Source organism: Lysobacter sp. CCNWLW3 (assembly GCF_036697405.1).
Lineage (GTDB): Bacteria > Pseudomonadota > Gammaproteobacteria > Xanthomonadales > Xanthomonadaceae > Lysobacter.
On record NZ_JBAHWA010000008.1, the window covers coordinates 102,536 to 160,206 of the forward strand.

The window sequence follows — 57,671 nt, forward strand, 5'->3', positions numbered from 1 at the left end:
GTCACCGTGAACGTGTAGGCGATCGTGCTGCCCGCGGTCGCGCCCGTCGGCGTGCCGGCCACCTTATCGATGGTCAGGCGCGGATCCGGCGTGATCGGCGTCGTCGTGGTGTCCGGCGGACTCGTCGTCGGCGGACCCACCGGCGGCGTGCCGGTCGCGGTCGCGCTGTTGTTCGACGTACCGGCGTTGACCTCGTCCTGGGTGATGGTGTGCGTGCCCGTGCAGGTCGCCACCGCTTGCGGCGCCAGCGTGGTCACGTCGCAGGTCGCCGGCGCGTCCAGCTGGGCGTCGGTCACCACCACATTGGTCAGCGTCACGTTGCCGGTGTTGGTCACCGTGAACGTGTAGGCGATCGTGCTGCCCGCGGTCGCGCCCGTCGGCGTGCCGGCCACCTTATCGATGGTCAGTGCGGGCGCGGGCTCGAAGGTATTGGTGATCGTACAGGTGGCGGAATCGCCGAGCGCCAGGGTGATCTGGTTGCCGCCGGCGACGGTGGTGCCGGTACACGCCCAGTCCGAGGCGGTATAGCCGGCCGGGCCACCGCCCTCCGTCAAGACGTAATTGCCCGGAGCGACCTGGGCTGCGGTTACGGCCGCGGCGCCTTCGGTGCCGCTGATGGTGTCCGGACCGGTCGCCGTCAGGGTCCAAGCGGTGTCGATCGCGGTGCCGCCGCCGGTGTTCACCACTGTCTTCTGCAGAGTCAGCGTCGCCGGCACCGGCGTATTGATATAGGTACAGATGGTCGCGGTGGCGCTGGCGCTGATCGTGAGGCTGCGGCCGGTGGCGCCACTGGCGAGCGTGCTGCCGCCGTCGCAGGCCACGGTGGTGGTGTAGCCGGCCGCGGTCGCGCCGCCGCCGAAGGTTTCCGCCGGCAGTGTGACGACATCGCCCGCGAAGACGGCGACGGCGACGCCGGTGGTGGCGGTCGGCGCGGTCGAATCGAAGGTCGGGTTGTTGGTGCCGCCGGTCGTGGCGACCGTGGCGGTATGGCCGGCCACGCTGCCGGCGGCCCAGTTCTTGGCCAGGTTCAGCTGCTGGGCGATGCGCGCATTGGTGTAAGTACAGGTGACCGCGCTGTCCGCGGGCATGCTGATGGTGCGGCTCAGGCCGGTACCAGTCACCGCCACGGCGGCGCTGTCGAGGTCGCGAACGCAGGCCAGGGTGGTGGCGTAGTTGGCCGCCACCCCCGTGGTGAAGGCTTCGGTCAGCGTGACCGTGACGCCGCCGCCGGCGGTGGCCGTGGCATTGGTGGTGGTGGACGGCGCGGTGGAGGAACCGGCGACGGCGCCGGTGGCGCCGGTGATGGTGAGGCTCACCGTGTCGCCGGTGATGGCGTTGGTCCAGACCTTGGTGAGCGTGATGCCGTGCTGGATCGGATCGGTGTCGGTCGCGGAGCAGACGTCGGTGGCGTCATTGAAGCCGCCGGCGCCGTTGTCCGCGACGCAGCGGGTGCCCGGATTCTCCACACCGGCGGGTGGAGCGACCGAGGCGACATTGACGGCGTTCTGGGCCAACGCGGGCAGCGAGGCCGCCCCCAGCATCAGGAGCAGCAGCGACTTGCGGAAGCAGCGCCCGACTACCGTAAGCGCGCGATTGATGTCTGCAGCCACGTTGCGATCCCCCTGAACCATTTCGGCCTCACCCGCCAACACTCCCGAAAGGCCTCCTGCCGCCGAGCCGCGCTAGTTTCCTTAATGGGGATTTTTATCCCAATCAGGATTTGTATAGGCAATTACCATGCCAATAAGAAAAACGACCAAAGCCCCGCATCCATCCTGTTTCGGTCGTTCATTCACATTTTTTTGACCTTTACCGCCGGTTTACGCCCCAAATCGTCAGTCTCGGCGGAGAGAGCGAACGACGCGCCGTTTCGGAACGGGCGACATCACGCCGGATCGAACGCCAGCAGACAGCGATTTGAAACACCGGAACCGATCGGTCGGCGATCGACTGCCGACGCCCGGAGCAGCGGGTTCCTGGCGGGAGGTGGCATATCGAAGCCACAACTGCCTACTCCCGTTCAGCCAAACCGAGCCGCATCCGTTCGAGTCCGCTGATATGGATCGCGGAAGCGCGGACATTGAGGACATCGGCTCGCCCAGGAAGAAAAAGGGAGCGGCAGGGACGCCGGGCGCGCCCGGCCCGGCTTAGCCGCCTACAGCACGTAATTGATGGCTTTTTTGATCAGGTCCAGCGGCTTCGCTAAGACCTGGAAGGGCCAGGCGTGCACATGGAATGCACGCGCGCACTTGAGATTGCAGCGCGCACGACGAACAATGCGGAGCCGTGTCCAAATCGGAAAATCACGGCCCGGCAACAAGTTAGGCTGACTTTTTGCGCCAGTCTTGTGTATTTTTCACAAGCTGAACCATTTGCCCGCCCCGACGCTCCGTTTGCGCCTCCCGCTTCGATCCTGGGCAATTGGTACCGTTTCCATGCTTGCGGAGACCCACATCCCATGAAGTCGTCTCACCCGACCATCGGCGGCCTGTTGCGTTCGCTGCGCGCGCGCAACAAATGGACGCTGAAGCAGATGAGCGAGCGCTCCGGGATTCCGCTGTCCACCCTGTCCAAGATCGAGCACGACCGCCTGTCGCTGACTTACGACCGGCTGCAGCAGCTCAGCGAGCGCCTGAACATCCGCATGTCGGAACTGTTCGCCGAAACCGAAGACGCCAGCGCGCCGGCGGTGACCGCACGCCGCAGCATCGGCCGCGTCCGCGATGCGGTCCGCATCGACTCGAAGAACTACGAGTACTTCTATCTGTGCCCGGAACTGCGCCGCAAGCGCATGGTCCCGAGCGTGGCGCACCTGCGCGCGCGCAGCCTGGAAGAGTTCGGTCCGTTCCTGCGCCACGCCGGCGAGGAATTCGTCTACGTCCTCGAAGGCACGGTGGTGCTGCATACCGAGTTCTACGATCCGCTGACCCTGCAGCAGGGCGAGTCGGTCTACATCGACTCGAACATGGGCCACGCCTATGTGATCGGCCCGGACTCCGACGCGGCCACGGTGATGGCGGTGGCGGCGACCGACGACGATCAGAGCGTGATCGAAGCCCTGCTGGCGTCCCAGGACTAGCGCCGGGCCGGGCGAAGCGACGGCCGTACCGCAGCCTGCAAGCGGTCGCCGAATCCGAATTGTTGATCGAATACGCAGTTCCGGCAGCCAATTCTCTAAATGGCTTGTAATTCTCCGATTAGGACAATTAGTCTGCGCGGAGAATTTTTCGTGCCTCCGCGCCTGTAGCAGGCACTGTCGGCGGGCCGAGCGCGGCCTCGGCCACCGGAATCGACGCTGGAGTAGCTGTCTTTTGAGCCCCGCCCTAGGTCGGGGCGCTTTTTTTGCGCCGCGACGCCAGCGCTTACAGTGCGCTGCGCGGCGGCAGCGACCAGTCGATCGGAGCTTGGCCCTGGCGGCTCAGGTACTCGTTGGCGGCCGAGAAGTGCCCGCAACCGATGAAGCCGCGGTGCGCCGACAGCGGCGAGGGGTGCGGGGCCTTGAGCACGCGGTGGCGGCGCGGGTCGATCACCTTGCCCTTGGCCTGGGCGTAACTGCCCCAGAGCAGGAACACCAGCCCCTCGCGCTCGCGGTTGAGGGTGTCGACGACGTGGTCGGTGAAGCCCTCCCAGCCCTTGCCCTGGTGGCTGCCGGCGCGGCCGTCCTCGACCGTCAGCACCGCGTTGAGCAGCAGCACGCCCTGATGCGCCCACGCCATCAGATAACCGTGGTCCGGACGCGGCAGGCCGAGGTCGCGATGGATTTCCTTGTAGATGTTCTCCAGCGACGGCGGCACGGTCACGCCGGGCTGGACCGAGAAGCACAGGCCATGGGCCTGGCCGGGACCGTGGTAGGGATCCTGGCCGAGCACGACCACCTTGACCCGCTCGAACGGGGTGGCATCGAAGGCGGCGAAGATCTGCGGGCCAGGCGGATAGATGCGGGCGCCAGCGGCCTTGCGCTCGCGCAGGAAGGCCGACAGCGCGCGCATGTCGTCGCGCTCGAACCAATCGCCGACGCGCGCCTTCCACGACGGCTCCAGCTTGACCCGTTCGCCGCTGTCGCCGTTCATGCGGGCGCGCGCTCCGGCAGCCGCGCCAGGCGCAGCTGGAACAAAGTCTTGGTGACCAGCAGGCGCTCTTCGATCGGCTTGAGCACCAGATCGTTGGCGCCGGCGCGCAGCAGCTCGCTCTGGTTGTGGCGGTTGGCGTCGCCGGTCATCACCAGCACCGGCAGTCGGCGCTTGCCGTATTTGAAGTCCTGGCGCACACGCTCGAGCAGGTCGTTGCCGCTGAGCGCGCCTTTCAGGTACACGTCGGTGAGCACCAGGTCGGCGCCGACGTCTTCGGCGCCGCGGTGGGTTTCCATGTATTCCAGCGCCTCTTCGACGCCGATGAAGTGCAGCACCTGCAAACCGTGGCGTTCGAGCATGCGCTTGGTCGCCACCGCGACCACCCGGCTGTCCTCGACGTAGAGCACGCGCGCGCCCGGAATCGGTTCGGGCTGGACGTAGCCGCGGATGAAGGCCGCCAGCGCGCTGTGGCCCAGGGCCTTGTCGAAATAGTCGGTGACGTCCTCGGTGAAGCTGCGCGATTCCAGATGGGCCTGGGCGTCGCCGGAGACCACGATCACCGGCACGTAGGCCTGGCCGCCGGCCTCGCGCACGCTGCGCGCCAGGCCGATGCCGTCGCCGTCGGGCAGCACCAGCGAGGTGGTGACCAGATCGACCGCGCCGCTGTCCAGCGCCGCGCGCGCCTCGGCGATGCTGCCGCAGGGCACGACCTCGACATTGGGCAGCTCGCGCGCGAGCACGTCGCCGATGAGCTTGCGCACCAGTTTGGAACCGTCGACCACCATCACCCGGGGGGCGGCGTTGTCGAAATGGCGTAGATCGTGGCTGTGCATGCGGGACGGATCGGTCGCTATCGACGACGGCGCGAGGGAGTCCGAGTTTAGGCGCGAACGGCGACGGAATCCGAGTCTCGCGTTCCGTCCCGACGAGATGCTCCGATTGGAGAGCGAGCGGTCAGGTGTCGGTGGGACGGGTCTGGCGCAGGTAGTGCCCGGTCACCAGCCCCGCGCCCAGCCAACCCAGCACCACCGCGCCGGCCAGGATCGCCGCCGCGTAGCGCAGGTCGAATCCGTGCAGGGCGAACGCGCTGCCATAGCTGCGCGCGAGCTCCGCCAGCGGCTCGCGCAGGGCCAGGTCGGCCGCGGTGAGCAGCGCCAGCGCCAGCGCGCCCGCGGCCAGGCCGTAGCACGCGCCCAGGTACAGGAACGGGCGCCGGATGAAACCGTCGGTCGCGCCCAGCAATTGCAGCACGCCGATCTCCTCGCGCCGCGATTGGATATCCAGGCGCACGGTATTGCCGACCACCAGCAGCGCGCCCAGGCCGAGCAGGGCCGCCAGCACCCAGGCCAGGCGGGTGCCGAAGCGCAGCCAGCCGTCCAAGCGCTGACGCCAGCCGGCGTCGTGCTGGACGAGGTCGGCGTCGGGCAGAGTCTTCAGCGATTCGGCCAGCAGCAGTTCGTCGCCCTTGGGCGTGATCAGCAACAGGCTGGGCAGCGGATTGCCGTCCAGGGTCGCGATCGCTTCGCCCAGGCCGCTCTTCTCGCGCAGTTCGGCCAGGCCTTGTTCCGGCGTGCGCAGTTCGATCGCGGCGATGTCGCGGCGCGCGCGCAGTTCCTCGGCGAGCGCGCTGGCGCGTTCGGCGGCGAGACCGGGCTTGAGGAAGACCGCGATCTGGCGCGATTGCTCGACATCGCCGGTGAAGCGCTCGATGTTGGCCAGCGCCGCCCACAGGCCCAGCGGCAGGGCCAGCGCCACCGCCATCACGCCCACGGTGAGCGCGGTCGCCCAGGGCTTGCGCAGCATGCGGCCCAGGCTGGCGACCAGGCTGTAGACGTGGTGGTCGACCCAGGTGCCCAGGCGCGAACGCGAATCGGAAGAGGCGGCGGCTTTGGCGTTCATTCGGCCAGATCCTCCGGCGAGATGTCGTCGACCAGGCGGCCCTGGTTCAAGACCAGCACGCGCTTGCGCATGCGCTTGACCAGGCTGAGGTCGTGGCTGGCGACCAGCACGCTGGTGCCGCGTTCGGGCAGCGAGGCGAACAGCGCCAGGATCTCCGCCGACAGGGTCGGGTCGAGGTTGCCGGTGGGCTCGTCGGCCACCAGCAGGCGCGGTTCGCCGACGATCGCGCGGGCGATGCCGACGCGTTGCTGCTCGCCGGCCGACAACTCGCCCGGCAGCGCGCGCTCGCGCGTGCCCAGGCCGACCTTGTCCAGCACCGCGCGCACGCGCTTGGCGATGTCGCCGCGGCGCAGGCCGCGCAGCAGCAACGGCAGGGCGACGTTGTCGGCGACGCTGCGGTCGGCGAGCAGGCGGTGGTCCTGGTAGACCACGCCGATGTCGCGCCGATGCAGGGCGACGCGGCGGCCGCGCACCTTGAGCAGGTTCTTCTCGCCGAACAGCACCGCGCCGCGGCTGGGCCGCTCGCTGAGGTGGATCAGCTTCAGCAGCGTGCTCTTGCCGGCGCCGGAATGGCCGGTCACGAACAGCATCTCGCCGGGGGCGACGTCGAAGCTGACTTCGCTCAGCGCCTCGTGGCCGCTGCTGTAGCGTTTACTGACGTTGTCGAAGCGCAGTACGGTCATGGCCGGAAGTATCGCAGATGCGCGATTCGCGAGAACACATCACGTTTCGCGGCGCGGGCTTGCACTAGCGTGAGCCTGCGGTCGGCAGGGACGACTCGGTCGCAACGGCGGGGCCGTCGACACCCCGCCCCACGACCCTTCCCGGCCACCGCGGGCGCCAAGCGCCGGTCGGCCGGCTGCATCGGCCGCCGGCGCAACGCCGGCGCGCGCACCGTTTCCGCCCATTCCCCACATAGGCCCGGCGGCGGCCGGCAGCGCCCTGACGTCGTGCAACAAGGAAGGCACCACGATCGACCACCGTCGCCCGCGGGACGGCATCGGCAGGCGTTCGGTCCCGGCTTTCATTCTTAAGGAGAAGACGATGCAAACGACCCGGCTACAGATCGCGTTCGCCCTGGCCCTGGCCTTGGGCCTGCACAGCCAGAGCGCCCGCGCCGAGCAATACGACCCGCCGCTCAATATCGGCACCATCGGCTGCCCGGCCGGTTCCACCGGCTACGGCAACGCCCGTTTCATCGTGTTCCCGTCCTGGGGCAGCGCGCCGCCGAACTGGCGCCTGACGATCTGGTGCAGCGCGGCCGGCGCCGGCCGCCGCACCCATTTCGAACCCGGCGGCGGCGGCGTGTTCGCGCCCTGGCCCAACCTGGGCGGCGCCTTCGGGGTCGGCTGGCCGCCGCCGCCGAACTACGGCAATCAGTTCCAACTGCTCGATGTCGACAGCGACGGCGATCTGGACGTGTTCCAGTTGCTGGAAACCGCGCCCAACACCTGGACCGTGTTCCTCAACCGGGCGCTGTAGGCCACGCCACCCGGTCGCGTCCGCTCGCCGCAGGCGTGCACGCAACGAAAACGGGCGCCCCAGGGCGCCCGTATCGTGTCGCGCTGCGGGCCTGCGCCCGCCGGCGTCAGTGCTGCGAACGCGGCGCGCGCGTGACCAGCGACTTCAGGCCGCGGCCGATGCGGCTGAGCAGGCCGCCCTGCTTGGCTTCGCCCTCGCCCGCCGGAGCGGGCTTGGCGGCACCGGACTTGGCGACCGGTGCGGCCTTGTTCGCGGCGACCTGGGTGGCCTGGGCCGTCGCGCCCTCGGCGCCCTCGATGCGGCGGCCGCCGCGACGACGGCGGCGCTTGCGCGGCGCGTGCTCGCCTTCCACCGCGGCCGTGGTTGCAGCGACCGGAGCCGCCTCGCCTTCCGGACGCGGCTTGCGCTCGGGGCGCGGCGGACGCGCGGCGGCGCCTTCGGCCGCGACCGCGGGAGCCGCGCCGGGCTCGCGACGCGGACGTTCGCTGCGCGAACCCTCGCGACGCGGACCGCCCTCGCGGCGGCCGCCATCGCGCGAACCGCCGCTGCGGCTGCCGCTGCGACCGCCGCCACGGCGCTCTTCGTCGGCGGCGCGCTGCTCGCGCGCTTCCTTGAAGATCGCGCCGATGCTTTCGTTCTCTTCGCCTTCCTCGCCCGCCGGCACTTCGCGCGGCTTGCGCGGCAGCGCGACCAGCAGATCGGCGTCGACGGTGGCCACCGGCAGCTTCTGCTCGATGTAGCTTTCGATGTCCGGCAGGCTCATCGCGTAGCGCTCGCAGGCGAAGCTGATCGCATCGCCCTCGGCGCCCAGGCGCGCGGTGCGGCCGATGCGGTGGACGTAGTCCTCGGCATCGAACGGCAGGTCGTAGTTGTAGACGTGGCTGACGCCGTCGATGTGCAAGCCGCGGGCGGCCACGTCGGTGGCGACCAGGATCTCGAGCTGGCCCTTCTGGAACTTGTTGAGCAGCGACTCGCGCTTCTTCTGCGGCACGTCGCCCGACAGCACGCCGACCCGGTAGCCGCCGCGTTCCAGCGAACGCGCCACGCGCTCGACCCAGACCTTGGTGTTGACGAACACCATGGTGCGCGCGCCCTCCGAGCGCGACAGCAGGCCCAGCAGCAGCGGAATCTTCTCTTCGTCGGACGGGAAGTACACCTTCTGGCGCACCTTGGCCGCGGTGATGAACTCGGTCTCGACGACGATCTTCTCGGGCTCGTTCATGTGCTCGTAGGCGAGCTCGAGCACGCGGTGGCTCAGGGTCGCCGAGAACAGCAAGGTCTGGCGCTCGGTGCGGATCGGCATGCGCCGCAGCAGGAAGCGGATGTCCTTGATGAAGCCCAGGTCGAACATGCGGTCGGCTTCGTCCAGCACGCACATTTCGCAGGCGTGCAGCGACACCACCTTGTGCTGCTTGACGTAGTCGATCAGGCGACCGGGCGTGGCGATGATCACGTCGGCGCCCTTCTGCAGCAGCTCGCGCTGCTTGTCGTAGTCGACGCCGCCGTAGACCAGGGCGAACTTCAGGCCCAGTTCGGAACCGAACTTGACCGCGTCCTTGTGGATCTGGATCGCCAGCTCGCGGGTCGGGGCCAGGATCAGCGCGCGCGGATCCTCGGGCTTGCGCTCGGCCAGGGCCGGACTGGTCAGCAGACGGTTGATGACCGTGACCAGGAAGGCCAGGGTCTTGCCGGTGCCGGTCTGGGCCTGGCCGGCGACATCGCGCCCGGTCAGCGTGATCGGCAGGGTCAGCGCCTGGATCGGCGTGCAGCGCGAGAAGCCGGCGGCTTCGAGGCCGGCGAGCAGGCTGGGATGCAGGTCGAACGAGGAGAACGTTACATCGGTTAAAGGCTTGTCGCTCATGCGTCTTAAGGGTCCGCGCGCAGAACTGCGCTTGCGTGGGTGGCGTCGGCGAAGCAGACTGCCGGGGCCGGGCAGACCCCATGGCCGACCCGACGTTCTGCCTCTGGAAGAGGCCGTGGCGCAGCCCTTGAAGGTGCCGCGAAACGCCCCAGTTTACAGTAAGCCCCCGCCCGGCACGGCCCGCCCGGGGATACCATTCAATATGAGCCCGTTCCGTACGGGTGCGTACCCCCGCAGGAGATCATCCCCGTGAGCGAAAAAGTTCTGCATGCTGGCGATTCCGACTTCGATGCCACCGTGCTGCAATCGTCCGAACCCGTCCTGGTCGATTTCTGGGCCCCCTGGTGCGGCCCCTGCAAGGCGATCGGGCCGATCGTCGAACAGCTCGCCGACCAGTACGAAGGCAAGGCCAAGGTGGTCAAGGTCGACGTTCAGGAATTCCCGTCGCTGGGGGTCCGCTACAACGTGCGCAGCATCCCGATGCTGCTGATGTTCAAGGACGGCCAGGTCCATTCCAGCCAGCTGGGCGCGCCGCCGAACATCAAGAGCCTGCTGACCCAGATGATCGACAAGGCGATCTGATCGCCCCCCGCCTTCGCCCGCGCCACGCCGGGCGAAGGCCGCCGGCCCCGGCCCGGCAACGTGAACGGCAGGCCCCATAAGGCTTGCCGCCGCGCAGCGGCAGTGCTAGTTTCGCCATACCCGGCGCCGAACCGTAGCACTGGCAGCGCCGCACCCCCTCTCGCAAAACCATCATCCACCAACGTCCCCGACGTCCCGCTCGCTGCCTGCGAGCGCTCGCCCTTAGCGAGGAATCCCTGCTTGTCCGATAACACCCCCGACGCTGGCGATATCGCCGAAAAGCGCGTGCGCAAGCCGCGTGTCGCCAAAGCCGACGCCGCTCCCGCAGCCGCCAGCCCGTCCGCTCCTGCTCCCGCTCCCAGCGCAGCTCCGGCTCCGGCTCCGGCGCCGGCCGCCCCTGCCGCTGCCGCCCCCTCCGCTGGCGACTCCGCACCGGCCTCGTCCGGCGCCGAAGGCGCGCCGCAGGGCGGCGGCGAAGGCGGCAACCCCAACGCCCAGCGCGGCGAAGGCGGCTTCGACAACAACCGCGGCGGCGGCAACAACAACCGCCGCGACCGCTTCCGCAACCGCCGCGACCGCGATCGCGACCGTGGCGGCCGTCCGCGCGACGAAGGCATGTTCAACGACGGCGGCAACGGCGAGAACTTCGTCCCGCGCCCGCACCCGCAGGTGCCGGAAGGCTTCCCGCAGTACTCGCTGGGCGACCTCAAGCGCATGCCGGCGCCCAAGCTGCTCGAAATCGCCGACCAGCTGAGCATTCAGGAAGGCGTGGCCCGCGCCCGCAAGCAGGACGTGATCTTCGCCCTGCTCAAGGTCCTGACCCGCCACGGCGAAGGCGTCGCCGCCGACGGCGTGCTGGAAATCCTGCCCGACGGCTTCGGCTTCCTGCGCGCGGCCGAGGCCAGCTACCTGGCCGGCCCGGACGACACCTACATCTCGCCCAGCCAGATCCGCCGCTTCAACCTGCGCACCGGCGACCACCTGTCCGGCCGCATCCGCTTCCCCAAGGACGGCGAGCGCTATTTCGCCCTGTCCATCGTCGACACCATCAACGGCGAGCCGCTGGAAGCGTCCAAGAACAAGGTCCTGTTCGAGAACCTGACCCCGCTGTTCCCGCGCCGCAAGTTCCGCCTGGAACGCGGCGACGGTTCGACCGAGGACATCACCGGCCGCATCCTCGACCTGATGGCGCCGCAAGGCAAAGGCCAGCGCGCCCTGATCGTCTCGCCGCCCAAGGCCGGCAAGACGATGATGATGCAGCAGGTCGCCACCGCCATCACCACCAACCACCCCGACGTGCACCTGATCGTGCTGCTGGTGGACGAGCGTCCGGAAGAAGTGACCGAAATGCAGCGCACCGTGCGCGGCGAAGTGGTCTCCTCGACCTTCGACGAACCCGCCGGCCGCCACGTCCAGGTCGCCGAGATGGTGATCGAGCGCGCCAAGCGCCTGGTCGAACACAAGAAGGACGTGGTGATCCTGCTCGACTCGATCACCCGCCTGGCGCGCGCCTACAACAACGTCGTGCCCAGTTCCGGCAAGGTCCTGACCGGCGGCGTCGACGCCAACGCCCTGCACCGTCCGAAGCGCTTCTTCGGCGCCGCGCGCAACGTGGAAGAAGGCGGCTCGCTGACCATCATCGCCACCGCGCTGATCGACACCGGCAGCAAGATGGACGAGGTGATCTACGAAGAGTTCAAGGGCACCGGCAACTCGGAAGTGCACCTGGACCGCCGCATCGCCGAAAAGCGCGTCTACCCCGCGATCAACATCAACCGCTCCGGCACCCGCCGCGAGGACCTGCTGATCGAGCCGGAACTGCTTCAGAAGATCTGGATCCTGCGCAAGCTGCTGCACGGCATGGACGAGATCGGCGCGATGGAATTCCTGCTGGACAAGATGAAGACCACCAAGTCCAACGACGAGTTCTTCAGTTCGATGAAGCGCTGAGGCGCCAACTCGACTCGCTCGCGAAACGCCCCGCACCGCGGGGCGTTTTCGTTTCCGCGGCGGCCTGCGGAAAAACGACGGCCCCGCATGCGGGGCCGTCGTCGTATCGCCGGACCGTCGCGTTTAGAGCCCGCGACCGCCGCCCTGGGTGGCCTGAGGCGCCGGGGTTTCGCCGGCGGCCATGTTGCGTGCGGCGAGCTGGCTGCTGACTTCCAGGCTCTGGCTGGAGCCGGCCGCGACGTCGATCGAGACCATGCGCCGGTTGGCCGAAGCCGGATCGCCCTGGACCGCGAACAGCTTGCTGCCGTCCTTGCTGGCGAACAGGTGATCGACCTGGGTCAGGCCGCCGTCGCGGGTGACCGGCACCAAGGCCGCGGCCAGGTTGCGCTGCTGCTGCGGATCCAGCTTGACCTGCGCGGTGTCCACGCCCTTGAGCTTGTCCAGCATGTCCTTGTACATGCCGTTCAAGGCGTTGGCGCCGCTGGTCAGCGCACCGGCCACGCGCAGGCCCTCGTCGACCGCGCCGCCGAGCTTGTTGGTGTTGCGGTTGGCCGCTTCCTGCTGGGCCGCGGGCAACAGGTAGGTGCCGCGCTCGCGGTCGCCGTCGCGATCGCGCACGTAGCGTTTGACGTCCTGCAGCTCCAGTTCCAGGAACTCCTTGGACGAACCCTTCGCGGCCTTGGCCAGATCGACCGCCTGTTGCGCGCTCAGGCGCTCCAGGCCCTGGCCGGAGGCGAGCACGTCGACCAGCGATTCGGGCTGCACCTTCTGCTTGAGGAAGGCCAGGAAGCGCTCGCGCGTTTCCGGGTTCTCGCCCATCGCGTCGAGCACGCGGGTGGCGGTGGACATGGCGTTGCCGGCGTCGGTGGGCATGCCCGAGATCTGCCGCATCACGCCGTTGATCGCCTTGCGCGGCTCCAGGCCTTCGGCGAACGGGAAGCGTTCGCGGAACTCGTCCCAGCGCGGCGCGAGGATCTCCTCGCGGATGTGCTTGATCAATTGATACGCACCGGCGGCGAAGGCGACGATGGCCACGCCCATCGGCGCGACGCCGATCAGGCCGCCGACCAGGCCGGAGTTGCGCGCGCCCAGCAGCAGCGCGGTCTGGCCGACGTCGCCGGCCAGCTTGAAGCCGTTGCCGAGCAGGTCGAACGCGGCGTCGACGCGGCGGTCGGTGTCCAGCGGCTTGCGGGTGATCGGATCGCGGCCGTTGAACACGCGTTCGGCGTCCTGGCCGATGGCCTTGGCGTCGTTGGCCACGCCCTTGATCGCGCTGTAGCGCTCCAGGATCTTGGCCGCTTCGCGTTCGCGCCCGGTGCTGGTGGCGAACTGCAGCACCGCCGCCATCGCCACCGCGTCCACCGGCTGGCCGGCCTGGCTGGCGGCGGTACCGGCCTTGATCGCGGCTTCCAGCGCGGCCAGCGTTTGCGCGACGTCGGCGTGCCCGCCGCTGCGGGCGAGCTGCTGGAGCTCGGCCAGCGGCTTGTCGACGGGCGCTTCGGGGCTGGCGTCGCGTTGCGCCGACCAGCTCTTGGCGTAACCGACCAGCGAGGTCTGCAGGTTGGCCGGCAGCTCCACCGCATAGCCGTGGAACGGCGGCGAGACGCGGCCGTCGGCGCGGGTCTCGCCGGGGTACAGCTTCCAGGTCAGCGCGGTCTGGGCGAGCGCGCCGCCGGGCCCGGAGACCGAGGCCACCGTGGCTTCGAGGGTGTCCTCGTCCACGACTTGGCCGTTGCGCTGCAAGGCGTCGGCGACGACCGCACGCAGCACGGTATCGCGCGACCACTCGTCGTCGGCGGGCAGCAGCGCCGTGTAATTGAGGGCGCGGTCCTGCGGCGCGCCCTGTCCCGCATACCAACGACGGGCGACCGAGGCGTTGCCGCCGCGGGTGCCGCTGTCGTCCGAAATCGAATCGACTACTGCATTCATTAGCACTTACTCCTTGTCCGGTGAACTAGCTCCTGGTGAACCAACCCACGGGCGCTCCGGCCCAGGGTCGAAGCCGAATCATGCTCCCGTCCCGTGACCGGGGCAATTCGGGGCGTGTGGTGGGGCACGCGGCGGTCGGTACGTGGGGCCGCAATGGGCCGTCTCGGGCCTGTCCGGTCCGGAAACGAAAAAGCCCCGCATCGCGGGGCTGGTTCCAGGCAGGCCGGGGTCCGGGGTCAGGTCGGATTCAACGGCGTCAGCAGCCGCGGGCCCATGCCCAGCGGGTAGACGCCGCCAGCGGCCAGAGCGTCGGAGCCGCCCTGGTCGTCGTGCGCCCAGGGAGCGGCCAAGCGCGGTCCGGGCACATAAGCCTGCCATTGGCCGTATTGGCGCGGCTGGTCCTGCGCGAAGGCGAAATCGACCGGAACCCGGACGCGCCAGAAAGGCGCATCGCGTTCGTCGCCCCAGGTCGGGGGAAAGAAGGTCCATTCACGCGCCGCGCCGATGGCGGCCCTGGCGAAGATTTCGCGCCAGCGCTTCATGCCCCGCTCGCTGTCCACCGTACGCAGGTTGACCTGCTCGGCGACCACGTCCATGACCTTGCCGTCGCGGCCGATCTTGACCACCAGATAGACCTCGGCGGCCACGCGCGATTGCACTGCGTCCTTCGGATATTTGGGTGGATCCAGCTTGTCGCGCTCGGCGTACTGCCCCGGTTTGGCCTGGTTGAAGCTCGCGTTCTGGATCGTGATCTCGTAGCGGTCCTTCTCGGCCTGCCTGGCGACGATGCGCAGGCTCATCCGGGTACGCGCCTTGACCGCTTCGTCCTGGAGCACCACCGGCTCGAACTTCCAGCCCGGAATGCTGCGATCGGCGAGTTCGCGCACACCGATCGGCAGCTGGTCGGCATGATCCAGGGTAAAACCGCCGACGCTGCCGTCGCGCTCGATATCGATCGAGCCGGTGACCAGCAGGCTGGCCTCGACCTGCTTGCGTACCGACGCGGGGCCAGTGGCCTGCGCCGCCATGGCCATCAGCGCCAGCGCCGGGCCCCAGATCCAAGCCTTCAATTTCATCCCCATTGCCGCCCCCTAGTCAGGGGACCAGTGTAGTCGGGGCGGCCGGCTCTATTCGTCGACGCTGTCCAAGTCGGACCGGGAATGCTGCCAACCGGTGGCGCCGCGGCGCATCAGCACGCGGCCGCGGCGGCGGATGTCGTCGCGGTCCACGCCTTCGACCCAGAGCACGGCCTGGTCGCCGTGCTGGCGGCCGCGCGAGATCTGCGCGCGCAGGGGTTCGCCGTCGCGCAGGGATTTCAGCGATTCCTTGACCGTGCCCGCGTCGTCCTCGGGGAAGCGCCAGCGCGCGTCCTCGCCGCCCAGGCGGCGCAGGACGGCGACGTCGCCCCGGGCCAGGGCGTCCAGCCAGGCGTTGTAGGCCGCGCCCGGCGCGCCGCCGCCGGCGGGCAGAGCGCTGCCGGGCGCGGGCGCGATCGGCGTGTCGAAACGCAGATCGAAATCGTAGGGCGTGCCGAGGAAATCGCCCTCGGCCAGCCGCCAGCGTCCGCTCAGGTGCGCGGCTTCGTTGTGCTGCAGGCTGAGTTCGCCGTAGCCGCCGCTGTTGAAGCCCTCGGGCGAATAGAACAGGCCGCACTCGCTGCCGTCGGCGGCGATGCACAGGCGCACATAGCCGCCCGGCGGCTCCTGTTCGCGCACCGCGTCGCCGGCATCGAAGGCGGCCGCGACCGCTGCCTCGTCCAGCGGCTTGGCGCTGAGGAAGACCAGGGTGCGGCGCTGCTCGGCCTGGTCGGACGGCTCTTCGACGACCGCGATCGCATGCGCCAGGCTCAGGCGCGCATCGCCGTAGCGGAAATAACCCGAACCGGTCTGGGCGGAAGCGGCGCCGGCGGCGATCAGTCCCGCCGCACATGCGTATGCGCGCAGGCGGCTGCGCAGGTGCTGCCTGATGCTCATCGATGCTGTCCTTTGCGGCCGTCTCAACTAGGCGGACGTAATCGCGACGCGGCTGCGGACAACGGCCGCCGGGCGGACCCGGCGGCCGCGAAGGGTTACAGCGTCAGTCCCTGCACTTCGCTGGTCAGCTTGATCGCGCTGGCCAGGGGCACCACGTCGCCGGCGTCGACATCGGACACGCCGATGCGCTGGTTGCCGGCGTCGCTGGACAGCCAGGACGGTTCGCGGCGCGCGCCGCGCACTTCGGTGCGCCATTGGCCCGGGCGGGTCTCGTGCATGCCCGGGGCCTGGAACTCCACCGGCATGCTGACGGTGAGGTCGCGCGCGCTGGGACGGTCGGTGTGCAACTGCACGTTGAACTGCCAGCTGCGCGCGGTGCGCGCGGTGGCCTGTTCCAGGGCCGCCACGCCCTTGGACAGCGCTTTGTCGCTGCCGTAGACGTTGAGCAGGCTGGTCTGCACGGGCGCGGCCTCGAGCACGCGGCCGTCCGGCGACAGGCGCAGATACAGCAACACCACGCCGCCGACGCGCGCGCGCGCCAGGCCCTCGGGATAGGACGGCGTCACGATCTTGCGGCTGCTGATCGTGACCGCGGCGGGCGGCGCGTCGGGCAGCACGCCGTAGCCGCTGGCCGGGAAGGTCACGTTGTCGACGGTGACCGCGTAACGCTCGTCGCCGAGCTGGCGCGCGGCCAGGGTCACGCGCATGCGCGCCTTGGCGGTGACCGGCTTGCCCTGCACCAGTACCGGCTCGAAACGCCAGGCGCGGACCTGCCGCTCCAGGCTGATGCGGACGTCGTCGGGCAGCGGGGTTTCGCTGCGGTAGTCGATCAGGGCGCCGCTGGGGTCGATCGCGATCTCGCTGTCGACGCGAGTGGTCATGATCGAATTCACCGCCGGCTGGGTCGAGGCCGGCGGCGACTGGGCCCAGGCCGTGGCGGCCAGGGTCAGCGCGGTCAGCGCGAACGCCGTGCGCTGGAGAGAGTTTCCTTGCATCGTGTAGCTCCTGTGGATGTACCGTGGATGCGTCGCGGCCCGGGCTCCTGCCCGTGGCGGCCGCGCGCGCTGCGAGCTTAACAATGCCGGTGCGGGCCCAGGCGCATCCTGTTCACCGTTTCGACGCATCGCCGCGCGCCCGCGGACAGGCTGCGAGGCGCCATCGCGGCGATTGGACCGCTGGGGCGGAAGCTGTTTCCCGTCCGCGCGTCCCCACCGCGACGACCGCGCTGGGTAAGATGAAGCGGTCGCGGATGGCGCGATCTGGCGGGCGACGAAGGTGATGCATGCATAGCGGCGGTCTGGAACTTGCGCTGGTCTTCCTGCTGGCCGCGGTGATCGCGGTGCCGGTGTTCCGCAAGTTCGGGCTGGGCGCGGTGCTGGGCTACCTGGCCGCGGGCGTGGTGCTGGGCCCGTACGGGGTCAAGGTGATCCGCGACGCCGAGCCGGTGCTGGCCGCGTCGGAAATCGGTGTGGTCATGATGCTGTTCGTGATCGGCCTGGAGCTGTCGCCGTCGCGGCTGCGGGTGATGCGCAAGCCCGTGTTCGGCGCCGGCGGCCTGCAGGTGCTGCTCAGCGGCCTGGCCCTGGGCGCGATCGCGATGTTCGGCGGCGGCCTGGGCTGGAAGGCGGCGGTGGTGGTGGGCGTGGGCCTGGCCCTGTCCTCGACCGCGGTCTGCCTGCAGCTGATGTCCGAGCGCAAGGAGCTGACCAGCGACTACGGGCGGCTCGCGTTCGCGATCCTGCTGTTCCAGGACCTGGCCGCGATCCCGCTGCTGGCGGCGATCCCGCTGCTGGGCAAGGCCGCGGCGGTGCAAGGCGACGGCCTGCAATGGATCGCCATCGCCAAGGCGGTCGGCGCGATCGGCGCGGTCATCTTCGGCGGCCGGGTGCTGCTGCGGCACGTGTTCCGGATCGTCGCGCGCACCCAGATGCCGGAAGTGTTCACCGGCGCGGCGCTGCTGACCGTGCTCAGCGCGGCCTGGGTGATGCAGATCGCCGGCCTGTCCGCGGGCCTGGGCGCCTTCATCGCCGGCGTGCTGCTGGCCGATTCCGAATTCCGCCACGAGCTGGAATCCCAGATCGATCCCTTCAAGGGCCTGCTGCTGGGTCTGTTCTTCATGGCCGTGGGCATGAGCATCGACCTGCAGCGCGTGGTCTCCGAGCCGGCGATGATCGCGGCGATGGTGGCGGTGCTGATGCTGGTCAAGTTCGCCCTGCTGTTCGGCGTGGGCCTGCACCCGGGCGGGCTGGACCGGCGCGAATCGGTGCAGCTGGCGGCGGTGATGTCGCTGGGCGGCGAGTTCGCCTTCATCGTGTTCAACGAAGCGGTCAACGCCGGCCTGCTCGACGACCCCTCGCGCGACCGCCTGATCGCCGCGGTCGGCGTGTCGATGGCGCTGACCCCGCTGCTGCTGATCGCGGTCTCGCGCGCGCTGTCGGCCGCGCCCAAGGCCAAGCCCAAGCGCGACTTCGATCAGATCCCCGACAACCACCCCAAGGTGCTGATCGCCGGCATGGGCCGCTTCGGCCAGATCGTCGCGCGCCTGCTGCTGGCGCACAAAGTGCCGTTCATCGCGATCGAGAACAGCGCCGACCAGGTCGACTTCATGCGCCGCTTCGGCAACATGGTCTATTACGGCGATCCGGCGCGCCCCGAACTGCTGCGTTCGGCCGGCGCCGCCCAGGTCGACGTGTTCGTGATCGCCATCGACGACCTGGACGGCAACATCCGCACCGTGCGCACCCTGCGCCGGCTGTATCCGCGCGCCAAGGTGTTCGCACGCGCGCGCGACCGCCGCCACGCCTGGCAGCTGATGGACCTGGGCGCCGAGCCGATCCGCGAAACCTTGCATTCCAGTCTCAAGCTGGGCGAACACGTCCTGACCGCGCTGGGCGTCGCCCCCGAGGTCGCGCGCGATCACACCGAGCGTTTCCGCGAGCACGACGAACGCATGCTCAACGCCCAGTACCTGGTCCACGACGACGAGGCCGCGCTGTTGCAGTCGGCCAAGGACGCGCGCAAGGAGCTGGAGGAATTGTTCGAAGCCGACCAGGGCGAAGGCCTGCTCGGCGAGATCACCGCCGACGCCGACGCGGCGGCGCAGCGCTCGCTGCACTAGGCGGCCCAACGAACGACATCGCCCCGATCTTGGGGCGATGTGAGCAGTCTCGATCCTTCAGCTTAGGCGCCGGGGCACACCAACTCGGTGTATTGCGCTTCGCAGTGGTATTCACCGCCGCCGACCGACACACAACCGCCACCACCGGGCTGTGAAAAGCAGTTGTCGTAGGGACCTTGTCCTACCGGACCGGAGCCACCCCAGTCGCCTATCCCGCCGCCAGCATCGCCGCCGCCACCGCCGCTGGCATCGCCCTCGCCCTTCCAATCGCTATACCAATAACCTTCAGAAACGAACATCGCGGACATGACAGCCACCGTATAGATCGAGCACTTGGTTCCGTTGCAGATGGTGACTTGATTTGGCCGGCCCTCGGGGTCTACCCAACTTCCCTGATTGTCCAACCGATTGACTACTTCACGAATGAAAGCCAGCGTGGTCCCATCCGCCAAGCCAGGTCCCACCTCGCAGTTGGCGCAATAGAAGCGCCCGACATACTTGGCCAGGGCAACACCGCCAATACCGATCAGCGCTAGAATCAGAAGTAACTTCGTCGCCCTCTTCATTTCTGCATCCCTTCCTTCGTGCCTGACGATTCGAGCAATGCCTGCGCGGCCTGTTGTGCTTGCAGGATTTGCGACGGCGAGAGCGAACGCCCAAGAGTAGCCAGCCGTTGCGCAGCTATCGGAGACGGAGATCTCTGGCCCCACGCGTAGCAATACGCGTATGCCCGCAAAGGGTCCTTATCAACCAACAACCCCGCATCATAGTTTTCTGAAAGGCGCAGTAACGCCTCGGCGCTTCCCGCCCGCCTCGCCATTTCAAGAAAGCGCATCGAATCGCGCTTGAACTTCGCGATCAGCTCCGTATCCAACTTGGCTTCCTGCGACCGGAAAACACCTTCCACCAAAACTGGAAAATCGAGCTGCGCTTGGAGGTTCCCCAATTCGGCAGCATGTTCGGCCAAGGCATACACTCTGTAAGAATCGACGACTTCGGGGCATTTCATATCGAGCAGACCACTGCTCGCGAGCAACTGCTGGCGCTGGGCGACGGTCAAACCCTCCGGCATGCTGATGCGCTTACCGCCTCCGGTCCGGACGCAACGACTGAAGACCTGAGCCTCCGTCAAGGCTGTTTCGGAAGAAACGCCCCTCATCGACTCGAGGGATGTCTTGATGGCGAGCACACTCGATCGCCTGACCTCCCGATCGCTGGCGTCGAGCAAGGCATTTCGTGCAACACCCGTGTCAACGGACGCGATCGGCTCGGCAACCAAAGAGGGGCCACTACTTTTTTCCTTCTGCCGCCATACGAGAACCGCGGCGCAGCTCACGATGATCGCCACTGCAATGCTCGCTGCAATTCCCTTCTTCGACATCCCGCCCTCGTGACTGCCCGACATGCAGTGCTACTGGTTCCGGCGACTATCGCCTCATTCCAACCTGTTTCGCAATGCGCAAAGGAAGTGCAGCATGGCACTCATAAATGGAGCTGGAACTGAGTGGGCCATTCAACGAGGCGCCGCAAAGCGCTCGACAGGTCGCGGAGCGTGTTGCAAATAGATGGCACGACGCCGCACGGGCGTCGTATCGAGCTTCAGATTCCGCTCAACGCTCGCGCAGGAAGCGCGCCATCGACACGCCGTTGCCCGGTGCGGGCGGGGCGAATTCGGCCGCGATGTCGACGAAGCCGCGCATCACCGCGATCTCGCGCGGGGTGCGGTTGAGGGCGTCGCGCAGGTCCGGGTCGGCGCCCGCGCGCAGCAGGCGCTGGACCACGCGCAACAGGCCGTGCAGCGCCGCCAGGTGCAGCGGGCCGAAGCCGCGCGGGTCCTGGGCGTCGAGCGCGGCGTCGTGGTCCAGCAGCAGGTCCAGGCCGGCGACCAGCACTTCCTCGTCGGCGGCGGTGCCCGGCTCGGCGCGCGCGCCCAACAGCAGCAGCAGCGGGGTGGCGCCGGCGGCGGATTCGTCGGCGTCGACGCCGGCCAGCAGCAGGGTGTCGAACAAGGCCACCAGGCGGCTGCGCTCGCGCGCGGTGAAGCCGTACATCGCCGCGCAATGCAGGGCCATGCGGCCTTGCGCGTCCTGCGCGTGCACGTCCGCGCCGGCCGCCAGCAGGCGCGCGGCCAGGTCGGTCAGGCCCAGCGCGCAGGCCACCATCAGCACGGTCAGGCCGCCCGGCAGGCGCTGTTCCAGCGAGGCGCCGGCGGTGACCAGGCGGTCGACGATGTCGCCGTGGCGCATGCTGACCGCGGCCGAGAGCGGGGTCGCGCCGGAATGCGCGGGCAGTTGCGGATCGGCGCCGCGCGCCAGCAGCAAATCGACCACGGCGCGATGGCCGCCGCCGGCCGCACGCAGCAGCGCGCTGCAACCCTGGCGATCGAGCGCGTCCACCGGCAGGCCGAGGTCGAGCAGGCGACGCACCGCATCGGCGTCGCCGACGATCGCGGCGGCCGGCACGTCGTAGGCCTGCAAGGGGCGCTTGGGCAGCGGCCAGCCGCGCCAGTCCAGCCAGTCGGCGAGGTCGCGGCGGCCGGACGACAGCGCCACGCCCAGCGGGGTCTGACCGTCGGCGGCCAGCAGATCGGGCGAGGCGCCCTGGGCGACCAGGCGCTTGAGCATGGTCTCTCGGCCGAGCGCGGCGGCCAGATGCAGCGCGCTCATGCCGTGGCTGTCGCGGGTGTCCAGGGCCACGCCGATCGCGACCAGGCGGTCGACCAGGCGCGTCCAACCCAAACGCACCGCGAGCGCGAGCGTCGGGTCGCCGTTGCGCGAATGCGCGAAGGGATCGGCACCGCGTTCGATCAAGTCCAGCGCGAACTGCTCCAGCCCGCGCGCGGCCTGTTCGGCGCTGGCGCAGGCGGCGAGGAAGCGCGCCAGGCCGCCGGCGCCGGCCGGCGATACGCCGCGGCGCAGCAGCGCCTGCAGCGCCGGCACCGCGCTCGGGCCGCGGCCGAGCAGGGCGAACATCGGGGTGTCGCCGTGGCCGTCGCGGACCTCGGCGTCGGCGCCCTGGGTGAGCAGCCAGGCGATGCGCTCGGGCGAGAGCGCGTTGTCTTCGTCGTGCAGCTGCGCGCCCAGCTCGGCCGGGGTCAGCAGCTTGGCCAGTCCGCCCAGGTCGGCGGCGCGGCCTTCGCGCAGTCCGTCGCGCAGCAGACTGGCGGGCATGCGGTCGGGCAGCGGCGCATCGCCGCTGTCGTCGTCGCTGACCGCGGCCGGCAGCGGATAGGCGCGGTCGAGCGCGGCCACCAGCGACCAGCGCCCGGCCTCGGCGGCGCGATCCACCGCGCGCTTGCCGAGCGCATCGCGTTGTTCCGGGTCCACGCCCAGGTCGAGCAGGCGCTGCACCAGCGCCGGCGTCGCGTTATCGGCCATGCAGGCCAGCGCCAAGGCGTTGCGGCCCTCGGCGTCGGTCATCGCCGCCTCGGCCGCACCGCCGCGCGGCAGGTGTTCGAGCAGGCGGTCGAGCACGCCCAGGCGCGCGCCGCGCGCGGCCTCGAGCAGCGGCGTGCGGCTGCGCGCGTCGATCGCGTTGGGATCGGCGCCGGCGGCCAGCAGCACGGTCACGATGTCCAGATGGCCGGCGTAGGCGGCCTCGTGCAGGGCGCTGCGGCCGAGCGCGTCGCGCGCGTCGATCTTGGCCTTCTGCTTGAGCAGCAGGCTCACACCGGCCGGATCGTCTTCCTCGGTGCCGGCCGCGGCCAGCAACACCGGTTGGCCGCTCGTGGGTTCCGGGCGCGCGCCGCGTTCCAGCAGGAACTTGGCCAGGCGCCAGTTGCCGCTCGCGCAGGCCACGCCCAGCGGCGACTGGCCGTCGCGGTTGAGCGGGTCGAGTTCGGCCTGGGCGTCGCGCAGCAGCGCGGCCACGCCCGGATCGGAGCTGCGTGCGGCGTGGTGCAGCGGGGTATTGCCGTCGCCGTCGGCCAGGCGCGGGTCGGCACCGTTGGCCAGCAGGGTCATGACCGCGTCGGGACGGCCGTGCCAGCTGTCGCGGGTCGCGGCCAGCAGCGGGGTCATGCCGGCGGTGGCGGCATTGAGGTCGACGCCGTGCGCGATCAGCGCGCGCAGCAGGCGCAGATCGGGCAGCACCGCGGCCAGCACCGCCAGGCTGCGCTGGTCGCGTTCGTCGATGGGCGGCGCGGCGTTGACGTCGGCGCCCAGTTCGATCAGCTCCAGTGCGCGTTCGACCCGGCCGCCGCGCGCGGCGGCGTACAGCGCCGGCTCCAGCGGCTCGCCGCTGAGCAGCGGTGCCTGGCTGGCGTCCAGCGGTTCTTCGTCGGCGACGAAATCCAACCCCGGCAACGGATCGGCCGCTTCGATCCCCTGCAGCAGCCAGTGCAGCAGCGGCGAGCCCAGGGCCAGGGCGATCGCCAGGCCCCAGCGCGCGCCGGGCGGAAGCAGGCCCGGCCAGGCCAGCACGATCACCGCCGCGGCCAGCGCCGAGACGATCGCGGCCACGCCCAGTCCGCGCCAGGCGCCGAGTTCCAGCTCGCTCAGCGCTTGCCAGTACTCGCGCAGGCCGCCGCCGTCGCGTTCGAGTTCATGCCACAGCGGCCACACCCGCCACAGGCCCAGCAGGGCGATGCCGGCGACCGTGCTCAGGCCCAGCGCCGCCATCAGCGAACCGGTCTGCAGCAGCGAGGACAGCGGCCAGGCCACCACCAGGGCCAGCGCGGCCACGCCGGCCGCCCACAGCAGGACCAGGGTGCCGCCGTCGCGCAGCCAGACCGGACGCGGCTGCTCGGCGTCATCGCGCCAGAACCGCGCCGCCAGCGCATAGGCCGGCTGCGCCAGGGTGCCGGCGAGCGCGGCGACGGCGCCGCCGAAGCCGGTCAGCAGCGTCAGCGCCAGCCCCGCCGCCGCGGTCGCGGCCAGGCGCAGCCGAGCGTGCTTGGGGTCGGACCAGGGACTGCGGCGCTCAGGCATCGGACCGCACTTCGTCGTGCCGCGGCGGGAACTGGATATGGAAGCCGCGGCTGGCGAGATTCTCGCGCACCACCGCGCTATCGCCCCGGGCGAGCTGGCGTTCGGGCGTCAGCGCCACCTCCAGCACGAACTGCAACGCGCCCAGCTGGGTGCGCAGCGGTTCCGGCAGGCGCTCGAAGTCGTCGCGCGCGGCCAGGAAGACGTAGGTTTCGTCCTTGCGGAGGCTCTTGTAGACGTAGGCTTGCATGCGCTGGACGGCTCGGCTCCCGGTCGGATTTTAGGTGCGGGTTTATGTGACGCACAGCATACCTGCCCATCCGCGTCACGCGAACTCTGACGTTCAGCGTCAGGCGCGGGAGCGGCTGCTAGCGGCCGGGGGGCCGGAGCCAGGGGAGGCCCGGCGGCGGGGCCGTCCCGGCCCGGCCGACGACATCGCCCCGCCCCGCCATTGCCCTCGCCTCGCCTCGCCTCGCCTCGCGGTTGCGGTTGCGGTTGCGGTTGCGGTCGCCGTTGCCGTTGCCGTTGCCGTTGCCGTTGCCGTTGCCGTTGCCCCGGCATTGGAATCCATAGCCCCGCACCCACGCGAGCAACCGTAGACCCGAAGGGCGGCGCGCAGGACGCGCGCCGTTTTTCGAATGGACAAGGATGTCCATTCGAAAAATCCCGGCGCCAGCCCCGATCTCGCAGGGGAGGTTTGGTCCCGCTAGCCCTTCTCTTTGGTTACTTTCTCTTGGGCTAGCAAGAGAAAGTGACCCGCACGCGCAGCGGGCGGAAGCCGTTGACCTTCGTGCCAAACGCGCAAAGGAAAGAGCAGCAGCGGATCTCCCAGCACGCCCGGCCACCGCAGTAGCCGCAGTTCGCGATCGCGGCTCACGCCGCTCCCACAGAAAGCTAGCCCGTTCGGAACCTGCGACGTGGCTGGAATTCGCGGTCGCGGCTTGCGCCGCTCCTACAGGGAGCCTGGGCGAGAGAAAGTGACCCGCCCAGCAGGCGAAAGCCGTTGACCTTCGTGCCAGCCATGCAGAGCAAAAGCAACGGCGAATCTCCCGACGCGCCCGGCCAGCGCCGTAGCCGAAGTTCGCGATCGCGGCTCACACCGCTCCCACAGAAAGCCAGTCCGTTCGGAACCTGCGACGTGGCTGGAATTCGCGGTCGCGGCTCGCGCCGCTCCTACAGGGAGTCTGGGCGAGAGAAAGTGACCCGCACGCGCAGCGGGCGGAAGCCGTTGACCTTCGTGCCAAACGCGCAAAGAAAGAGCAGCAGCGGATCTCCCAGCACGCCCAGCCACCGCAGTAGCCGCAGTTCGCGATCGCGGCTCACGCCGCTCCCACAGAAAGCCAGCCCGTTCGGAACCAGCGACGTGGCTGGAGTTCGCGATCGCGGCTTATGACCGAAGGAAATCCCGGTGGGACGCCGCTCCCACGGAAAGCAGGCTCAACCCGAGCCAACGGCGTGGCCGTAGTTCGCGGTCACGGCCCGCGCCGCACTTACCGAAAGCGGCACCTCAGTGATACCCCGCATCCGCCGCGATCTTGCCCTTGAACACGTTGTAGGACCAATAGGTATAGCCCAGGATCGCCGGCAGCAGAATCGCCAGACCGACCAGCACGAACCCCTGCGACGACGGCGGCGAGGCCGCGTCCCAGATCGTCAGCCCCGGCGGCACGATGTTCGGCCAGATGCCCAGCACCAGCCCCGCGAAGCCGAGTACGAAGAAGCACAGCGTCAGCACGAACGGCGCCAGGTCGCGGCCCTCGCGCATCGCCGCGCGCCACAGCGCGAACGCGTTGACCAGCACCAGCAAGGGCACTGGCGACAGCCACAGGAAGTTCGCGCCGTCGAACCAGCGCGCCATGATCCGCGAGTCCAGGAACGGCAACCAGGCGCTGACCAGCCCCATGAACACCACCACCACCAGCACCAACGGCCGGGTCAGGTTGCGCGCGATCTGTTGCATGCGGCCCTCGGTCTTCAGGATCAGCCAGGTCGAGCCCAGCAGCGCGTAACCGAACACCACCGCCGCGCCGGTCAGCATCGAGAACGGGCTGAACCAGCCGAACACGCCGCCGACGTACTTGCCGCCCTGCAGCGGCATGCCTTCGACCAGGGCGCCCAGGATCACGCCCTGCGCGAACGCGCACAGCAGCGAGCCCAGCGCGAACGCCGCGCCCCAGGCCGGCTTGGAGCGGTGCGCCTTGAAGCGGAATTCGAAGGCGACGCCGCGGAACACCAGCGCGATCAGCATCAGCAATACCGGCAGGTACAGCGCCGACAGCACCACCGCGTAGGCCTTGGGAAACGCGGCCAGCAAGCCCGCGCCGCCCAGCACCAGCCAGGTCTCGTTGCCGTCCCAGATCGGCGCGGCGGTGTTCATCATGTGATCGAGCTGGCCCTCGTTCTCGGCGAACGGCGCCAGGATGCCCAGGCCGAGCACGAAGCCGTCCAGCAGCACGTACATCAGCACGCCGAAACCGATCACGCCGAACCATGCGATTGGCAGCCAGTATTCCATCGTCCACCACCTTCTGTGTCGCACCCGCCGCGGCGGGACTGTCGTGATGCGCGCGGGCCGCGCGCAAGCGATCACGCCTGGGTTTCGGCCGGTTCGTCCGGCACCGACAACGGCCGCGCCGCGGTCTTCTCGCCTTTTCCTGGACGAGGCGCGGGCTCGTGCGGATGCGGGCCCTTGCGGATCAGCTTGCGCAGATAACCGATGCCGGCGCCGAACACGGTCAGATAGGCCACCGCGAACACGATCAGCGAGGTCATCACGCCGCCGCCGTCGATCGCGCTGACCGCGTCGGCGGTGCGCAGCAGGCCGTAGATCACGTACGGCTGGCGCCCGATCTCGACCACGTACCAGCCGGCCAGGATCGCGACGAAGCCGCTCAGGCTCATCGCCCGCCAGCCGTTCAAGACCCAGCGCCCGAAGCCGCGGCCTTCGAACAGCTGCTTGCGCTTCCATGCCCACAGCGAGGCCAACACCAGCAGCAGCATCGCCAGGCCCAGGCCGACCATGACGCGGAAAGCGTAGAACACCGGCTTCACCGGCGGCCGCTCTTCCGGCGGCACCGACTTCAAGGGCTGGATCTCGCCGTCCAGGCTGTGGGTCAGGATCAGGCTGCCCAGCTTCGGGATCGCGACCTCGTAATCGTTGCGCTCGGCTTTCTCGTTGGGCACCGCGAACAGCACCAGCGGCACGCCCTCGCCCTGGGGCTTGGCCTGCCAATGCGCTTCCATCGCCGCGACCTTGATCGGTTGATGCTCGCGCGCGTTGAGACCGTGCAGATCGCCCACGTACACCTGGGTCGGCACCGTGATCGCGGCGAACACCACCGCCGCCTTCAGCATCCGCTTGGCCGCGTCGACGTGTACGCCGCGACGCAGGTAGCCCGCGCTGACGCCGCCGATCAGGAAACAGGTGGTGATGAAGGCCGCCAGCACCATGTGCGCCAGGCGATACGGGAAGGAGGGATTGAAGACGATCGCCCACCAGCTGTCGGGCTCGAACACGCCCTCGACGATCTTGTAGCCGGCCGGCGTCTGCATCCAGCTGTTGGCCGAGATGATCCAGAACGTCGAGATCAAGGTGCCCAGCGCGACCATGCAGGTGGCCAGGAAATGCATCTTCTCCTCGACCCGGCTCCAGCCGAACAGCATCACGCCCAGGAAGGTCGCCTCCAGGAAGAACGCGGTCAGCACTTCGTAGGACAACAACGGACCGAGGATGTTGCCGGCCTGTTCGCTGAGCACGGCCCAGTTGGTGCCGAACTGGAAGCTCATGACGATACCGGACACCACGCCCATGCCGAAGGAGACGGCGAAGATCTTGGTCCAGAAGAAGAACAGGTCGCGCCAGACGGTGTCGCGCGTGCGCAGCCAGCGCCATTCCACGAAGGCCAGCCAGCTCGCCAGGCCGATGGTGAAGGCCGGGAACAGGATGTGGAACGAGATCACGAACCCGAACTGGATGCGCGACAGCATCAAAGCGTCCACGGCACGACTCCTGTCATATCCCGCAATTCCAGCGGGACTTCAGATTCGCAGGGCCATTGTGCGCCGCGTCATCGGACCGGTAAAGCACCGTGACGCATGGCCCAATCGCGCAAACTATTGAGGCTGCTACCCTGCGTCACTGCCAAACTAGCCTAAAACCAGGTCCGCCGATGCGCCTCGTTCCGAACGCCTTGACCCTGTCGCTGGTCGCGCTGCTGCTCGCCCCCAGCGCCTATGCCCAAACCCCGATTACGCTCGCCCAAACCATGGCCGACCCCGACTGGATCGGTCCGCCGGTGGAACAGGCGTGGTGGGCCTGGGACGGCCAGCGCGTGCAGTACCAGCTCAAGCGCGAAGGCGCGACCGTGCGCGATACCTGGCAGCAGGGCGCCGGCGCGAACGCGGTGGCGGCGAAGATCGACGGCGCCGCGCGCGCCGACCTCGACGCCGCGCAACCGGTGTACGACGCGCAGCGCGCGCGCATGGCTTTCGTGCGCAACGGCGACGTGTTCGTGCGCGACCTGCGCAGCGGCGCGCTGACCCAGGTCACGCGCAGCAACGACAAGGAGTCGCGGCCGCAATGGAGCCACGACGGCAAGCTCGTGTTCCGCGTCGACAACAGCTGGTACCTGTGGCGCGCCGGCCAGGGCGTGAGCCAGGCCGCGCTGCTCAAGGCCGAGAACGATCCGGCCAAGCCGCCGAAGGCCGACGATCTGCGCGATCGCCAGCTGGCGACCATCCGCACGCTCAAGGACGATCGCGACAAGCGCGAGGCCGCGCGCGAACAGGACGAAGCCTGGCGCCGCGCCGACAACAGCCGCGCGCCGGCGCCGGTCTACCTGGGCAGCGACGTCGAGATCGCCGACAGCGCGCTCTCGCCCGACGGCCGCTGGATGCTCGCGGTCACCCAGGCCAAGGGCGCCGACGCCGGCCAGAGCGGCAAGATGCCCAAGTACGTGACCGAGTCGGGCTACGAGGAATTCGAGGAAGTGCGCACCCGCGTCGGCCGCAACGCGCCGCTGCCGCAGAAGCTGTGGCTGATAGACGTGGCCGCCGGCAAGACCAGCGAGCTCAAGTTCGATCGCCTGCCCGGCATCGGCGAGGACCCGTTGGCGGCGCTGCGCAAGGCGGCCAACAAGGAGCCGCTCAAGGGCGATCGCGCGGTGCGGATCGAGAGCGACGGCGACGGCAGCGGCCCGGCGATCCGCTGGAGCGACGACGGCCGCCAGGTTGCGGTGCTGGTGCGCGCGATCGACAACAAGGACCGCTGGCTGACCACGGTCGACCTGGCCAAGGCCGCGCTGGTGGTTCGCAACCGCGGCAACGACCCGGCCTGGGTCGGTTGGAACAGCAGCGACTTCGGCTGGCTGCCGGCGGCCGGCAACGGCGAGGCCGCGCTGTGGTGGCTGTCCGAGCAGAGCGGCTACGCGCACCTGTACGTCGGCGAAGGCAACGGTGGTGCGCGCGCGCTCACCTCCGGGCGCTGGGAAGTGTCCTCGCCGCAGCCCAGTGCCGACGGCCGCGGCTTCTACTTCGTCTGCAACCGCAAGTGGCCGGGCGACTACGAAGTCTGCGCGGTCGATCGCAACGGCGGCGCGGTGCGCGAAGTCACCGCGCTCGACGGCGTCGAGGATTTCGCGCTCTCGCCCGACGGCAAGCGTTTGCTGCTGCGCTACTCCTCCAGCTACATGCCGGCGCAGCTGGCGGTGATCGGCAGCGATGGCGAGGGCCTGGCCAAGCTCACCGACACCCGCAAGCCCGAGTTCAAGAATCGCGAATGGATCCAGCCCGAATACGTGCAGGTGCCGTCCAAGCATGGCGCCGGCACGATCTGGGGCAAGTTCTACGGCCCGAAGAATTACGAGCCGGGCAAGAAGTACCCGATCGTGATGTTCGTGCACGGCGCCGGCTATCTGCAGAACGTCACCGCGCGCTATCCCAATTACTTCCGCGAACAGATGTTCCACAACCTGCTGGTCCAGCAGGGCTATGTGGTGCTGGACCTGGACTACCGCGCCAGCGCCGGCCTGGGCCGCGACTGGCGTACCGCGATCTACCGCCAGATGGGACACCCGGAACTCGAGGACTATCTGGACGGCCGCGATTGGCTGATCGCCAACAAGCAGGGCGACGGCGACCGCGCCGGCATCTACGGCGGCTCTTACGGCGGCTTCATGACCTTCATGGCGCTGTTCCGCGAGCCCGGCAAGTTCAAGGCCGGCGCCGCGCTGCGCCCGGTCACCGACTGGTCGCAGTACAACCACGAGTACACCTCCAACATCCTCAACACGCCCGAGCTGGATCCGGAGGCCTACAAGAAGTCCTCGCCGATCGAATACGCCCAAGGCCTGCAGGACCACCTGCTGATCGCCCACGGCATGATCGACGACAACGTGTTCTTCAAGGACTCGGTGATGCTGTCGCAGCGCCTGATCGAGCTGCGCAAGGACAAGTGGGAACTCGCGCCCTACCCGATGGAGCGGCACGGCTTCACCCACCCGGACAGCTGGTACGACGAGTACCGGCGCATCTACGAACTGTTCGAACGTACCTTGAAGTGAGGCGCCTGGGGGCGCACGGCGAGACCGTGCCCCCCGCCGGTTGATCGGCACCCGGCCCGCCACCGGCGCGGCCGCGCCGCGCCGCGCAATCGGTATCGTCGCCGCCATGACCGATCCCGACGCCATCCAATCCCGCTCTTCCTCCTGGCGCGTAGGCCGTAGCGCGGCCTGGGCCGCGCTTGCGGGCGCCTGGGCAGCGCTGTGCCTGTCGCTGCCGCGGCTGGGCTATGCGCTGCTCGACGAGCCGGTGCGCTCGCAGGCGCTGGCGCTGATGGACATGACCGGCCTTGCGCTGGCGCGGCATCTGTCGCTGTCGGGATTGGCTCCGTGGCTGACGCTGGCGCTGACCGCCTTCATCGCGGCCGGCGTCCTTGCTTTGGTGTGGCAGCTCGTGCTGCGCTGGCTTGATCGCGACATGAGCGCACGCGCCGCGTTGCGTTGGAGCCTGCGGACGCTGCCGATGCTGGTGCTGTGGAGCATCGGACTCGTGGTTGTGCTCGGCACGGCTGCCCTGGTGTCGGACCACTTGCTGTTGGAAGGGCTGCCGTCCGGCTACGCCTGGAGCGTCATGTTGCTGCCATTGCCCTACCTGCTGTCGTTGCCGCTGTTCTGCCTGCGTCGCGAACTGGTCGGTCGCGCATCGCCACCGCTGGTCTGGCGACCGGGCTGGCCGGGCTGGCCGGTGATCGCCACGACCGTGGCGATCTGCTTCTTGACGGTGATGGCGATGCACGCAGAAGCCGCCTTGGTATCGGCGCTGCCGGCGCTGGCGTGGCCGGCTGCGGTGGCAGACTGGCTGTTGCAATCGGTCTTGCTGACGATCGTGCTTCTGTTGTGGTTGCGGCGCTCGCGCTGGCGACGCTTACCGGCGGATGCGGGCGACGCACTACGCTGGATCCGTCTGCGACGCACGCTCGCGGTGCAGTGGCTGGGTTACGGCCTGATCTTCCTGCTGCTCGCCCCACCGCTGCTCGCCATCGCCCTGGACGCGACCTCCTTCATGCCCACGATCGCCTCGATATCCGACACGCATCAACTTGCTCGACCCTCGGCACTTACGATCTGGGCCGGCTTCGCCGACTGGGTAACCCAGTACTGGTGGGTCGTCCTGGGCCTGCTGATCCCGTGGTTCGGCCTGAGCGCCTGCGCGCGCAGCCTGCTGCAGGTAGAGGATGCGCCGGCGGAGTGAACGGATACGTAAACAGGTACGAACATCGCGGTGCTAGCATCGCCCGCAATCAGGAAGGAACCGCCATGAAGCCCAGCCTCCGTCGCGCCGCGCTCGCCGTCCTCTTGCTCGCCCCCGCCCTGGCCGCGGCCCAGGACGGCCGCGCCGCCAAGCCCGGCTATCAGGAGCAGGTCGCGCTGCGCAACTTCACCACCTCGCTGATGCGCGAGTCCATCGTCGCCGAGTGCCGGGCCAGGAACTACGCCGGCATCGACCGCCTGGAGGCCGCCTATGCGGAATGGCGCAAGCCGCGCGAGGTGTCCATCGCCACCGGCCAGGTCGCCGCGCTGAGCCGCTATCCGGACCTGGGCGGCAATGCGGCCGCGCAGCGCAGCAACTTCCGCCAGCAGTTCGACAAGAGCTTGAAGCCGGGCATCGTGGCCGACCCCGGCCAGGCCTGTTCGGCCGCGCTGTCGACCTTCGCCAGCGGCCTGCCGGTCCCGTTCAGCGGCGACACCCGCACTTCGCAGGAGCTGCGCTTCGACATCTACAAGCAGGCCATCGTCGCCGGCAGCGCCGCCAACGGCTGCGCGGACTTCGACGCCATCGAAGGCAGCGTGCTGGAAAGCTCCAAGACCGATACCGGCGCCACCGAGCGCTGGCTGCTCAAGGGCTGCGGCCAGGAGGTCGCGCTGACGGTGAAGCACCAGCCCGCCGCGAACGGCGGTTCGGACTTCACCATCGCCGTGACGCCCGCGACCGGGCCCTGAGGCCTGCCGCCGCGTATCGGCGGCGCCCTGGCAGGCGCGCGCGGCCCGGTAGAATGTGCGCCATGAACGATTTCGACCGCGTACGCGACTATCTCACCGGCCTGCAGGACCGCATCTGCGCCGCCATCGAACAGGCCGACGGCGGCGCGCGCTTCGCCGAGGACATATGGCAGCGCGCCGAAGGCGGCGGCGGACGCACCCGCGTCCTGCGCGGCGGCCGGGTGTTCGAACAGGCCGGGATCGGCTTCTCCGACGTCTCCGGCACCCAGCTGCCGCCGTCGGCGAGCGCGGCGCGGCCGGAGCTGGCGGGCGCGTCCTGGCGCGCGGTCGGGGTGTCGCTGGTGTTTCATCCGCACAACCCCTATCTGCCCACCACCCACGCCAACGTGCGCCACTTCCGCGCGATGCGCGAGGGCGAGACCGTGGCCTGGTGGTTCGGCGGCGGCTTCGATCTGACCCCGTTCTATCCCTTCGACGAAGACGTGCTTCACTGGCACCGCACCGCGCGCGCGCTGTGCGAGCCCTACGGCGGCGAGCAGCGCTACGCCGCGCACAAGCGCTGGTGCGACGACTATTTCTTCCTCAAGCACCGCAACGAGACCCGCGGCGTCGGCGGCTTGTTCTTCGACGATCTGCACGAGGACTTCGAGCGCGATTTCGCCTATCAGCGCGCGGTCGGCGACGGCTTCCTCGAGGCCTACCTGCCGCTGGTCGAGCGCCGCCGCGACACGCCCTACGGCGAGCGCGAGCGCCAGTTCCAGCTCTACCGGCGCGGGCGCTACGTCGAGTTCAACCTGGTCCTGGACCGCGGCACCCTGTTCGGCCTGCAATCGGGCGGTCGCACCGAGTCGATCCTGATGAGCCTGCCGCCGCTGGCGCGCTGGGAATACGGCTACACACCCGAAGCCGGCAGCGAAGAAGCCAGACTGGCCGAGTACCTGGTGCCGCGCGACTGGCTTTGAAGCAGCAGCGAGTAGCAGAGTGAGGAGTGAGGAGTGAGCGAAAGCCGCTCTTACTCACTACTCACTTCTCACTCACCGCAGGGGAGCGTGCCCCTTCTCGCGGCTGAGGATGGTGATGTGGCCGTTGGTCTCCAGCATCGCCAGGCCGATCTCGTCGACCTCGGCGCAGTCGTTCTCGCGCATGGCCTTATGGAAATCGGCGCGGCTGACCAGCTCGCGCCGCAGCACCTCGCGATAGACGTGGCCGTCGCGCGCCAGCACCACCGGCACGCCTTCCAGCGCGCGCTCGGCGCGGTCGCTGCGCGAGGCCACGTAGCCCACGCCCCAGTTCAACAGCATCAGGGTCGCGGCCAGGATCAGGCCGCCGCCGACGCTGGTGTCGGTGCCCAGCAGGGCGTTCTGCACCGCGTTGCCCAACAGTACGATCAGCAGCATGTCGAACGAGGTGAACTGCCCCATCGTGCGCTTGCCCGAGGCGCGGATCATCAACAACAGCACGAAGTACACGACGCAGGCGCGCAGCACGTAATGCCACCACGGCATCGACAGATCGAAGGCGTCGGACATGCAAGCACTCCTGCTGGGCGGTGGTGGCGTTAGCGGGGATTGTGGCCGAGCGGCACGCGCCGCGCGTATGGGCCACGAGCGGGCCGGTGTCGCCAAGAAGCAGGAAGGGTGCCTGCCGCCATCCGGAATGCGGCCGCGGCGGTTTTGGCGACACAAATAAAAAGCCCCGCAGGCAGGGGGGGCCGGCGGGGCTGGTGGAGCGGGGCCTGGGGAGGGGCCTTCGCTCCGGGATCACTCCAGGGGAGGGAGAGATCAGCGACAGACGTTGCATCTGTCGCGACCTATATGACCACCTGGCACATGGATAGTTCGTGAAGATCGAAGTTAATAATTTGTTGGATTCAGGACCGATTCATTCTGCCAAACCCAGCAACGACGGGCTTTCCCGATTATTAATGCGCTTCGTCCCAATTATCGCCGACCCCGCTGTCGACGACGAGCGGCACCCTCAGCTCGGCCGCCGCGGACATCATCCCCCCGGCCTGGGCGATCAGGGTGTCGACGAAGCCGGCCTGGGTCTCGAACACCAGTTCGTCGTGCACCTGCAGGATCATCCGGGCCTGGCCGCCCTGCCCGGCCAGCCAGGCGTCGATGGCGATCATGGCGCGCTTGATGATGTCGGCCGCGGTGCCCTGCATCGGCGCGTTGATCGCGGCGCGCTCGGCGCCCGCGCGCAGGCCCTGGTTGGAGGCCTTGATGTTCTCCAGGTACAGACGGCGCCCGAACACGGTCTCGACGTAGCCGCGCTCGCGCGCTTCCTGGCGGGTGCGCTCCATGAAGTCGCGCACGCCCGGGTAGCGGCTGAAGTACAGGGCGATGTAGTCCTGGGCCTCGCCGCGGCCAATGCCGAGCTGGCGCGCCAGGCCGAAGGCGCTCATGCCGTACATGAGGCCGAAGTTGATCGCCTTGGCGGCGCGGCGCTCGTTGCCGCTGACCTCGTCCATGGGCTTGCCGAACACCTCCGCCGCGGTCGCGCGGTGGATGTCGGCACCTGAGGCGAACGCGCGCAGCAGGCCTTCGTCCTCGGACAGGTGGGCCATGATGCGCAGTTCGATCTGCGAATAGTCGCAAGCGACCAGCTTGCAGCCTTGCGGGGCGACGAAGGCGCGGCGGATGCGGCGGCCGTCCTCGGTGCGGATCGGAATGTTCTGCAGGTTGGGGTCGCTGGACGCCAGCCGCCCGGTGGCCGCGCCGGCCTGGTGGTAGCTGGTGTGGACGCGGCCGGTGTCGGGATTGACGATCTCCGACAGCTTGTCGGTGTAGGTGCTGCGCAGCTTCGCCAGGCCGCGGTACTCCAGGATGATGCGCGGCAGCTCGTGCTGGTCGGCGATCGCCTCCAGCGCCTCTTCGTTGGTGCTGGGCTGGCCGGTGGGCGTCTTGATCAACGCCGGCAGCTTGAGCTCGTCGAACAGCAGGGCCTGCAACTGCTTGGGCGAATCCAGGTTGAAGGTGCGCCCGGCCAGCTCGGTGGCTTTCTGCTGGGCGGCGAGCATGCGCTTGCCCAGGTCCTGCGATTGCCGGCGCAACTCGTCGGCGTCGATCATCACGCCGTTGGCCTCGATGCGCTCCAGCACCGGCACCAGCGGGATCTCGATCTCGCGGTAGACGCGCTCCAGCGCGGGCTCGGCCGCCAGCCGGGCGCCCAACACGCGGTGCAGGCGCAGGGTCACGTCGGCGTCCTCGGCGGCGTAGCGGGTGGCGTCGTCCAGCGCGACCTGCGAGAACGAGATCGCCTTGGCGCCCTTGCCGGTCACGTCGGCGTACTTGACGGTGTCGTAGCCCAGATAGCGCTTGGCCAGCGAATCCATGTCGTGGCGGCTGGCGGTGGCGTTGTAGACGAAGCTCTCCAGCATGGTGTCGTCGGCATAGCCGGCGACGTCGATGCCGTGGCGGCGCAGCACGTGCAGGTCGTACTTGCCGTGCTGGCCGAGTTTGCGCCGGGCCGGGTCGGCGAACACCGGGCGCAGCGCGTCGCGCACCGCATCCAGCGCCAGCTGCGCGGGCACGCCCGGGTAATCGTGACCGACCGGGACGTACCAGGCGCGGCCGGGCTCGATCGCGAAGCTCAGGCCGACCAGGCGCGCGCGCATCGGGTCCAGCGAATCGGTCTCGCAATCGAAGGCGAATTCGCCGGCGCCGCGCAGCGCGGCGACCAGGGCCTCGAGCTGGGCCGGCTCGACGACGGTCTCGTACTCGCCCTTGACCGCGAGCGCGGCGTCGGGCGCTTCCGCGGACGCGGACGAGCGCGCATGCCCGGCCGCGGTCGCGCGCAGGCCGGCACGGTCGGCGGCGAGTTCGTTCTCGGCGCTGCCGGCGCCGCCTTCCAGCTCGCGCAGGGCCTGCTTGAAGCCGTAACGCGCGTACAGCCGGCGCAGGTCCTCGGCGTGGCGCTCGCGCAGCGCCAGTTCGGCCGGGCCGCGCTCCAGGCTCACGTCGGTCTTGATCGTCGCCAGCTGGCGGTTCAGCGGCAGGCGCGGCAGCGCGGTGCGCAGGTTCTCGCCGATCTTGCCCTTGATCTGGTCGGCGTGCGCGATCACCCCGTCCAGGCTGTCGTACTCGGCCAGCCACTTGGCCGCGGTCTTGGGGCCGCACTTCTCGACGCCGGGGATGTTGTCGACGCTGTCGCCCATCAGCGACAGCAGGTCGATCACCTGGTTGGGGCGCACGCCGAACTTGGCGATCACGCTGTCGTCGGAATCCATGCGGCTGCCGGTCATGGTGTTGACCAGGGCCACGCCCGGGCGCACCAGCTGGGCGAAGTCCTTGTCGCCGGTGGAGATGGTGACGTCGATGCCGTCGCCGGCGGCGCGCAGCGCCAGGGTGCCGATCACGTCGTCGGCCTCGACGCCGTCGATGCGCAGGATCGGAATGCCCAGGGCCTCGACGATCTCGCACATCGGCAGCACCTGCGCGCGCAGGTCCTCGGGCATCGGCGGGCGATTGGCCTTGTACTGCGGGTCCAGATCGTCGCGGAAGGTCTTGCCGGGCGCGTCGACCACGAAGGCCACGTAGTCCGGGCGTTCGTTCAAGGTCGCGCGCAGCATGTTGACCACGCCGAACAGGGCGCCGGTGGGTTCGCCGGCGTCGTTGCTCAGCGGCGGCAAGGCATGGAAGGCGCGGTAGAGATAGCTGGAGCCATCGATCAGGACGAGTCTTTTCATGCGGGCGATTCTACGCCCGCCGGTCGCGCCTGCCGCGAATGCTGAGGCTGACGTCGGAAAGGAGCGCGGAAATCCTCGTTTCGTGGCGATCCGGATTGCATCCCACAACCCCGCCTTCCTCCGGAAGGCCGCCCCCTTAACGTAAGGGGGCTCTTGTTCCGCTGCTTCGATGCGGCCGCTTCACGGGCCCCGGGGGTATGCTGACGGCCTGGATTCCGGAGAACCGCCATGCGCACCCTCACCGCATCGCTCGCCCTGTTGCTGCTCGCTCCCCTGGCCGGCTGCGCCACGATGGGCGGCGGCGACCCCACCGCAGACCTGAGCAATCCCGAGGTCACCCGCCGCGCCACCCAGGACGGCGACAGCGTCGAAGAATACCGCGTCGCCGGCCAGCTGCGCGTGGTCAAGATCACGCCGTTGCGCGGGCCGGTCTACTACCTGGTCGACAGCGACGGCGACGGTACCCTGGACAGCAGCAAGGGCGAAGGCCCGATCTCGCCGGTGCAGTACAAGCTCTTCAGCTGGTAAGGACCGACGCGCCCATGTCCGAACACACGATCCGCGTCCTGCGCGGCGAAGACGAGTTGCGCGCGGTCTGGCCGCTGGTGTCGCAGCTGCGGCCCGAATTCGACGAGGAGCGTTTCCTCGCCCAGATCCAGCGCCAGATCGCCCAGGGTTGCCGGGTCAGCGTGCTGTTCGACGCCGGCGGCACGCCGCGCGCGTTCGCGTGCTGGCGGGTGATGGAGATGCTCGCGGTCGGCCTGCACGTCTACGTCGACGATCTGGTCACCGACCAGACCGTGCGCAGCCGCGGCCATGGCAAGGCCATGCTGGATTGGCTCAAGGCCGAGGCCCGGCGCCTGGGCTGCGCGCGCCTGCAGCTGGATTCGGGCACCCAGCGCCGCGACGCGCATGCCTTCTATCTGCGCGAAGGGCTGCGCATCGAGGCTTTCCATTTCGGGATCGCGCTGGGCGAATAGTCCCGTCGCGATGCGACTCGTCGCGCGCGCGCATGCCGGCTCCGGCGCATCGATGCAGGGGCGCGCAAGCCCACCTGCTCAAGCCGATTGCAAGTTGGCTGCCGCCTTTCCGTGCCGGCGGCGCGGGTTCCGGCCGCGCCCGCGCGGGCCGCGTTGCCGTTCGTCGCGGTCTTGATGCCGTTCTGGAATGGCGCGCACAAACGGCTTTGCCTCATCGGCCCTTTTGGCCCGGGCGCTTGCGTTAAACCTAGCGTGCCGGCGTGGAACCGGTCGCGCCGGTCCGGCCTAGAAGGCCGGTTCCGATGTCCAACATGGAGGTTTACCGATGCTTAGTCTCAAGCCGCGCAGCTTGTCTGCGCTGATCGCCCTTGCGCTGATCGCACCCGCCGCCAACGCGGCCCCGACCTGCCCAGCCAACGTCCTCGCCCAGCCGAAGACCAACCAGCTGTATGTGCTGTACCCCACCGTCGTCACGCCGTTCCCGTCCATCGGTCCGTCGACGTCGGCGGCGCCATTCAACGTCGCCGACCTGGACCCGGTCGTGGGCAGCACCACGACGCTGCGCAATCGCATCAGCGATTTCGTCATCGACGACTACTGCGAGTTCAACGTCAAGGTCAATCCGGTCACCACCCTGCCCAGCCCGACGGAACCGCGTTGGCAGATCGTGGCGGTCGGCTCCGACACCGCCGGCAGCCTGTTCGGCCAGGCCCAGGCCGTGGACACCAACGACGCCGATCCGCAGGACTACGCCCGGGTCTGGGCGAAATCGTTCAAGGACACCTACGGCGCGGCCGGGCAACCGCTCAACGGCATCGGCTCGACCCTGGAGCGCTGGTCCACCGCGATCGGCACCACGACCTCGCACGAAGCCGCGCACAACTACGGCGCCGCGCACGGCCACTCCGCGCCGCGACCGACCGAGGACGCGCAGAACTGGCACATCATGGCCACCGGTTCGACCGGCCTGACCGGCGAAATGCGGGCCTCGCGCAACCGCCACTTCAGCGACACCGAGTACGAGATCCTCGGCCACAACGTCGGCCTCAACACCAAGACCCTGCACAACTGGGACTTCGTCAATCCCAACAACACCAACGCCAACAAGATGCGCATCAAGCTGCTCAGCACCAGCAACAGCCTGAGCATCAACTGGTGGTACAACGGCTCGGAAAGCCCCTGGCAGAACCCGACGGTGAGCTACACCGGCGGCACCCAGAACTTCCAGGGCAACGTCTATTACGTGCACAACCTGGACTTCGCCACCGCCAAGCCCTGGAGCGGGCCGACCGCAGGCGTGGTGATGCCGGCCGCGCCCTTCCATACCGGCGCCAGCTTCGCCGGCGGCGCCAGCGTGATCGTGTTCGACGTGCAGCTGTTCAACGGCGCCACCCTGCTGCCGTTGGCGCCGCGCCTGGCCGGTTACGACGCCGGCGACATCGACTTCGCCACCGGCGCGTTCAATCTGAACTTCTTCAACACCAACCCCGCCGCCGGCGCGCTGGAGTTGTCGGAAGTGCAGATCTTCCGTTCGCCGCGCATGCTCGACATCTCGGCGATGATGCGCGACGGCCGCCCGGTCGACGTGCGCGGGCAGCCGGTGGAGTTCTTCTCCAGCAGCGTGATCCGCAAGCAGACCGTGGCCGATCGCCTGCAGGTGCCGCTGGGCAAGCTCACCGATCCGCGCACCGTGGACATCGTCTACAAGCCCGAGGACTGCCCGCAGGGCGCCAAGGGCGCGTCCAGGCAGGGGCCGGGCGACCACGCCTCGGGCGAGATCCGCTACTGCCACAAGGGCAATGCGCTGAGCCTGTTCCCGAACACCTACACCTACCTGGTCGCGAACGTGATCGAACCCAATGCGACCTATTGGGATCCGAGCCTGCGCAAGTTCGTGCAAGGACCTCAGCAGAACACCATCTACTACCAGGTGGGCGGCGTGGTGCCGGACCTCAACCGCAACGGCCAGGACGATCTGATCGATATCCGCACCGGCGTGTCCAAGGACGAGGACCGCAACGGCGTGCCGGACGAGGCCCGACCGGAGCAGTGAGGGTTTGACCAGCGTTGCGATGCGATCGGCCCCTACCGATGGCATCGCAACCATTCACCGACAGACCGGCTTCACCCCTTCTCCCGCTCGCGGGAGAAGGGGTCCGAAGCGCGGATGAGGGCGTGCGTCGCGCAGACGACGGCGCGAGATCGTTAGCCTGCGAGCCCTCACCCCAACCCCTCTCCCATGCACGGGAGAGGGGCTCTTTCCAGCGCTGCGATGCCTGAAGGCGCAGGCGGGCGCAGAGCATCGCGGCCTGTGCTGCTCCCGCGGATGTGCGCGAGCTTGCATCCCCGCGGCGGCACGCGGACGCGGCTCGCAGGACCGCTACTCCATCACGCCGGCTGCAGGTTCGCGTACGCCAGCACCAACCACTTGCTGCCGGCCTCGTCGAAGTTGATCTGCACGCGCGCGTGCGCGCCGCTGCCTTCGTAATCGGTCACGGTGCCGACGCCGAAGCTGGCGTGGCGCACCTGCGCGCCCAGCTTGACCGGCGGCGCCTCGATCGCGGCATGGCCGTAGTCGCGGCGCGGCTGGTTGCCGAACACCGGCCGCGAGACCTGCACCTTGGGCCGCACCTCGTGCAGCAGCGACGGCGGTATCTCGCGCAGGAAGCGCGAGGGCACCCCGAACATGTCCATGCCGTGGATGCGGCGGGTCTCGGCGTAGCTGAGCACCAGCTTCTGGCGCGCGCGGGTGATGCCCACGTAGGCCAAGCGGCGCTCCTCTTCCAGGCGCCCGGATTCCTCGGTGGAGCGGTTGCTGGGAAACAGGCCCTCTTCCAGGCCGCCCAGGAACACCAGCGGGAACTCCAGGCCCTTGGCGCTGTGCAGGGTCATCAGCTGCACGCCGTCGTCACCGGCCTGGGCCTGGCCTTCGCCGGCCTCGAGCGCGGCGTAGCTGAGGAAGGCGATCAGCTCCGGCATCGCCGCGGCGTCGTCTTCGTCGCTGCGGGTGAAGCGCGAGGCCACCGAGACCAGCTCGTCCAGGTTGTCGGTGCGCGAATCGAGCTGGCCGCGCGACTCGTTGGCGTAGTGCTCGCGCAGGCCCGAACGCTGCAGCACGTGGTCGATCTTCTCCGGCAGCGGCATCGTGCCCAGCCCGGCCTCGAGTTCGTCGATCAGCTTGATGAAGCCCGCCAGCGCGTTGCGCGCGCGCGCCGCCAGCAGGGTTTCCTCGGTCATCCAGCGCGCCGCGACCCACAGCGGCGCGCCGTCGGCGCGCGCGCGCTTGCGCACCTCGTCCAGGGTGCGTTCGCCGATGCCGCGGGTGGGCGTGTTGACCGCGCGCTCGAAGGCGGCGTCGTCGGCGCGGTTGGCGACCAGGCGCAGGTAGGCCAGGGTGTCCTTGATTTCGGCGCGCTCGAAGAAGCGCTGGCCGCCGTAGACGCGGTAGGGCACCTGTTCGGACAGCAGCGCTTCTTCGTAGGCGCGCGATTGCGCGTTGCTGCGGTACAGGATGGCGACGTCGCCGTGGCTGCCGCCGTCGCGCACCCACTGGCGCAGGCGCTCGACCACGAAGCGGGCCTCGTCCATTTCGTTGTAGGCCGCATACAGGTCGATCGGCTCGCCCTGGCCGGTGTCGGTCCACAGCTTCTTGCCCAGGCGGTCGGGGTTGTGCGCGATCACCGCGTTGGCGGCTTCCAGGATGTTGGCGCTGGAGCGGTAGTTCTGCTCCAGGCGGATGGTCTGGGCGCCGGGGAAGTCGCGCAGGAAACGCTGCACGTTCTCGACCTTGGCGCCACGCCAACCGTAGATGGCCTGGTCGTCGTCGCCGACCACGAACACGTGGCCGCTGTCGCCGGCCAGCACGCGCACGAAGGCGTACTGGATGGCGTTGGTGTCCTGGAACTCGTCGACCAGGATTTCGCGGAAGCGGTGGCGGTAGTGCGCGAGCAGGGCCGGGTTGTCGCGCAGCAGCTCGTGCGCGCGCAGCAGCAGCTCGGCGAAGTCGACCAGGCCGGCGCGTTCGCAGCGCTCCTGGTAGGCCTCATAGGCACGCCGCATGGCGTCGGCCCAGGGGTCGGCGGCCGGCTGGATGTGCTCGGGGCGGCGGCCTTCGTCCTTCTGGGCGTTGATCCACCAGGCGATCTGGCGCGGCGGGAAGCGCGCCTCGTCCAGTTCCAGCGACTGCACCACGCGCTTGACCAGGCGCAGTTGGTCGTCGCTGTCCAGCACCTGGAAGCCCTCGGGCAGCTTGGCGTCCTGCCAGTGCAGGCGCAGCAGGCGGTGGGCCAGGCCGTGGAAGGTGCCGATCCACATGCCGCGCGCGCCGTTGCGCAGCTGCAGCTCGACGCGGTTGCGCATCTCGCCGGCGGCCTTGTTGGTGAAGGTCACCGCCAGGATCCCGTGGGTGGGCACGCCGAAGACTTCGTTGAGCCAGGCGATGCGGTGGGTGAGGACGCGGGTTTTGCCCGAGCCGGCGCCGGCCAGGACCAGATAGTGGCCGGGGGCGGCCGATACGGCTTCGCGTTGGGCGGGATTGAGTGCGTCGAGCAGGTGCGATACGTCCATCGTCGTATTGTAGCGGCCGCACCCGCGGGAACCTTGCTCGGGCCTGGACATCCAATGCGCATGCGCCCTCTGCCCTCGCTGCTGCTGACCTTGTGCGCGCTCGCCCTGGCGGGCCCGCCGGCGCGCGCCGACGGCGATGCCGGCGCCGCGCGCACCCTGCGCAGCGGCGCCAATGCGCTGCAGGTGAGCGTGGAAGGCGTGTCCGACCCCGAGCGCGCGGCGCTGCTGCAGCGCTGGCTGGCCGAATGCGCGGACGCGGCCCTGACCGCGTTCGGGCGCTATCCGCTGCGCAACGCGCAGGTGCGGATCCGCGAGATCGACAGCCGCGATCCCAGCCCGGTGCCCTGGGGCCAGACCCGGCGCGACGACGGCGTGGCGGTGCTGCTGTACGTGCGCCGCGACGCCAGCCTGGCCCAGCTGCGCGGCGACTGGACCGCGGTGCACGAGCTCTCGCACCTGTTCCATCCCTATCTGGGCCGCGAGGGCCGCTGGATGGCCGAGGGCCTGGCCAGCTACTACCAGAACGTGCTGCGCGCGCGCGCCGGCCTGCTCAGCCAGGACCAGGCCTGGCGCGCGCTCGACGCCGGTTTCGGCCGCGGCCGCCGGCTGGGCCCGGGCGCGCCGCTGGAGGCGCTGGGCCGCGGCGGCACCATGCGCGTGTACTGGGCCGGCGCGGCCTATTGGCTGGAAGCGGACCTGGCGCTGCGCCGCGAACACGGACTGGATCTGGACACGGTGCTATCGCGCTACGCGCGTTGCTGCCTGGACGCGGCGGATGCGGATGCGGACGCGGTGTCGCCGCGGGACTTCGCGGCCGAGCTGGATCGCCTGGGCGGCGACGGCGTATTCCTGCGCCTGTACCGGCGCTATGCCAGCTCGCGCGAGTTTCCGGACCTGGGCGTCGCCTACGCCGAGCTGGGCCTGGAAGCCGACGCCGGCGGCCTGGGCTACTCGCCGCGCGCCGATGCGCAGAAATTGCGCAACGCCATCATGGGTTCGCGCAAGGCGGCGCATTGACCGCGCCGACCCGGTTCGGCGCATCGGCGCGCGCGGCGGTGCCCACGTCGGGGCACCGATGCTAGATTGCGACGGTAGACGCGTTAGGCCATGGATTCGGCAGAGACGCCGCTGCCTGCCGGAATTCTCCGCACTCGCACAGCGGCATCGGACAAGGAGTCTTACAGATGCACAAGATCATGCTCGGCGCGGCGATCGCGTTGCTCGGCCTGGGAATGAGCTCCAGCGCGAATGCCTGGCCGCCGCCGACCGCTACCTGCGACGCCTCCAACGCCGGCTCGCAGACCTCCACCCAGTTCGGCTCCGGCTATATCGTCTGGGAATGCGACGGCACCCAGTGGTATTTCCTGCTGCAGTACGTCTGCGACTCCAACGGCAACAACTGCATCCCGCTGTGACGCAGCGGCGGACGCAGGGGCTCGCGCCCCTGCGTCTTTGCCGCGCCGCGCGCTAGCGCCCGCTCCGTTCCGGAAGGCCGGCCTTGGGGCTCAATGCGCCGGCTTGGCCTTAGGCGCGTGCGACATCAGCTTGTCGGTCATCGCGATGCCGATCGCCGAGACGATGAAGACCATGTGGATGATGGTCTGCCACATCACGCCGGTCGAGGTCGAGGTGGTGCACTTGGCGACCACGTCCTTCATCCCGGCGGCCACCGCGTCGGCGGCGGCGCGGCTGGCGTTGATCGCCTCCACCGTGTTGCACATCGGCAGGCCCAGGTCGCCGGCCGCGATGAAGGTCTTGAGCAGGTGGATCGAGGAGATGCCGATGATCGCCATCGCCAGCTTGACCTTGAGCACCGAGGCGTTGACGTGGCTCAGCCACTCCGGCTGGTCCGGATGGCCTTCCAGCCGCAGGCGCGAGACGAAGGTTTCGTAGCCGCCGACGATCACCATCACCAGCAGGTTGGAGATCATGACCACGTCGATCAGGCCCAGCACGATCAGCATGATGCCCTGCTCGTTCAAGGTGTTGGCGCCGTGGATCAGGTGCCACAGTTCCTTGACGAACAAGAACACGTAGACGCCTTGGGCGACGATCAGGCCCAGGTACAGCGGCAGCTGCAGCCAGCGCGAGCTGAAGATCAGCGCGGGCAGCGGATTAAGGCGTTCGGTACGCTCGACGGTCATGCGATGGCCTGGCGGGCTGGTATTTAAGGCCGTCCAGGGTAACGGCGCGGCCATGACCGCGCCAAGTCGCCGCCTGAACGAAGCGCCGCGCGGCGCGGCGCGGCCACGCCGCCGGAACGGGCCGTTCTCCGCCTGCCGGGACCGCCGCCCGGCGCTGCGCTTACACTCGCCCTTCGTCCCAGCGCGACCCACCCATGATCGACCTGTATTACTGGCCCACGCCCAACGGCCACAAGATCACCCTGTTGTTGGAAGAAGCGGGCCTGGACTACCGCATCCGCCCGGTCGACATCGGCGCCGGCGACCAGTTCAAACCCGAATTCCTGGCGATCTCGCCCAACAACCGCATGCCCGCGATCGTCGACCACGCGCCCGCCGACGGCGGCGAGCCGGTCAGCGCCGCTCCCATCAGTGTGTTCGAGTCCGGCGCGATCCTGCATTACCTCGCCGCCAAGATCGGCAAATTCCTGCCCGCCGATACGCGCGGCCGGGTCGAGGTCGACGAATGGCTGTTCTGGCAGGTCGGCGGCTACGGCCCGATGCTGGGCCAGAACCACCACTTCAACCGCTACGCGCCGGACAAGATCCCCTACGCGATCGAACGCTACCAGCGCGAGACCCAACGCCTGTACGGCGTGCTCGACCGCCGCCTGGCCGGGCGCGACTACCTCGCCGGCGGCGCGCTCAGCATCGCCGACTTCGCCTGCCACCCCTGGGCGCATGCGCACGCCTGGCACTACATCGACCTGGCCGACTACCCGCAGGTACAGCGCTGGCACGATGCGCTGGCCGCCCGTCCCGCGTTCCAGCGCGCCTATGCCTTGGAACAGACCTACCGTCCGTCTCGCGAGATGACCGACGAGATGCGCAAGAACCTGTTCGGAACCCCGGCCCGCACCGCATGAATACTCCCCTCCTCCGCCGCGGCCTCGCCGCCAGCCTGTTGCTCGCCATGTCGCTCGCCGCCGCCCCCGCCCTGTCGCAGAACGCCCCCGAAAAACTCACCCTCGAAGCCCTGGCCGGCGACGCGCCGTTGTCGGGCCCCAGCCTGACCAAGCCGCGCATCGCGCCCGACGGCAGTCGGGTCGGCTTCCTGCGCGGCAAGGAGCGCGACAAGAACCGCCTGGACCTGTGGGCCTACGACATCGCCAGCGGCAAGTCCCAGCTGCTGGTGGATTCCGACGACGTGCTGCCCGGCGCGGAGGTGCTCAGCGACGCCGAGAAGGCGCGCCGCGAGCGCCAGCGCATCGCCGCGCTGTCGGGCATCGTCGACTACCAGTGGTCGCCCGACGCCAAGACCCTGCTGTTCCCGCTCGGCGGCGAGCTCTACCTCTACGACCTGGGCAAGACCGGCAAGGCCGCGGTGCGCAAGCTCACCCACGGCGAAGGCTTCGCCACCGATCCCAAGCTCTCGCCGATGGGCGGCTACGTCAGCTTCGTGCGCGACCGCAACCTGTGGGTGATCGACCTGGCCGACGGCAAGGCCACCCAGCTCACCCGCGACGGCAGCGACACCATCGGCAACGGCATCGCCGAATTCGTCGCCGACGAAGAGATGGACCGCCACACCGGCTACTGGTGGGCGCCGGACGACAGTGCGATCGCCTTCGCGCGCATCGACGAAAGCCCGGTGCCGGTGCAGAAGCGCTACGAGGTCTACCCCGACCGCACCGACGTGGTCGAGCAGCGCTATCCGGCCGCGGGCGACCGCAACGTGCTGATCCAGCTCGGCGTGATCGGGCCTAGGGGCGGACAGCCGCGCTGGATCGACCTGGGCAAGAACCCCGACATCTACCTGGCCCGCGTCGACTGGCGCGACCCGCAGCACCTGAGCTTCCAGCGCCAATCGCGCGACCAGCACCTGCTGGAACTGATCGAAGCCGACCTCGACAGCGGCAAGCAGCGCGTGCTGGTGACCGAGCGCGCCAAGACCTGGGTGCCGCTCAACAACGACCTGCACTTCCTCAAGGACGGCCGCATCCTGTGGAACAGCGAGCGCAGCGGCTACGAGCACCTGTACCTGCTGTCCGCCGACGGCCGCAAGGCCACGCCGCTGACCTCCGGCGACTGGCCGGTGGACAGCGTACTGGCGGTGGACGAGGACGCCGGCCAGGTCTACTTCGCCGCCGGCAAGGATTCGCCGCTGGACGTGCAGATCTACCGCGTGGCCCTGAGCGGCGGCGCGATCGAACGCTTGTCCAAGACCGACGGCAGCCACAGCGCCAACTTCGCCCGTAACGCCAGCGTCTACGTCGACAACTGGTCAAACCCGCTCACGCCGCCGCAACTGGAGCTGTTCCGCAACGACGGCAGCCGCATCGCCTCGCTGATCGACAACGACCTCACCGACGCCCAGCACCCTTACGCGCGCTACCGCCAGGCCCATCGCGAGATCGAGTTCGGCACCTTGACCGCGGCCGACGGCAAGACCCGCCTGCAGTACAGTGTGCTCAAGCCTTCCGGTTTCGATCCGGGCAAGCGCTACCCGGTGGTGGTCAACGTCTACGGCGGCCCGGCTGCGCAGACCGTGAAACGCTACTGGTCGCCGGACTTCAATCAGTATCTGGCCCAGCACGGCTACGTGGTGTTCTCGATCGACAACCGCGGCACTCCGCGCCGTGGCGCGGCCTTCGGCGGCGCGCTGTACGGCAAGCAGGGCACGGTGGAAGTCGCCGACCAGCTCAAGGGCGTGGCCTGGCTGAAGTCGCAGCCCTGGGTCGACGGCGAGCGCATCGGCGTCTATGGCTGGTCCAACGGCGGCTACATGACCCTGATGCTGCTGGCCCAGGCCAGCGATGCCTACGCCTGCGGCGTGGCCGGCGCGCCCGTCACCGACTGGGCCCTGTACGATACTCACTACACCGAGCGCTACATGGGCCTGCCCGACCAGAACGTCGCCGGCTACCGCGAAGCGCGCGTGCTGGAGCACATCGACGGGCTCAAGTCCAAGCTGCTGCTGATCCACGGCATGGCCGACGACAACGTGCTGTTCAGCAACTCCACTGTACTGATGAGCGCGCTGCAGCAACGCGGCCAGCCCTTCGAGCTGATGACCTACCCGGGCGCCAAGCACGGCCTCAAGGGCAAGGACAACCTGCACCGGCTGCGCATCACCGAGGACTTCTTCGCGCGCTGCCTGAAGCCGTGAGCGCGGCGGCGCGGCGATCGTGGCGAGGGCCGCCGGCAGTGGCGGCGCTGATCGCCTGCGCCGTCGCGCAGGCGCAGGCGCCGAAGCAGGCGCCCGCGCTGGGCGCGACCGAGGCGCAGGCGCGCGCGCTCATCCATGCGCGCCTGGTTGCTTCGCCCTACAAGATGTCTGAGAACGCGCGCAGCGGCCGCATCCGCTACGCGCTCGCCTTCGAACCCGCGCTGGCCTGGCCGTGGCCGGCCACCGGCGAGCAACGCGTGCAGGTGCGCGACGCCACCGCTGCCACCGCGCTGATCGACGTCTGCGCCGATTGCGGCGACGAGGCGGCGCCGGACGCGGCCGGACTGCGCCGCCATCTCGCGCCCAACGCCTGGATCGACAGCGACGAGCGCAGCGTGCGCGCGTTCGCGCGCCAGCACGCGCGCGGCCAGGGCGCCGAGCGGCGCATGCAATCGCTGGTCAGGGCCGTGCAGCAGCACATGAACGGTCCCATCGCCTACCGCGACTACCTCAGCGCCTCGCAGGCGTTGGCCTCGCGCGGCGGCGACTGCACCGAATTCGCCCTGCTGCTGGCCGCGCTCGGGCGCGCGCAGGGCATCCCCACCCGCGTCGCCTACGGCATCGCCTACTCCAGCCGCTTCACCGGCCAGAGCCACGTATTCAGTCCGCACGTGTGGACGCAGGCCTGGAACGGCCGGCGCTGGGTCAGTTACGACGCCGGCCTGGGCCGCTTCGACAGCGGCCATATCGCGCTGCGCATCGGCGACGGGCTGCCGCAGGACGGCGCCGGGCTGATGTCGGCGATCGGCCGGCTCAAGGTGATCGAAGCCAGCGGCGTGATCGAGGCCGCGCGCTGAACGCCGCGCTTAACGCTGCGGCCGCGCGATCGTGTCGTCGCCGGCCTGCGCCAACGCGGGCGCCGCATCCAGACTGGCGGCCGCGCGCATGGGCAGCTCTGGCAGTTCGCTGTCGTCGACCCAGTGCGCGCCGCGCGGGTCGCTGACGCCGCCGCCGATCACCACTATGACATCGGGCCCGGCCGGCTCTTCGCACTCCGCCGTGGCCGCGGCGGGCACCAGCGGCACGACCGCGACTGGAGACGCCGTGGGTTGCATCGTCGTTGCGTCGATCGACGATGGCGGATCGGCGGCGAAGGCGCCACCAGAGACCAGGGTGGCGGCGATCGCGATGCCGAAACCCGCGCCACGGCGCAGAGGCGCCGGCCGAGGCACACGGTAGGACACGCAGATCGGCCCCGACGCGGCCTGCAGCAGGCCGCGCCGCTCCGCCTCGCTCATGCCGTCCAGGGCGTGCACCTGGGTCTTGCAGTGGCCGCAATAACCGTTCAAGCGGCGCAATTCGTCGATGCCGAGCGGGCAAGGCTGGTCGATCTTGGGAACCAGGGTCATGGCGGGCGTTCCTGCGAAGGTGGGATACGGTCGCTAACGGCTAGCGCGCGGCAACGGGGTTGGCGGCGTCGGCGCCGCGGCCGTCGTGTCGTCCAACGCCGCGGCCTCGCGCATGGGCAGTTCGGGCAGCTCGCTGTCGTCTGCCCAATGCGCGTCGCGCGGGTCGCTGACGCCGCCCACGAACTCGATCATCTCGATGCTCGTGACCTCATCGGCGCAGTCCTTGGCTGGCGCCTGCGCCAGCAATGGCGTGGGCGCAACCGGCGTGGCCGATGCGGGTTGTGGCGGCAGCAGCGGCGGATCGGAGGCGTAGGCGCCCGCCGACACCAGGCTCGCCGCGATCGCGATGCCGAAGCCGGCGCCGCGCCGCGACGCGCGCGGCCGTTCGGAGCGATAGGACACGCAGATCGGGCCGTCGGCGGCGATCAGCAGCGCGTGCCGTTCGTCGTCGCTCAAGGCATCCAAACGGTGCACGTGCTTGTCGCAGCGCGCGCAATGCCCGTCCAGCCGGCGTTGTTCGTCGATCCCCAGCGGGCAGGGCGAGTCGATTTTCGGTACCTGAGCCATGCATCCCCCTTTTCCTGCGTTTTTACCATGGCGCCCACGCGCCGGCACGCGGCGCCTTGGCGCCGGGCCCGGGACTGCGGATACTGCGCCCATACGCCCCCGGGAACGCCCGCATGTCCGCCACCCCGCCGCCTCTGCCCCAGCGCGATTGGGCGCAACGCAATCGCCTGTGGTTCCTGCCGCTGCTGGTGGTGCTGGGACTGGCGCTGATCGTCGGCGTGTTCGGCGGGGTGTTCTCGATGGTCAGGGGCCAGATCACCTCCCACCCCGCCTATATCGAGGCGATGGCGAAGGCGCGCGCGAATCCGCAGGTGGTCGCCGGGCTCGGCGAGCCTATCGAAGCGGGCATGTTCACGATGGGCAGCGTCGTAGCCAACAGCGAAGGCGGGCACGCGTTTCTGGATATTCCGCTGATCGGCCCCAAGGCCCAGGCCGAGCTGTCGGTGGTGGCGACGAACGACGGGCCGGGTCAGCCCTGGAACTACATGACCATGGCGGTGACCATGCCCGACGGCAGCGAAATCTCGCTGATCGCGACCGACCCGCCCGACCTGTCCACCGCGCCCGGCTGCGATCGCCCCTCGGACGACAGCGACGACACCTGACGACGGGCGACGTGACCTACGGCGCATGCCCGCGCCCGGCTCTGGGCCTATGGTCGGCGGACCTCCCACCGGCCATCCGTCGCCCATGAAGACCCTCGCTCTCGCGATTTCCCTGGCGCTGCTCGCGCCGTCCGCCGCGTTCGCCGCGCAGGCGGCCGCCCAGCCCGCCGCCGCCGCCACGAAACCCGTACCGGCCTGGGTCACCACCAGCAACGGCTACGCCCAGATCCTGCTCAAGGCGCAAGGCGAGTTCGCGCCGGAGCAGATGTCGTTCTTCGGCGTGCCCGGTTTCGACGAGCGCGTGACCGACCTCAAGCCCGACACCGGCAAGCGCTTCCGCGCCGCCATCGCCAAGGCGCGCGACGAACTGCGCGGCAAGCTCCAGCTCGAGCGCAACCCGGACGTGCGCCAGGACCTGGAGATCATGATCGCCGCCGCCGACCAGAGCATCGCCGGCAGCGAACTCAACGAACGCCTGACCCTGCCGTGGAACGACGCGCCGCAAATGGTGTTCCAGGGCATGCAGGGCCTGCTGTCCGACCAGACCCCGCCGGAGCGTCGCGCGCGCGCGTTGACGCGATTGAAGAACTACGTCGGCCAGGGCGCGGAAAGCACGCCGATCACCGTGCTCGCGCGCCAGCGCTACGAGGAGCGCGCGACCGATCCGGCCAAGCTGCGTCCGACCAAGCTGGAAGTCGAACAGGCGCTGGGCAACGTCGAGACCTACGCGGCCGGTATCCGCAAGCTGTTCGAGAAGTACAAGATCGCCGACGCCGAGCCGGCGCTGAAGGCGATGGAGCAGCAGTTCAAGGATTACGCGACCTGGGCGCGCGCCACGGTGCTGCCGCAGGCGCGCAGCGACAATCGCCTGCCGCCCGAGCTGTATGCATTCGGGCTCAAGCAGTACGGCATCGACGTCGACCCGCAGCTGCTGATCCGCCGCGCCCAGGTCGAATTCATGGAAACCCGCGCGGCGATGCGCCAGCTCGCGCCGCTGGTCGCGCAGTCCAAGGGCCTGACCGGCGTCGACGGCCACGACTACGTCGCCGTCATCAACGCGCTGAAGAAGAACAGCATTCCCAACGACCAGCTGGAAGCGCGCTACCGCACGGTGATCGACGCGATCGATCCGATCATCCGCAAGGAGAAGATCGTCGACGTGCCGCAGCGCCCGATGGTGATGCGACTGGGCAGCGAAGCCGAATCGGCGGCGCAGCCGGCGCCGCACTTCCTGCCGGCGCCGCTGATCGGCAACACCGGCCAGCAGGGTCAGTTCGTGCTGCCGATCGCCGTCCCCAACCCCGGCGGCAGCGCCCTGCACTACGACGATTTCAACTTCGACTCGGTGGCCTGGACCCTGTCGGCGCACGAGGGCCGCCCGGGTCACGAGCTGCAGTTCACCGCCATGGTCGAGCGCGGCATCTCGCTGGCGCGCACCATGTTCGCGTTCAACTCGGTCAACGTCGAAGGCTGGGCGTTGTACGCCGAAGCCGAAATGGTGCCGTACGAGCCGCTGGACGGCCAGCTGATCGCGCTGCAGTTCCGCCTGATGCGCGCCGCGCGCGCGATGCTGGACCCGATGCTCAACCTGGGCATGACCGATCGCGAGAGCGCGGGCAAGGTGCTGCGCGAGCAGGTCGGCTTGTCGCCGGCGATGACCAAGCAGGAACTGGACCGCTACACCTTCAACGCGCCCGGCCAGGCCGGCAGCTACTTCTACGGCTACAGCCGCATCCTCGAGCTGCGCATGGAAACCGAGCTGGCGCTGGGCGACAAGTTCGACCGCCTGGCGTTCAACAACTTCCTGCTCGACCAGGGCCTGCTGCCGCCGGACCAGTTGGCCAAGGCGGTGCGCGAGAACTTCGTCCCGGCCCAGCGCAAGCGCTGAGCCCGGGCGACAGCCAGGCCGCGGGAGTTCGTCTCCCGCGGCCTGTCCGCGTCAGGGCCGCGCCGGCTCGGCGGCCGGCGGCCGGTGATCGCCAGAACTGGCCAAGCGGGGTTGCGACCAGCGCGCCCTCAGTAGTTCAGCCCCGGCGTCAGCACATGCAGGCCGAGCACGAAGACGACCACGATCGCGCAGGCCAGCGCGATCAGGGCGGCGCCGCCGCGGCGCCAGCCGTCGCGCGGCGCGCGCCAGGCGTCGGCCGCGTCGGCGATCGCGAGCGCGGCGATCGGCAGCGACAGCAGGGCGAGCAATTGGGCGCAACGGATCCAGACGTCCAGCCCGCCGTCGAGCTGGGCGATGTCGGCGTCCGCGCGCGACAGCAGCCACAGCCATAGCGAGGCCATCGCCAGATTCGACGCCAGGCCCAGCCGCGTCGCCAGGCGCAAGCGGCGCGCGCGCCGATCCAGCGTCAGCCGGCGCCCGTAGTGGCGGCGCACCAGCGCGGCCAGCGGCCACAGCAGCAGTGCGAATGCGTGCAGGGCCAACGCGGCCAGCAACAACGGCAGCGACCAGCCCGCCGAGCGCCAGGCCGGCACCGGCTGCAGCCACAGCGCCGGCGGATGCGCGTCGCTGGCGACCGCGACCACCCGGCCGCGATCCAGTTTCGCCGCCAGCAGCGCGTCGCCGTCGATCTCGCGCCAGACGTAGGGCCGTACCTCGCGCCAGCGCCGCGGCTTGTCGTCCGCGCCGCGCAGCGACGAGACCGTGAGGCTGCCGTCCTCGTGCAGCGCTATCTTGGTTTGCGACAGATAGCGCGCGAGCGCGAACACGTTGCTGAAGGATGCGCGGCTGCTCTCGTAGCGGCCGACCAGCTGGCGGCCGTGCGCTCGCGCGCTGGCCAGGGTCGGTTCGGGCCTGGCCAGGCGCGGGAAGTAGCGCTGCTTGAAGGCGCGCACCACTTCGCGGCGCAAGGCCGAGGCGCCGGCGCCGGGTCCGTCGACCGACACGAACAAACCGACCTGGGCCTCGGGAAACAGCAGCAGGCTGCTCTGGAAGGCCTCGGTGGCGCCGTCGTGCCCGATCGTGAGCACGCCGTTGCGGTCGTTGCGGAAGTAGCCCAGCGCCATCGCGTTCAAGGCCGGAAACGGCCGATACGCGGGCGCGTGCATGCGCCGCGCGGTGCCGGGCTGCAGCAGCACGGCCTCGCCGAGGCGGCCTTCGCCCAATTGCATCAGCATGAAGCGCGCCATGTCTTCGGCCGACGCCGACAGGCTGCCGGCGGGTGCGGGATTGACCAGCTCGAACGCGCGCGCCGGCGCGCCGCGGCCGTCGCGGTAGGCGCCGGCCAGGTCCGCCGCCAGCGCCGGCGGCAGCGGCTGCCGGAAGCTGGAGTGGTACATGCCCAGCGGGCGCAGCACCTCGGCCTCGATGTAGTCCTCGTAGCGCTGGCGGGTCACGCGTTCGACCACATAGCCGGCGAGCGCGGCGCCGTAGTTGGAATAGGCCGGCACCTCGCCGGGCGCGAACACGCGCTCGGGCTGCACCGATTTCAGATAGCTCGCGGTGGAGCGCAGGGCGCGCGGATCGGCCGCGAACAGATGCTTCAGCGATTCCTCGAAGCCCGCGGTATGCGTCATCAGCTGGCGCATGCTCACCGGCCGGCCGCGGTAGGGCGGAATCTTGAAGTCGAGGTAGCGATTGATGTCGGCGTCCAGGTCGATGCGGCCGCGCTCGACCTGCTGCATCACCGCGGTCCAGGTGAACAGCTTGGACACCGAGCCGGGCCGGAACAGGCTGCGCGCCGGATCGACCGGCCGGCGGCGGGCGACATCGGCGTAGCCATAGCCCTTGCTCAACAGCAGGCGGCCGTCCTTGACCACGGCCAGGGTCACGCCGGCGACATCGCTGCGCGCGAGCGCGCTGCCGATCACGCCGTCGAAATAGGCCAGGGCATCGGCGGCATCCAGTTGCGGCGCGGCATCGGCCTGCAGCGCGATCGCGGCGCCGGGCACGGGCGCGACCAGCGGCGGCAAGGCTTCGGGCAAAGGGAGTGCCGGATCCTGGCCCGGGTCTTCGGTGGGAGTCACCGCCAGCGCCGCCGCCGTCTCTTGCGCATCGGCCGCGACCGCAGCCACGGAATCGGGGCTGACAGGATCCGTGGCCGCCGGGTCGGTGGCCATGCTGCGGCTGGGCGCCGTGCCCGGACGCGGCGTCTCCTGCTCGAATACCACCGCGGCCGGATCGGCCGAGGCCGGCACCGGATCGGCGGACGCGGGCGACGGCGGGGCCGCGCCGGGCGGGGCTGGCGCGACCTGCGCGGCGGCGGCCGGCGGCGCGGCGGCGACCTGCAGCGACTGCCCTGCGGCGATCGCGAGCGCGAGCAGGACCAGACCGACCCGGCCGGCGAAGCTATCCAGCGACTTAGGCACCACGACGACTCCCCTGTGCGACCGACACGGCCGGCGGCGCGCCACATCCTAAGCGCTGGGACCCGCCACGACCGGTCTTGCACCGGCAATTTGCCATAATGTCAATGGATTTTCCAAATAGCCAAAATCGATGATCGCTTGGCAGGCCTCTCGTCTTGGCCCTAAAGTTCGGGCATGACCTCCAATACACGCGCAGCACGCCCTAAGCGTGAGCCCAAAGGCGGCGCTTCCGGCATCGCCTCGCAGCCCGGCGACACCCTGCGCGCGCTGCGCACGAAGCGCGGCTGGACCCTGTCGGAGCTCAGCGACCGCACCGGCCTGCCGATCTCGACCCTGTCCAAGGTCGAGAACAATCGCATGTCGCTGACCTACGACAAGCTGGCGCGCATCAGCCGCGGGCTGGAGATCGACATCGCCGACCTGTTCGGCTCGTCCTCGCCGGCGCCGCCGCAGCAAGTGCCGACCGGACGGCGCAGCATCACCCGCGCCAACGAAGGCTACGCGATCGACACCGAGAACTACGGCCAGCGTTTTCCGGCCTCGGAACTGCGCCAGAAGCGCTTCACGCCGATCGTGGCGGAGATCCGCGCGCGCTCGCTGCAGGAATTCGGCGACCTGATCCGTCACCCGGGCGAGGAGTTCGCGCTGGTGCTGGAAGGGACCCTGGAGCTGCACACCGATCTGTACGCGCCGGCGCGCCTGGAAGTCGGCGACTCGATCTATTTCGACAGCAACATGGGCCACGCCTATATCGCCTTCGGCGAGGCCACCTGCCGCGTGCTGTCGGTGTGCACCGAGGCGGAACCGCCCGAGAGCCTGCGCGCCAGCTATCAGGCCGCCGCCGCTGCCGCCGGTACCCGTGCCGTGGCCGCCGCCGCCGCGAGCCGCCCGGCGCCGACCCGGCGGCGCAGCGCCGCCGGCTAAGCCGCCGCGCCGGCGCGGCCTGCGTCGCAATGCCGGCCCAGGGCCGGAAACAGCGTCCCAGCCGCTCGAATCGGTCGCGAACCCGGGCGATTTCTCGATCGGAAAACGGCCGCCGGCGCGTAAATCCCTGCCGCGACCACCCTACCCCGCGCAACGCGACGGCGCGCGCAAAACCGCAAGCGTGCGGGCTCAGCTCACCCGCGACAGCATGCGGCGGTGGCCGATCAGGCGCGCCCAGCGCGCGCCGATATCGCTCATGCACACGTAGGCCGCTTCGCCGGCCAGGCGCATCAGCATGCGCGGGCCCAGCTGCAACCGCGGCTCGGCCGCGCACAACTCCCAATCGAAACCGAGCTGGCGCGCGAACAGGGCGCAACGCGCGAGGTGATAGCGGCTGCTGAGCAGGGTCACGCGCGAGCGCATGCCCTCGCCGAGCAGGTGGCGGGCGTTGCGCAGGTTCTGCAGGGTGTCGCGCGATTCGGCTTCCAGGCGCAGCGGCGCGTCCGGCGATACGCCGCGCGCGAACAGTCCGCCGCGCGCGACCTCGGCTTCGCTGGGCTCGTCGGGCGCGCCGCCGCCCAGCAGCACCACGCTGGCCGGCGGACGTTCGCGCCACAGCGACACCGCACGATCCAGGCGCGCCTCGAAATCGCGGTCGATGCGCCCGCGCGGGGCGTGCTTGCCGAACAGCAGCACGCATTCGCCGCGCTCGGGCTGGCAGGGCGCGTTGCGCGCCACCCGCAGCACGTGCACGAAGTAACCGACGTAGACCAGGCCCGCGCTCAAGGCGCACACCGTCGTGGCCACCGCGCAGGCGTGCAGCACGTCGCGATCGCCGAACAAGGCCAGGCGGTGGGCGGTACGGCTGGACATGCGCGGATGCGGGCGGGAATAACGGCGGGATGCGCAGTCTACGCCTGCGGCGCGGCGCCGCCGCGTGCCTCGGGGCCGGACCGGCGCAGGCGCGCGACCCCGCGCAAGCTGAACGCCGCGGCGTAATCGCGCCGCGCCGCGCTGGCTATACTCCGGCCTGATCTCGCCCGGAGTCCTGCGTGTCGTTTGAGTCGTTGCCGCCCCCCTCCATGCCCGCGCTGGCGATCCGCGCGTACACCGCGACCACCGCGCTGGGACGCGGCCGCCAGGCCCAAGCCCGGGCCCTGCGCGAACGCCGCGGCGGCCTGCGCCGCAACGACTTCGGCCACGAGCCGCTGGACTGCTGGATCGGCCGCGTCGACGGCCTGGAAACCCTGGCGCTGCCGGCCGAATTCGCCGATTGGGAGTGCCGCAACAACCGCCTGGCCTGGCTGGCGCTGAGCCAGGACGGCCTGCCCGAGGCCCTGGCCGCGCTGGTCGCGCGCCGCGGCGCCGAGCGCGTGGCGCTGGTGCTGGGCACCTCCACGGCCAGCATCGGCGCCACCGAGGAAGCTTATGCGCGCCTGGCCGGCGGCCGGTTTCCGGCCGAACTCGAGCGCCCCCAGGTCCATCAGCCGCATTCGCTGGGCGGTTTCCTGCAGCAGGCGACCGGCCTGCGCGGGCCCTGCGTGACCGTCGCCACCGCCTGCTCGTCCAGCGCCAAGGTGTTCGCTCAGGCCGCGCGCCTGATCGCCGCCGGCTACGCCGACGCGGCCCTGGTCGGCGGCGTCGACACCCTGTGCGGCAGCGTGTTGTTCGGCTTCAACTCGCTGCAGCTGGTCGCCAGCGAACCCTGCAAACCCTTCGACGCCGGCCGCGTCGGCCTGTCGCTGGGCGAGGCCGGCGGCTATGCCCTGATCGAACGCGTCGACGGCGACGATGCCGGCGCGCTGCAGCTGCGCGGCTACGGCGAATCCAGCGATGCCCACCACATGTCCGCGCCGCACCCGCAGGGCCTGGGCGCGCAGTTGGCGATGCGCGACGCGCTGGCGCGCGCCGGCATCGACGCGGCCGAAGTCGGCTACCTCAACCTGCACGGCACCGCGACGCCGGCCAACGACCAGGCCGAGGCGATCGCGGTGGCCGCGCTGTTTCCCGATCGCCTGCATGCCAGCTCGACCAAGG

The 57,671-nt window shown here is 69.6% G+C and carries 45 protein-coding genes (1 of these 45 cut by a window edge); 21 read left to right on the plus strand and 24 right to left on the minus strand.

From position 1 onward, the window contains the following. Window positions 1-1,610, minus strand: a 1,610-nt coding sequence (locus V1318_RS14235) for a hypothetical protein (protein ID WP_332940367.1), incomplete at its 3' end; no start/stop codon positions are given. A gap of 848 nt (window positions 1,611-2,458) precedes the next feature. Here V1318_RS14235 and V1318_RS14240 point away from each other — a divergent pair. Then, window positions 2,459-3,079 carry an XRE family transcriptional regulator gene (locus V1318_RS14240; RefSeq protein ID WP_332940368.1) on the plus strand — a complete coding sequence of 207 codons (621 nt, stop codon included), beginning with the start codon at window positions 2,459-2,461 and terminating at the stop codon, window positions 3,077-3,079. Between the two features lie 283 nt (window positions 3,080-3,362). Here the strand turns inward: V1318_RS14240 and ung are convergent, their stop codons facing one another. The 4 genes from ung to ftsE form a co-directional block, all read right to left on the minus strand. After that, entirely contained in the window at window positions 3,363-4,070 is a 708-nt protein-coding gene (gene ung, locus V1318_RS14245; RefSeq protein ID WP_332940369.1) for a uracil-DNA glycosylase, read from the minus strand. Next, window positions 4,067-4,903, minus strand: coding sequence for a response regulator (locus V1318_RS14250; protein ID WP_332940370.1), 837 nt, complete (start codon window positions 4,901-4,903; stop codon window positions 4,067-4,069). The genes ung and V1318_RS14250 overlap by 4 nt, the downstream gene beginning before the upstream one ends. 121 nt (window positions 4,904-5,024) lie before the next feature. After that, complete coding sequence (ftsX, locus tag V1318_RS14255; RefSeq protein WP_332940371.1) at window positions 5,025-5,969, minus strand: permease-like cell division protein FtsX; 945 nt, start codon at window positions 5,967-5,969, stop codon at window positions 5,025-5,027. Beyond that, on the minus strand, window positions 5,966-6,652 hold the full coding sequence (gene ftsE / locus V1318_RS14260) for a cell division ATP-binding protein FtsE (protein WP_332940372.1): 687 nt from the start codon (window positions 6,650-6,652) through the stop codon (window positions 5,966-5,968). The genes ftsX and ftsE overlap by 4 nt, the downstream gene beginning before the upstream one ends. A 361-nt stretch (window positions 6,653-7,013) precedes the next feature. On the opposite strand from ftsE, the gene V1318_RS14265 reads away from it, so the two are divergent. After that, window positions 7,014-7,451, plus strand: coding sequence for a hypothetical protein (locus V1318_RS14265; protein WP_057160139.1), 438 nt, complete (start codon window positions 7,014-7,016; stop codon window positions 7,449-7,451). Window positions 7,452-7,557: 106 nt separating this feature from the next. On the opposite strand, the gene rhlB is transcribed toward V1318_RS14265, so the two are convergent. Next, window positions 7,558-9,312, minus strand: a complete 1,755-nt coding sequence (gene rhlB, locus V1318_RS14270; RefSeq protein ID WP_332940373.1) for an ATP-dependent RNA helicase RhlB — start codon at window positions 9,310-9,312, stop codon at window positions 7,558-7,560. A gap of 249 nt (window positions 9,313-9,561) precedes the next feature. On the opposite strand from rhlB, the gene trxA reads away from it, so the two are divergent. Together trxA and rho are read left to right on the plus strand one after the other, a co-directional pair. Continuing rightward, on the plus strand, window positions 9,562-9,894 hold the full coding sequence (trxA, locus tag V1318_RS14275) for a thioredoxin (protein WP_056177872.1): 333 nt from the start codon (window positions 9,562-9,564) through the stop codon (window positions 9,892-9,894). A gap of 240 nt (window positions 9,895-10,134) precedes the next feature. Beyond that, window positions 10,135-11,844: a transcription termination factor Rho gene (rho, locus tag V1318_RS14280; RefSeq protein ID WP_332940374.1), complete on the plus strand. Its 1,710-nt coding sequence runs from the start codon at window positions 10,135-10,137 to the stop codon at window positions 11,842-11,844. Between the two features lie 123 nt (window positions 11,845-11,967). Here the strand turns inward: rho and V1318_RS14285 are convergent, their stop codons facing one another. From V1318_RS14285 to V1318_RS14300, 4 genes are all read right to left on the minus strand, one after another. After that, window positions 11,968-13,773, minus strand: coding sequence for an XVIPCD domain-containing protein (locus V1318_RS14285; RefSeq protein WP_332940375.1), 1,806 nt, complete (start codon window positions 13,771-13,773; stop codon window positions 11,968-11,970). A 236-nt stretch (window positions 13,774-14,009) separates the two neighbouring features. After that, on the minus strand, window positions 14,010-14,849 hold the full coding sequence (locus tag V1318_RS14290; protein ID WP_332940376.1) for a protein tonB: 840 nt from the start codon (window positions 14,847-14,849) through the stop codon (window positions 14,010-14,012). Window positions 14,850-14,900: 51 nt separating this feature from the next. Beyond that, window positions 14,901-15,746 carry a hypothetical protein gene (locus V1318_RS14295; RefSeq protein WP_332940377.1) on the minus strand — a complete coding sequence of 282 codons (846 nt, stop codon included), beginning with the start codon at window positions 15,744-15,746 and terminating at the stop codon, window positions 14,901-14,903. 95 nt (window positions 15,747-15,841) lie between these two features. Next, the gene (locus tag V1318_RS14300) at window positions 15,842-16,741 is read right to left on the minus strand and encodes a hypothetical protein (RefSeq protein ID WP_332940378.1); all 900 of its coding nucleotides are present in this window, start codon (window positions 16,739-16,741) and stop codon (window positions 15,842-15,844) included. Window positions 16,742-17,028: 287 nt separating this feature from the next. Here V1318_RS14300 and V1318_RS14305 point away from each other — a divergent pair, with 287 nt between their 5' ends. Next, window positions 17,029-18,864: a monovalent cation:proton antiporter-2 (CPA2) family protein gene (locus V1318_RS14305; protein WP_332940379.1), complete on the plus strand. Its 1,836-nt coding sequence runs from the start codon at window positions 17,029-17,031 to the stop codon at window positions 18,862-18,864. Between the two features lie 62 nt (window positions 18,865-18,926). Here the strand turns inward: V1318_RS14305 and V1318_RS14310 are convergent, their stop codons facing one another. The 6 genes from V1318_RS14310 to V1318_RS14335 all read right to left on the minus strand — a co-directional run bounded on the left by V1318_RS14310 (window position 18,927) and on the right by V1318_RS14335 (window position 27,788). Next, window positions 18,927-19,430, minus strand: a complete 504-nt coding sequence (locus V1318_RS14310; RefSeq protein WP_332940380.1) for a hypothetical protein — start codon at window positions 19,428-19,430, stop codon at window positions 18,927-18,929. Continuing rightward, window positions 19,427-20,245 (minus strand): hypothetical protein, encoded by an 819-nt coding sequence (locus tag V1318_RS14315; protein WP_332940381.1) that lies wholly within the window; start codon window positions 20,243-20,245, stop codon window positions 19,427-19,429. Before V1318_RS14315 ends, V1318_RS14310 begins: the two co-directional genes overlap by 4 nt. A gap of 229 nt (window positions 20,246-20,474) precedes the next feature. After that, window positions 20,475-23,792 carry an ankyrin repeat domain-containing protein gene (locus tag V1318_RS14320; protein WP_332940382.1) on the minus strand — a complete coding sequence of 1,106 codons (3,318 nt, stop codon included), beginning with the start codon at window positions 23,790-23,792 and terminating at the stop codon, window positions 20,475-20,477. Next, window positions 23,785-24,039 (minus strand): YcgL domain-containing protein, encoded by a 255-nt coding sequence (locus V1318_RS14325; protein ID WP_332940383.1) that lies wholly within the window; start codon window positions 24,037-24,039, stop codon window positions 23,785-23,787. Before V1318_RS14325 ends, V1318_RS14320 begins: the two co-directional genes overlap by 8 nt. 1,257 nt (window positions 24,040-25,296) lie before the next feature. Beyond that, window positions 25,297-26,304 (minus strand): cytochrome d ubiquinol oxidase subunit II, encoded by a 1,008-nt coding sequence (cydB, locus tag V1318_RS14330; RefSeq protein ID WP_332940384.1) that lies wholly within the window; start codon window positions 26,302-26,304, stop codon window positions 25,297-25,299. Window positions 26,305-26,375: 71 nt separating this feature from the next. Further along, the gene (locus tag V1318_RS14335) at window positions 26,376-27,788 is read right to left on the minus strand and encodes a cytochrome ubiquinol oxidase subunit I (protein ID WP_332940385.1); all 1,413 of its coding nucleotides are present in this window, start codon (window positions 27,786-27,788) and stop codon (window positions 26,376-26,378) included. Window positions 27,789-27,958: 170 nt separating this feature from the next. Here V1318_RS14335 and V1318_RS14340 point away from each other — a divergent pair, with 170 nt between their 5' ends. From V1318_RS14340 to hemF, 4 genes are all read left to right on the plus strand, one after another. After that, window positions 27,959-30,349 carry a prolyl oligopeptidase family serine peptidase gene (locus tag V1318_RS14340; RefSeq protein ID WP_332940386.1) on the plus strand — a complete coding sequence of 797 codons (2,391 nt, stop codon included), beginning with the start codon at window positions 27,959-27,961 and terminating at the stop codon, window positions 30,347-30,349. Window positions 30,350-30,455: 106 nt separating this feature from the next. Continuing rightward, window positions 30,456-31,538, plus strand: coding sequence for a hypothetical protein (locus V1318_RS14345; protein ID WP_332940387.1), 1,083 nt, complete (start codon window positions 30,456-30,458; stop codon window positions 31,536-31,538). A gap of 65 nt (window positions 31,539-31,603) precedes the next feature. Beyond that, window positions 31,604-32,287 (plus strand): hypothetical protein, encoded by a 684-nt coding sequence (locus V1318_RS14350; RefSeq protein ID WP_332940388.1) that lies wholly within the window; start codon window positions 31,604-31,606, stop codon window positions 32,285-32,287. A 62-nt stretch (window positions 32,288-32,349) separates the two neighbouring features. Beyond that, a complete protein-coding gene (gene hemF / locus V1318_RS14355) occupies window positions 32,350-33,249 on the plus strand; it encodes an oxygen-dependent coproporphyrinogen oxidase (protein ID WP_332940389.1) in 900 nt (299 codons plus the stop codon). A 72-nt stretch (window positions 33,250-33,321) separates the two neighbouring features. On the opposite strand, the gene V1318_RS14360 is transcribed toward hemF, so the two are convergent. Continuing rightward, window positions 33,322-33,816, minus strand: a complete 495-nt coding sequence (locus tag V1318_RS14360) for a YetF domain-containing protein (protein ID WP_332940390.1) — start codon at window positions 33,814-33,816, stop codon at window positions 33,322-33,324. A 392-nt stretch (window positions 33,817-34,208) separates the two neighbouring features. Further along, complete coding sequence (polA, locus tag V1318_RS14365) at window positions 34,209-36,977, minus strand: DNA polymerase I (protein WP_332940391.1); 2,769 nt, start codon at window positions 36,975-36,977, stop codon at window positions 34,209-34,211. Window positions 36,978-37,205: 228 nt separating this feature from the next. Between polA and V1318_RS14370 the strand changes: the two genes are divergently transcribed. From V1318_RS14370 to V1318_RS14380, 3 genes are all read left to right on the plus strand, one after another. Continuing rightward, a complete protein-coding gene (locus V1318_RS14370) occupies window positions 37,206-37,505 on the plus strand; it encodes a DUF2782 domain-containing protein (RefSeq protein WP_091637299.1) in 300 nt (99 codons plus the stop codon). A gap of 14 nt (window positions 37,506-37,519) precedes the next feature. Next, entirely contained in the window at window positions 37,520-37,957 is a 438-nt protein-coding gene (locus V1318_RS14375; RefSeq protein WP_332940393.1) for a GNAT family N-acetyltransferase, read from the plus strand. A gap of 325 nt (window positions 37,958-38,282) precedes the next feature. Then, window positions 38,283-40,010 carry a hypothetical protein gene (locus V1318_RS14380; protein WP_332940394.1) on the plus strand — a complete coding sequence of 576 codons (1,728 nt, stop codon included), beginning with the start codon at window positions 38,283-38,285 and terminating at the stop codon, window positions 40,008-40,010. A gap of 335 nt (window positions 40,011-40,345) precedes the next feature. On the opposite strand, the gene uvrD is transcribed toward V1318_RS14380, so the two are convergent. Then, entirely contained in the window at window positions 40,346-42,523 is a 2,178-nt protein-coding gene (gene uvrD / locus V1318_RS14385; protein WP_332940395.1) for a DNA helicase II, read from the minus strand. 60 nt (window positions 42,524-42,583) lie between these two features. Here uvrD and V1318_RS14390 point away from each other — a divergent pair, with 60 nt between their 5' ends. Next, window positions 42,584-43,540 carry a hypothetical protein gene (locus V1318_RS14390; RefSeq protein WP_332940396.1) on the plus strand — a complete coding sequence of 319 codons (957 nt, stop codon included), beginning with the start codon at window positions 42,584-42,586 and terminating at the stop codon, window positions 43,538-43,540. A gap of 167 nt (window positions 43,541-43,707) precedes the next feature. Next, on the plus strand, window positions 43,708-43,938 hold the full coding sequence (locus V1318_RS14395) for a hypothetical protein (protein WP_332940397.1): 231 nt from the start codon (window positions 43,708-43,710) through the stop codon (window positions 43,936-43,938). A 90-nt stretch (window positions 43,939-44,028) separates the two neighbouring features. On the opposite strand, the gene V1318_RS14400 is transcribed toward V1318_RS14395, so the two are convergent. Continuing rightward, window positions 44,029-44,667, minus strand: a complete 639-nt coding sequence (locus tag V1318_RS14400; RefSeq protein ID WP_332940399.1) for a TIGR00645 family protein — start codon at window positions 44,665-44,667, stop codon at window positions 44,029-44,031. A gap of 194 nt (window positions 44,668-44,861) precedes the next feature. Between V1318_RS14400 and V1318_RS14405 the strand changes: the two genes are divergently transcribed. The 3 genes from V1318_RS14405 to V1318_RS14415 are packed head-to-tail and all read left to right on the plus strand — an operon-like array spanning window position 44,862 to window position 48,672. Next, the gene (locus tag V1318_RS14405) at window positions 44,862-45,572 is read left to right on the plus strand and encodes a glutathione binding-like protein (protein ID WP_332940400.1); all 711 of its coding nucleotides are present in this window, start codon (window positions 44,862-44,864) and stop codon (window positions 45,570-45,572) included. 47 nt (window positions 45,573-45,619) lie between these two features. Then, window positions 45,620-47,815 carry a S9 family peptidase gene (locus V1318_RS14410; RefSeq protein WP_332940450.1) on the plus strand — a complete coding sequence of 732 codons (2,196 nt, stop codon included), beginning with the start codon at window positions 45,620-45,622 and terminating at the stop codon, window positions 47,813-47,815. A 38-nt stretch (window positions 47,816-47,853) separates the two neighbouring features. Continuing rightward, window positions 47,854-48,672, plus strand: coding sequence for a transglutaminase-like domain-containing protein (locus tag V1318_RS14415; RefSeq protein ID WP_332940401.1), 819 nt, complete (start codon window positions 47,854-47,856; stop codon window positions 48,670-48,672). Between the two features lie 9 nt (window positions 48,673-48,681). On the opposite strand, the gene V1318_RS14420 is transcribed toward V1318_RS14415, so the two are convergent. Together V1318_RS14420 and V1318_RS14425 are read right to left on the minus strand one after the other, a co-directional pair. Further along, complete coding sequence (locus V1318_RS14420) at window positions 48,682-49,224, minus strand: hypothetical protein (RefSeq protein WP_332940402.1); 543 nt, start codon at window positions 49,222-49,224, stop codon at window positions 48,682-48,684. Window positions 49,225-49,257: 33 nt separating this feature from the next. Then, window positions 49,258-49,791: a hypothetical protein gene (locus V1318_RS14425; RefSeq protein ID WP_332940403.1), complete on the minus strand. Its 534-nt coding sequence runs from the start codon at window positions 49,789-49,791 to the stop codon at window positions 49,258-49,260. A 113-nt stretch (window positions 49,792-49,904) separates the two neighbouring features. Here V1318_RS14425 and V1318_RS14430 point away from each other — a divergent pair, with 113 nt between their 5' ends. Further along, window positions 49,905-50,396 carry a cytochrome c oxidase assembly factor Coa1 family protein gene (locus V1318_RS14430; protein WP_332940404.1) on the plus strand — a complete coding sequence of 164 codons (492 nt, stop codon included), beginning with the start codon at window positions 49,905-49,907 and terminating at the stop codon, window positions 50,394-50,396. A gap of 85 nt (window positions 50,397-50,481) precedes the next feature. Beyond that, a complete protein-coding gene (locus V1318_RS14435; RefSeq protein WP_332940405.1) occupies window positions 50,482-52,284 on the plus strand; it encodes a DUF885 domain-containing protein in 1,803 nt (600 codons plus the stop codon). Window positions 52,285-52,412: 128 nt separating this feature from the next. Here V1318_RS14435 and V1318_RS14440 read toward each other — a convergent pair whose 3' ends face one another. After that, window positions 52,413-54,710, minus strand: a complete 2,298-nt coding sequence (locus V1318_RS14440; protein ID WP_332940406.1) for a serine hydrolase domain-containing protein — start codon at window positions 54,708-54,710, stop codon at window positions 52,413-52,415. Window positions 54,711-54,884: 174 nt separating this feature from the next. On the opposite strand from V1318_RS14440, the gene V1318_RS14445 reads away from it, so the two are divergent. Continuing rightward, on the plus strand, window positions 54,885-55,634 hold the full coding sequence (locus V1318_RS14445; RefSeq protein ID WP_332940407.1) for an XRE family transcriptional regulator: 750 nt from the start codon (window positions 54,885-54,887) through the stop codon (window positions 55,632-55,634). 189 nt (window positions 55,635-55,823) lie between these two features. Here V1318_RS14445 and V1318_RS14450 read toward each other — a convergent pair whose 3' ends face one another. Further along, window positions 55,824-56,507 carry a YdcF family protein gene (locus tag V1318_RS14450; RefSeq protein WP_332940408.1) on the minus strand — a complete coding sequence of 228 codons (684 nt, stop codon included), beginning with the start codon at window positions 56,505-56,507 and terminating at the stop codon, window positions 55,824-55,826. Between the two features lie 209 nt (window positions 56,508-56,716). On the opposite strand from V1318_RS14450, the gene V1318_RS14455 reads away from it, so the two are divergent. Further along, window positions 56,717-57,671 carry the 5' portion of a beta-ketoacyl-[acyl-carrier-protein] synthase family protein gene (locus V1318_RS14455; RefSeq protein ID WP_332940409.1) on the plus strand. The gene runs 227 nt beyond the window's last position, so only the first 955 of its 1,182 coding nucleotides appear in the window; its start codon is at window positions 56,717-56,719; the stop codon falls past the right edge of the window.

Bases quoted from the DNA above. Each gene is read 5' to 3' on its own strand.
- V1318_RS14380 (WP_332940394.1), top strand. From the start codon at position 38,283: ATGCTTAGTCTCAAGCCGCGCAGCTTGTCTGCGCTGATCGCCCTTGCG.
- hemF (WP_332940389.1), top strand. From the start codon at position 32,350: ATGAACGATTTCGACCGCGTACGCGACTATCTCACCGGCCTGCAGGAC.
- uvrD (WP_332940395.1), bottom strand. From the start codon at position 42,523: ATGGACGTATCGCACCTGCTCGACGCACTCAATCCCGCCCAACGCGAA.
- V1318_RS14375 (WP_332940393.1), top strand. From the start codon at position 37,520: ATGTCCGAACACACGATCCGCGTCCTGCGCGGCGAAGACGAGTTGCGC.
- V1318_RS14285 (WP_332940375.1), bottom strand. From the start codon at position 13,773: ATGAATGCAGTAGTCGATTCGATTTCGGACGACAGCGGCACCCGCGGC.
- ftsX (WP_332940371.1), bottom strand. From the start codon at position 5,969: ATGAACGCCAAAGCCGCCGCCTCTTCCGATTCGCGTTCGCGCCTGGGC.
- V1318_RS14315 (WP_332940381.1), bottom strand. From the start codon at position 20,245: ATGTCGAAGAAGGGAATTGCAGCGAGCATTGCAGTGGCGATCATCGTG.
- V1318_RS14450 (WP_332940408.1), bottom strand. From the start codon at position 56,507: ATGTCCAGCCGTACCGCCCACCGCCTGGCCTTGTTCGGCGATCGCGAC.
- V1318_RS14265 (WP_057160139.1), top strand. From the start codon at position 7,014: ATGCAAACGACCCGGCTACAGATCGCGTTCGCCCTGGCCCTGGCCTTG.
- V1318_RS14430 (WP_332940404.1), top strand. From the start codon at position 49,905: ATGTCCGCCACCCCGCCGCCTCTGCCCCAGCGCGATTGGGCGCAACGC.
- polA (WP_332940391.1), bottom strand. From the start codon at position 36,977: ATGAAAAGACTCGTCCTGATCGATGGCTCCAGCTATCTCTACCGCGCC.
- V1318_RS14425 (WP_332940403.1), bottom strand. From the start codon at position 49,791: ATGGCTCAGGTACCGAAAATCGACTCGCCCTGCCCGCTGGGGATCGAC.
- V1318_RS14395 (WP_332940397.1), top strand. From the start codon at position 43,708: ATGCACAAGATCATGCTCGGCGCGGCGATCGCGTTGCTCGGCCTGGGA.
- V1318_RS14360 (WP_332940390.1), bottom strand. From the start codon at position 33,816: ATGTCCGACGCCTTCGATCTGTCGATGCCGTGGTGGCATTACGTGCTG.
- V1318_RS14295 (WP_332940377.1), bottom strand. From the start codon at position 15,746: ATGAGCATCAGGCAGCACCTGCGCAGCCGCCTGCGCGCATACGCATGT.
- ung (WP_332940369.1), bottom strand. From the start codon at position 4,070: ATGAACGGCGACAGCGGCGAACGGGTCAAGCTGGAGCCGTCGTGGAAG.
- V1318_RS14300 (WP_332940378.1), bottom strand. From the start codon at position 16,741: ATGCAAGGAAACTCTCTCCAGCGCACGGCGTTCGCGCTGACCGCGCTG.
- V1318_RS14310 (WP_332940380.1), bottom strand. From the start codon at position 19,430: ATGAAGAGGGCGACGAAGTTACTTCTGATTCTAGCGCTGATCGGTATT.
- V1318_RS14390 (WP_332940396.1), top strand. From the start codon at position 42,584: ATGCGCCCTCTGCCCTCGCTGCTGCTGACCTTGTGCGCGCTCGCCCTG.
- V1318_RS14405 (WP_332940400.1), top strand. From the start codon at position 44,862: ATGATCGACCTGTATTACTGGCCCACGCCCAACGGCCACAAGATCACC.
- V1318_RS14290 (WP_332940376.1), bottom strand. From the start codon at position 14,849: ATGAAATTGAAGGCTTGGATCTGGGGCCCGGCGCTGGCGCTGATGGCC.
- V1318_RS14320 (WP_332940382.1), bottom strand. From the start codon at position 23,792: ATGCCTGAGCGCCGCAGTCCCTGGTCCGACCCCAAGCACGCTCGGCTG.
- V1318_RS14420 (WP_332940402.1), bottom strand. From the start codon at position 49,224: ATGACCCTGGTTCCCAAGATCGACCAGCCTTGCCCGCTCGGCATCGAC.
- V1318_RS14250 (WP_332940370.1), bottom strand. From the start codon at position 4,903: ATGCACAGCCACGATCTACGCCATTTCGACAACGCCGCCCCCCGGGTG.
- V1318_RS14435 (WP_332940405.1), top strand. From the start codon at position 50,482: ATGAAGACCCTCGCTCTCGCGATTTCCCTGGCGCTGCTCGCGCCGTCC.
- ftsE (WP_332940372.1), bottom strand. From the start codon at position 6,652: ATGACCGTACTGCGCTTCGACAACGTCAGTAAACGCTACAGCAGCGGC.
- V1318_RS14370 (WP_091637299.1), top strand. From the start codon at position 37,206: ATGCGCACCCTCACCGCATCGCTCGCCCTGTTGCTGCTCGCTCCCCTG.
- V1318_RS14325 (WP_332940383.1), bottom strand. From the start codon at position 24,039: ATGCAAGCCTACGTCTACAAGAGCCTCCGCAAGGACGAAACCTACGTC.
- cydB (WP_332940384.1), bottom strand. From the start codon at position 26,304: ATGGAATACTGGCTGCCAATCGCATGGTTCGGCGTGATCGGTTTCGGC.
- V1318_RS14340 (WP_332940386.1), top strand. From the start codon at position 27,959: ATGCGCCTCGTTCCGAACGCCTTGACCCTGTCGCTGGTCGCGCTGCTG.
- V1318_RS14240 (WP_332940368.1), top strand. From the start codon at position 2,459: ATGAAGTCGTCTCACCCGACCATCGGCGGCCTGTTGCGTTCGCTGCGC.
- V1318_RS14305 (WP_332940379.1), top strand. From the start codon at position 17,029: ATGCATAGCGGCGGTCTGGAACTTGCGCTGGTCTTCCTGCTGGCCGCG.
- V1318_RS14400 (WP_332940399.1), bottom strand. From the start codon at position 44,667: ATGACCGTCGAGCGTACCGAACGCCTTAATCCGCTGCCCGCGCTGATC.
- V1318_RS14350 (WP_332940388.1), top strand. From the start codon at position 31,604: ATGAAGCCCAGCCTCCGTCGCGCCGCGCTCGCCGTCCTCTTGCTCGCC.
- rhlB (WP_332940373.1), bottom strand. From the start codon at position 9,312: ATGAGCGACAAGCCTTTAACCGATGTAACGTTCTCCTCGTTCGACCTG.
- V1318_RS14345 (WP_332940387.1), top strand. From the start codon at position 30,456: ATGACCGATCCCGACGCCATCCAATCCCGCTCTTCCTCCTGGCGCGTA.
- V1318_RS14410 (WP_332940450.1), top strand. From the start codon at position 45,620: ATGTCGCTCGCCGCCGCCCCCGCCCTGTCGCAGAACGCCCCCGAAAAA.
- V1318_RS14445 (WP_332940407.1), top strand. From the start codon at position 54,885: ATGACCTCCAATACACGCGCAGCACGCCCTAAGCGTGAGCCCAAAGGC.